This window comes from Amycolatopsis sp. MJM2582, from assembly GCF_000754115.1.
Taxonomy (GTDB): domain Bacteria; phylum Actinomycetota; class Actinomycetes; order Mycobacteriales; family Pseudonocardiaceae; genus Amycolatopsis; species Amycolatopsis japonica.
Map to the genome: position 1 here is coordinate 492,948 of NZ_JPLW01000003.1, position 55,478 is coordinate 548,425.

58 protein-coding genes (2 of these 58 cut by a window edge) are annotated in these 55,478 nt (G+C 69.0%); 32 read left to right on the top strand and 26 right to left on the bottom strand.

Features of this window, described 5'->3' with window-relative positions; genetic code table 11:
* Window positions 1-430: the 5' end (the start) of an isopenicillin N synthase family oxygenase gene (locus tag ED92_RS21050; RefSeq protein WP_037341274.1), read on the bottom strand. 563 nt of this gene lie to the left of the window's left edge; the window shows 430 of its 993 coding nt (coding positions 1-430); its start codon is at window positions 428-430; its stop codon lies beyond the left edge, outside the window.
* Window positions 431-543: 113 nt separating this feature from the next.
* Here ED92_RS21050 and ED92_RS21055 point away from each other — a divergent pair, with 113 nt between their 5' ends.
* From ED92_RS21055 to ED92_RS42540, 7 genes are read left to right on the top strand one after another with little or no spacing between them, the layout of a single operon-like run.
* The gene (locus ED92_RS21055; RefSeq protein ID WP_037342494.1) at window positions 544-1,281 is read left to right on the top strand and encodes a bifunctional 2-polyprenyl-6-hydroxyphenol methylase/3-demethylubiquinol 3-O-methyltransferase UbiG; all 738 of its coding nucleotides are present in this window, start codon (window positions 544-546) and stop codon (window positions 1,279-1,281) included.
* Window positions 1,265-2,356, top strand: a complete 1,092-nt coding sequence (locus ED92_RS21060; RefSeq protein WP_037341276.1) for an iron ABC transporter permease — start codon at window positions 1,265-1,267, stop codon at window positions 2,354-2,356. The genes ED92_RS21055 and ED92_RS21060 overlap by 17 nt, the downstream gene beginning before the upstream one ends.
* Entirely contained in the window at window positions 2,356-3,144 is a 789-nt protein-coding gene (locus tag ED92_RS21065) for an ABC transporter ATP-binding protein (RefSeq protein WP_081975875.1), read from the top strand. Before ED92_RS21060 ends, ED92_RS21065 begins: the two co-directional genes overlap by 1 nt.
* Complete coding sequence (locus ED92_RS21070; RefSeq protein WP_037341278.1) at window positions 3,141-4,124, top strand: ABC transporter substrate-binding protein; 984 nt, start codon at window positions 3,141-3,143, stop codon at window positions 4,122-4,124. The genes ED92_RS21065 and ED92_RS21070 overlap by 4 nt, the downstream gene beginning before the upstream one ends.
* Window positions 4,121-5,176: a cysteine synthase family protein gene (locus ED92_RS21075; protein ID WP_037341280.1), complete on the top strand. Its 1,056-nt coding sequence runs from the start codon at window positions 4,121-4,123 to the stop codon at window positions 5,174-5,176. Before ED92_RS21070 ends, ED92_RS21075 begins: the two co-directional genes overlap by 4 nt.
* Window positions 5,173-6,363, top strand: a complete 1,191-nt coding sequence (locus tag ED92_RS21080; protein WP_037341282.1) for an ATP-grasp domain-containing protein — start codon at window positions 5,173-5,175, stop codon at window positions 6,361-6,363. The genes ED92_RS21075 and ED92_RS21080 overlap by 4 nt, the downstream gene beginning before the upstream one ends.
* A 39-nt stretch (window positions 6,364-6,402) precedes the next feature.
* Window positions 6,403-6,549, top strand: coding sequence for a hypothetical protein (locus ED92_RS42540; protein WP_235213341.1), 147 nt, complete (start codon window positions 6,403-6,405; stop codon window positions 6,547-6,549).
* Window positions 6,550-6,735: 186 nt separating this feature from the next.
* Here the strand turns inward: ED92_RS42540 and ED92_RS21085 are convergent, their stop codons facing one another.
* Together ED92_RS21085 and ED92_RS21090 are read right to left on the bottom strand one after the other, a co-directional pair.
* On the bottom strand, window positions 6,736-7,311 hold the full coding sequence (locus ED92_RS21085; protein ID WP_037341284.1) for a hypothetical protein: 576 nt from the start codon (window positions 7,309-7,311) through the stop codon (window positions 6,736-6,738).
* A gap of 47 nt (window positions 7,312-7,358) precedes the next feature.
* The gene (locus ED92_RS21090) at window positions 7,359-7,976 is read right to left on the bottom strand and encodes a TetR/AcrR family transcriptional regulator (protein ID WP_037341286.1); all 618 of its coding nucleotides are present in this window, start codon (window positions 7,974-7,976) and stop codon (window positions 7,359-7,361) included.
* A 90-nt stretch (window positions 7,977-8,066) separates the two neighbouring features.
* On the opposite strand from ED92_RS21090, the gene ED92_RS21095 reads away from it, so the two are divergent.
* Window positions 8,067-8,771, top strand: coding sequence for an SDR family oxidoreductase (locus ED92_RS21095; protein ID WP_037341288.1), 705 nt, complete (start codon window positions 8,067-8,069; stop codon window positions 8,769-8,771).
* A gap of 1 nt (window position 8,772) precedes the next feature.
* On the opposite strand, the gene ED92_RS21100 is transcribed toward ED92_RS21095, so the two are convergent.
* The 4 genes from ED92_RS21100 to ED92_RS21115 are packed head-to-tail and all read right to left on the bottom strand — an operon-like array spanning window position 8,773 to window position 11,372.
* Window positions 8,773-9,150, bottom strand: coding sequence for a RidA family protein (locus ED92_RS21100; protein ID WP_037341290.1), 378 nt, complete (start codon window positions 9,148-9,150; stop codon window positions 8,773-8,775).
* Between the two features lie 58 nt (window positions 9,151-9,208).
* Window positions 9,209-10,471 (bottom strand): hypothetical protein, encoded by a 1,263-nt coding sequence (locus ED92_RS21105; protein ID WP_037341292.1) that lies wholly within the window; start codon window positions 10,469-10,471, stop codon window positions 9,209-9,211.
* Entirely contained in the window at window positions 10,468-10,803 is a 336-nt protein-coding gene (locus ED92_RS21110) for a type VII secretion target (RefSeq protein ID WP_037341293.1), read from the bottom strand. The genes ED92_RS21105 and ED92_RS21110 overlap by 4 nt, the downstream gene beginning before the upstream one ends.
* The gene (locus ED92_RS21115; protein WP_037341295.1) at window positions 10,797-11,372 is read right to left on the bottom strand and encodes a YbaB/EbfC family nucleoid-associated protein; all 576 of its coding nucleotides are present in this window, start codon (window positions 11,370-11,372) and stop codon (window positions 10,797-10,799) included. Before ED92_RS21115 ends, ED92_RS21110 begins: the two co-directional genes overlap by 7 nt.
* A gap of 151 nt (window positions 11,373-11,523) precedes the next feature.
* Here ED92_RS21115 and ED92_RS21120 point away from each other — a divergent pair, with 151 nt between their 5' ends.
* On the top strand, window positions 11,524-12,012 hold the full coding sequence (locus ED92_RS21120) for a GNAT family N-acetyltransferase (RefSeq protein WP_037341296.1): 489 nt from the start codon (window positions 11,524-11,526) through the stop codon (window positions 12,010-12,012).
* Here ED92_RS21120 and ED92_RS21125 read toward each other — a convergent pair.
* The 7 genes from ED92_RS21125 to ED92_RS21155 form a co-directional block, all read right to left on the bottom strand.
* The gene (locus ED92_RS21125) at window positions 11,987-12,604 is read right to left on the bottom strand and encodes an SRPBCC family protein (RefSeq protein ID WP_037341297.1); all 618 of its coding nucleotides are present in this window, start codon (window positions 12,602-12,604) and stop codon (window positions 11,987-11,989) included. The genes ED92_RS21120 and ED92_RS21125 overlap by 26 nt on opposite strands.
* Window positions 12,605-12,822: 218 nt before the next feature.
* Window positions 12,823-13,431 (bottom strand): DNA-binding response regulator, encoded by a 609-nt coding sequence (locus ED92_RS21130; RefSeq protein ID WP_255355366.1) that lies wholly within the window; start codon window positions 13,429-13,431, stop codon window positions 12,823-12,825.
* A 79-nt stretch (window positions 13,432-13,510) separates the two neighbouring features.
* Window positions 13,511-13,792 (bottom strand): DUF6235 family protein, encoded by a 282-nt coding sequence (locus ED92_RS21135; protein ID WP_037341299.1) that lies wholly within the window; start codon window positions 13,790-13,792, stop codon window positions 13,511-13,513.
* A gap of 129 nt (window positions 13,793-13,921) precedes the next feature.
* Complete coding sequence (locus ED92_RS21140; RefSeq protein WP_037341300.1) at window positions 13,922-16,219, bottom strand: excinuclease ABC subunit UvrA; 2,298 nt, start codon at window positions 16,217-16,219, stop codon at window positions 13,922-13,924.
* 150 nt (window positions 16,220-16,369) lie between these two features.
* A complete protein-coding gene (locus ED92_RS21145; protein ID WP_037341303.1) occupies window positions 16,370-16,918 on the bottom strand; it encodes a dihydrofolate reductase family protein in 549 nt (182 codons plus the stop codon).
* Window positions 16,919-16,949: 31 nt separating this feature from the next.
* A complete protein-coding gene (locus tag ED92_RS21150) occupies window positions 16,950-18,191 on the bottom strand; it encodes a cytochrome P450 (RefSeq protein WP_037342499.1) in 1,242 nt (413 codons plus the stop codon).
* 16 nt (window positions 18,192-18,207) lie between these two features.
* Window positions 18,208-19,356 (bottom strand): MFS transporter, encoded by a 1,149-nt coding sequence (locus ED92_RS21155; RefSeq protein WP_037341305.1) that lies wholly within the window; start codon window positions 19,354-19,356, stop codon window positions 18,208-18,210.
* A gap of 302 nt (window positions 19,357-19,658) precedes the next feature.
* Here ED92_RS21155 and ED92_RS21160 point away from each other — a divergent pair, with 302 nt between their 5' ends.
* The 3 genes from ED92_RS21160 to ED92_RS21170 all read left to right on the top strand — a co-directional run bounded on the left by ED92_RS21160 (window position 19,659) and on the right by ED92_RS21170 (window position 22,336).
* Entirely contained in the window at window positions 19,659-20,687 is a 1,029-nt protein-coding gene (locus ED92_RS21160; RefSeq protein WP_037341307.1) for a daunorubicin resistance protein DrrA family ABC transporter ATP-binding protein, read from the top strand.
* Window positions 20,684-21,499 (top strand): ABC transporter permease, encoded by an 816-nt coding sequence (locus tag ED92_RS21165; RefSeq protein ID WP_052120777.1) that lies wholly within the window; start codon window positions 20,684-20,686, stop codon window positions 21,497-21,499. Before ED92_RS21160 ends, ED92_RS21165 begins: the two co-directional genes overlap by 4 nt.
* Window positions 21,500-21,583: 84 nt before the next feature.
* Entirely contained in the window at window positions 21,584-22,336 is a 753-nt protein-coding gene (locus ED92_RS21170; RefSeq protein ID WP_037341309.1) for a hypothetical protein, read from the top strand.
* Window positions 22,337-22,551: 215 nt separating this feature from the next.
* Here the strand turns inward: ED92_RS21170 and ED92_RS21175 are convergent, their stop codons facing one another.
* From ED92_RS21175 to ED92_RS21195, 5 genes are all read right to left on the bottom strand, one after another.
* Window positions 22,552-22,986 carry an SgcJ/EcaC family oxidoreductase gene (locus tag ED92_RS21175; RefSeq protein WP_016336918.1) on the bottom strand — a complete coding sequence of 145 codons (435 nt, stop codon included), beginning with the start codon at window positions 22,984-22,986 and terminating at the stop codon, window positions 22,552-22,554.
* A 12-nt stretch (window positions 22,987-22,998) separates the two neighbouring features.
* Window positions 22,999-24,168 (bottom strand): acyl-CoA dehydrogenase family protein, encoded by a 1,170-nt coding sequence (locus ED92_RS21180; RefSeq protein WP_037341311.1) that lies wholly within the window; start codon window positions 24,166-24,168, stop codon window positions 22,999-23,001.
* A 76-nt stretch (window positions 24,169-24,244) separates the two neighbouring features.
* Window positions 24,245-25,645, bottom strand: coding sequence for a cation:proton antiporter (locus tag ED92_RS21185; RefSeq protein WP_081975877.1), 1,401 nt, complete (start codon window positions 25,643-25,645; stop codon window positions 24,245-24,247).
* A gap of 11 nt (window positions 25,646-25,656) precedes the next feature.
* A complete protein-coding gene (locus tag ED92_RS21190; protein WP_037341314.1) occupies window positions 25,657-26,922 on the bottom strand; it encodes an NAD(P)/FAD-dependent oxidoreductase in 1,266 nt (421 codons plus the stop codon).
* Between the two features lie 38 nt (window positions 26,923-26,960).
* Complete coding sequence (locus tag ED92_RS21195; RefSeq protein WP_037341316.1) at window positions 26,961-28,349, bottom strand: NAD(P)/FAD-dependent oxidoreductase; 1,389 nt, start codon at window positions 28,347-28,349, stop codon at window positions 26,961-26,963.
* 204 nt (window positions 28,350-28,553) lie between these two features.
* Here ED92_RS21195 and ED92_RS21200 point away from each other — a divergent pair, with 204 nt between their 5' ends.
* The 4 genes from ED92_RS21200 to ED92_RS21215 all read left to right on the top strand — a co-directional run bounded on the left by ED92_RS21200 (window position 28,554) and on the right by ED92_RS21215 (window position 34,138).
* Window positions 28,554-29,948 (top strand): NAD(P)/FAD-dependent oxidoreductase, encoded by a 1,395-nt coding sequence (locus ED92_RS21200; protein WP_037341318.1) that lies wholly within the window; start codon window positions 28,554-28,556, stop codon window positions 29,946-29,948.
* A gap of 19 nt (window positions 29,949-29,967) precedes the next feature.
* Window positions 29,968-31,353 carry an NAD(P)/FAD-dependent oxidoreductase gene (locus tag ED92_RS21205; protein ID WP_037342503.1) on the top strand — a complete coding sequence of 462 codons (1,386 nt, stop codon included), beginning with the start codon at window positions 29,968-29,970 and terminating at the stop codon, window positions 31,351-31,353.
* A gap of 121 nt (window positions 31,354-31,474) precedes the next feature.
* Window positions 31,475-32,482: an alpha/beta fold hydrolase gene (locus ED92_RS21210; protein ID WP_081975879.1), complete on the top strand. Its 1,008-nt coding sequence runs from the start codon at window positions 31,475-31,477 to the stop codon at window positions 32,480-32,482.
* A 705-nt stretch (window positions 32,483-33,187) separates the two neighbouring features.
* Entirely contained in the window at window positions 33,188-34,138 is a 951-nt protein-coding gene (locus ED92_RS21215; RefSeq protein WP_037341320.1) for an NAD(P)-dependent oxidoreductase, read from the top strand.
* Between the two features lie 159 nt (window positions 34,139-34,297).
* Here ED92_RS21215 and ED92_RS21220 read toward each other — a convergent pair whose 3' ends face one another.
* From ED92_RS21220 to ED92_RS21235, 4 genes are all read right to left on the bottom strand, one after another.
* Window positions 34,298-34,996: a bifunctional 2-polyprenyl-6-hydroxyphenol methylase/3-demethylubiquinol 3-O-methyltransferase UbiG gene (locus ED92_RS21220; protein ID WP_037341322.1), complete on the bottom strand. Its 699-nt coding sequence runs from the start codon at window positions 34,994-34,996 to the stop codon at window positions 34,298-34,300.
* On the bottom strand, window positions 34,993-36,231 hold the full coding sequence (locus tag ED92_RS21225) for a glycosyltransferase (protein ID WP_037341325.1): 1,239 nt from the start codon (window positions 36,229-36,231) through the stop codon (window positions 34,993-34,995). Before ED92_RS21225 ends, ED92_RS21220 begins: the two co-directional genes overlap by 4 nt.
* A 6-nt stretch (window positions 36,232-36,237) precedes the next feature.
* Window positions 36,238-38,238 (bottom strand): glycosyltransferase family 39 protein, encoded by a 2,001-nt coding sequence (locus ED92_RS21230; RefSeq protein ID WP_037341327.1) that lies wholly within the window; start codon window positions 38,236-38,238, stop codon window positions 36,238-36,240.
* Between the two features lie 154 nt (window positions 38,239-38,392).
* Window positions 38,393-39,580: a cytochrome P450 gene (locus ED92_RS21235; protein WP_037341329.1), complete on the bottom strand. Its 1,188-nt coding sequence runs from the start codon at window positions 39,578-39,580 to the stop codon at window positions 38,393-38,395.
* Window positions 39,581-39,826: 246 nt separating this feature from the next.
* Here ED92_RS21235 and ED92_RS21240 point away from each other — a divergent pair, with 246 nt between their 5' ends.
* A complete protein-coding gene (locus ED92_RS21240; protein ID WP_037341331.1) occupies window positions 39,827-40,246 on the top strand; it encodes an enediyne antibiotic chromoprotein in 420 nt (139 codons plus the stop codon).
* A 210-nt stretch (window positions 40,247-40,456) separates the two neighbouring features.
* Here ED92_RS21240 and ED92_RS21245 read toward each other — a convergent pair whose 3' ends face one another.
* From ED92_RS21245 to ED92_RS21255, 3 genes are read right to left on the bottom strand one after another with little or no spacing between them, the layout of a single operon-like run.
* Window positions 40,457-41,551, bottom strand: a complete 1,095-nt coding sequence (locus ED92_RS21245) for an LLM class flavin-dependent oxidoreductase (RefSeq protein WP_037341333.1) — start codon at window positions 41,549-41,551, stop codon at window positions 40,457-40,459.
* Window positions 41,548-42,546 carry an acyl-CoA dehydrogenase family protein gene (locus ED92_RS21250; protein WP_037341335.1) on the bottom strand — a complete coding sequence of 333 codons (999 nt, stop codon included), beginning with the start codon at window positions 42,544-42,546 and terminating at the stop codon, window positions 41,548-41,550. The genes ED92_RS21245 and ED92_RS21250 overlap by 4 nt, the downstream gene beginning before the upstream one ends.
* Window positions 42,547-42,555: 9 nt before the next feature.
* The gene (locus tag ED92_RS21255; protein WP_037342507.1) at window positions 42,556-43,713 is read right to left on the bottom strand and encodes an acyl-CoA dehydrogenase family protein; all 1,158 of its coding nucleotides are present in this window, start codon (window positions 43,711-43,713) and stop codon (window positions 42,556-42,558) included.
* A gap of 167 nt (window positions 43,714-43,880) precedes the next feature.
* Here ED92_RS21255 and ED92_RS21260 point away from each other — a divergent pair, with 167 nt between their 5' ends.
* The 15 genes in view from ED92_RS21260 to ED92_RS21325 are tightly spaced (at most 37 nt apart) and all read left to right on the top strand, a layout consistent with a single transcriptional unit that may run on beyond the window.
* Window positions 43,881-45,020, top strand: coding sequence for a steroid 3-ketoacyl-CoA thiolase (locus ED92_RS21260; protein WP_037341337.1), 1,140 nt, complete (start codon window positions 43,881-43,883; stop codon window positions 45,018-45,020).
* A gap of 2 nt (window positions 45,021-45,022) precedes the next feature.
* A complete protein-coding gene (locus tag ED92_RS21265; protein ID WP_037341339.1) occupies window positions 45,023-46,234 on the top strand; it encodes a CaiB/BaiF CoA-transferase family protein in 1,212 nt (403 codons plus the stop codon).
* Between the two features lie 37 nt (window positions 46,235-46,271).
* Window positions 46,272-47,012 carry a 3-oxoacyl-[acyl-carrier-protein] reductase gene (fabG, locus tag ED92_RS21270; protein ID WP_016336899.1) on the top strand — a complete coding sequence of 247 codons (741 nt, stop codon included), beginning with the start codon at window positions 46,272-46,274 and terminating at the stop codon, window positions 47,010-47,012.
* Complete coding sequence (locus ED92_RS21275; protein ID WP_037341340.1) at window positions 47,009-47,395, top strand: 3-hydroxyacyl-ACP dehydratase; 387 nt, start codon at window positions 47,009-47,011, stop codon at window positions 47,393-47,395. The genes fabG and ED92_RS21275 overlap by 4 nt, the downstream gene beginning before the upstream one ends.
* Window positions 47,392-47,856: a 3-hydroxyacyl-ACP dehydratase FabZ family protein gene (locus ED92_RS21280; RefSeq protein ID WP_037341342.1), complete on the top strand. Its 465-nt coding sequence runs from the start codon at window positions 47,392-47,394 to the stop codon at window positions 47,854-47,856. Before ED92_RS21275 ends, ED92_RS21280 begins: the two co-directional genes overlap by 4 nt.
* 34 nt (window positions 47,857-47,890) lie before the next feature.
* Window positions 47,891-48,145 carry an acyl carrier protein gene (locus ED92_RS21285; RefSeq protein WP_005155526.1) on the top strand — a complete coding sequence of 85 codons (255 nt, stop codon included), beginning with the start codon at window positions 47,891-47,893 and terminating at the stop codon, window positions 48,143-48,145.
* 3 nt (window positions 48,146-48,148) lie between these two features.
* Entirely contained in the window at window positions 48,149-49,351 is a 1,203-nt protein-coding gene (locus tag ED92_RS21290) for a beta-ketoacyl synthase (RefSeq protein ID WP_037341345.1), read from the top strand.
* Window positions 49,348-50,460: a beta-ketoacyl synthase N-terminal-like domain-containing protein gene (locus ED92_RS21295; RefSeq protein ID WP_037342508.1), complete on the top strand. Its 1,113-nt coding sequence runs from the start codon at window positions 49,348-49,350 to the stop codon at window positions 50,458-50,460. The genes ED92_RS21290 and ED92_RS21295 overlap by 4 nt, the downstream gene beginning before the upstream one ends.
* Entirely contained in the window at window positions 50,438-51,553 is a 1,116-nt protein-coding gene (locus tag ED92_RS21300) for a beta-ketoacyl synthase N-terminal-like domain-containing protein (RefSeq protein ID WP_037341347.1), read from the top strand. Before ED92_RS21295 ends, ED92_RS21300 begins: the two co-directional genes overlap by 23 nt.
* Window positions 51,550-52,383, top strand: a complete 834-nt coding sequence (locus tag ED92_RS21305) for a beta-ketoacyl synthase N-terminal-like domain-containing protein (protein WP_037341349.1) — start codon at window positions 51,550-51,552, stop codon at window positions 52,381-52,383. Before ED92_RS21300 ends, ED92_RS21305 begins: the two co-directional genes overlap by 4 nt.
* Window positions 52,380-53,177, top strand: a complete 798-nt coding sequence (locus tag ED92_RS21310) for an alpha/beta fold hydrolase (protein WP_037341351.1) — start codon at window positions 52,380-52,382, stop codon at window positions 53,175-53,177. The genes ED92_RS21305 and ED92_RS21310 overlap by 4 nt, the downstream gene beginning before the upstream one ends.
* Window positions 53,174-54,094, top strand: a complete 921-nt coding sequence (locus ED92_RS21315; protein ID WP_037341353.1) for a thioesterase family protein — start codon at window positions 53,174-53,176, stop codon at window positions 54,092-54,094. The genes ED92_RS21310 and ED92_RS21315 overlap by 4 nt, the downstream gene beginning before the upstream one ends.
* Window positions 54,091-54,723 carry a 2-hydroxychromene-2-carboxylate isomerase gene (locus ED92_RS21320; protein WP_037341355.1) on the top strand — a complete coding sequence of 211 codons (633 nt, stop codon included), beginning with the start codon at window positions 54,091-54,093 and terminating at the stop codon, window positions 54,721-54,723. The genes ED92_RS21315 and ED92_RS21320 overlap by 4 nt, the downstream gene beginning before the upstream one ends.
* A complete protein-coding gene (locus tag ED92_RS43665; protein WP_255355367.1) occupies window positions 54,720-54,842 on the top strand; it encodes a hypothetical protein in 123 nt (40 codons plus the stop codon). The genes ED92_RS21320 and ED92_RS43665 overlap by 4 nt, the downstream gene beginning before the upstream one ends.
* Window positions 54,839-55,478 carry the 5' portion of a class II aldolase/adducin family protein gene (locus ED92_RS21325; RefSeq protein ID WP_037341357.1) on the top strand. Its footprint extends 89 nt past the window's final position, so 640 of the gene's 729 nt are visible here — the first part of the coding sequence; it begins with the start codon at window positions 54,839-54,841; the stop codon falls past the right edge of the window. The genes ED92_RS43665 and ED92_RS21325 overlap by 4 nt, the downstream gene beginning before the upstream one ends.

Below are 55,478 nucleotides of genomic sequence, written 5' to 3' on the forward strand. Positions count from 1 at the left end.
CGCGGTGGGCTTCGTCGGCGTACGTGGTGAGCGCGGGCCGCAGGTTCTCGGGCAGCTCAGGCCAGATATTGGGGACGAAGAAGCCGTACGGGTCTTCGCCGTCGATGTGCTCCGCGCCGATGACGAACGATTCCGACAGGTCGGGAGGCGTCGTCTCACCGAGGCTGTACGCCAGCCCTTCGGTGCCTTCGGCCGCGTACCCGCGATCCGAGGCGCGGTCGGCGGGCGCGGAACGGAGCTTCTCCTCGACAGGGAGCGCGAAGAAGGCCGCCGTCGCTTCGCACATGGCGTCGATCGTCGTCCGCGGGATGCCGTGCCCGACGACCTGCAGGAACCCCACCCGCGTCAACGCCTCGTCGACGGTGTGCGCGAGCTTCGCGCGGTCGCCGTCGTCCCAGCTGCTCAGATCGACCGTCGGTACGAGAGTCATACCGCGACGGTAACCAGTGATCACTCCACGAGAAAGGCGGCGACGCCGGGAACCGAAGACGACCTTTCGACGACTTGTGGGGCTGAATCGTGCGGCCCGGCGAGCGGAGAGAGATGCACTGGTACGAGGACGACGACCTGTGGGTCGGCTTCGCGGACGTGATGTTCCCGCCCAGCCGGGCCGAAGAGGCCGAACGCCTGACGGCCACGTCACCGCTGCTCGAAGTCGCAGACGGCGCGAAGGTGCTCGACCTGGCCTGCGGCCCGGCGATCCACGTCGTCCCGCTCGCCAGGAGGGGTGCCGACGTGACCGGCGTCGACCTCAGCCCGGCGATGCTCGAACGCGCGCGCGAAGCCTGCGAGAACGCGGGAGTCGCCGCGAAGCTGATCCAGGCCGACATGCTCGAGTACACCGAGCCCGGCGCGTACGACCTGATCATCAACATGTTCACGTCGTTCGGCTACTTCACCGAGCCCGGTGACAACCTCACGGTGCTGCGAAACGCCTACGCCAGCCTCGCGCCCGGCGGCAGGCTGCTGGTGGACGTGCTCGGCAAGGAGGTGCTGGCCGGCTGGGTCGGGCGGCCGAAAGCGGTCGACGTCGACGGCGGGACGGTGTTCATGCGCGACACCATCCTCGACGACTGGACCCGCCTCGAAACCGAATGGACCCTGGTGCGCGGCGGCGAGGCGAAGCGGGCGTCGATCCGCTCCTTCTTGTACAGCGCCGCGGAACTGAAGGCGCTGTTCGAGACCGCGGGCTTCACCGGCGTCGAATGCTTCGGCGACTTCGACGGCTCGCCGTACGACAACCACGCGCGCCGCCTGATCGTGCGTGGTGAACGTGCCTGAGCCGCTCCGCCTCTTCGCGGAACCGGAAGACGAGACCTCACGCCCGCTCCGGCTCACCGGCCCGGTGCTCCTGCTCTCGGCAGCGCTCGTGCTCTCGCTGATCGCGGGCATCGCGCTCGGCCCGACCACCGTCGCGCTCGCGGATGTCCTGCGCTACCTGGGAAAGGCGATCACCGGCGGCACCATCACCGGCGACGAGGTCACCGGGTACTCGATCGTCTGGCAGGTCCGCACGCCGCGGGTGCTGCTGGCGGCCGTGGTCGGCGCCGGGCTCGCGGTGGTCGGGGTGGCCGTGCAGGCGCTGGTCCGCAACGCCCTCGCCGATCCGTTCGTGCTGGGGATCTCCTCGGGTGCCTCGGTCGGCGCCGCCGCCGTGGTCGTGTTCGGCCTGTTCGCCGGGCTCGGCGTGCTGGCGCTGTCGACGGCCGCGTTCCTCGGCGCGCTCGGCGCGACCGCGCTGGTGTATCTGGCCGCCCGGAGCAAATTCGGGCTGACGCCGTTGCGGCTCGTGCTCACCGGGGTCGCGCTCACGTATGCCTTCCAAGCCGTGATGAGCGTGCTCGTCTACCTCTCGCCGAACGGCCAGGCCGCCCAGACCGTGCTGTTCTGGCTGCTCGGCAGCCTCGGCTCGGCGACGTGGGCGTCCCTGCCGCTGGCCGCGCTCGGCGTGGCCGTCGCGGTCGTGGTCCTGCTGCGCTACGGCACCGCGCTCGACGTCCTGTCCATGGGCGACGAGACCGCGATGAGCCTCGGTACCGACGCGGCCGCCTTGCGCCGCTGGCTCTTCCTGCTCACCGCGGTGGTCACCGGGTTGCTCGTGGCGGTCAGCGGTTCGATCGGCTTCGTCGGGCTGGTCCTGCCGCATGTGGTGCGGATGATCGCCGGTTCGGGGCACCGCCGGGTGCTGGCGCTCGCGCCGCTGGTGGGCGCCGTCTTTCTGGTGTGGGTCGATCTGCTGGCCCGCACGCTCGTCGCCCCCGAGGAACTGCCGCTCGGCGTGATCACCGCGCTGATCGGCGTTCCGGTGTTCCTCGTCGTGATGCGGCGCCGCGGCTACACGTTCGGAGGCCGCTGATGCTGTCGTTGCGCGAACTTTCCGTCGAGGTGGCCGGGACGACGTTGATCCGCGAACTGCGTTTGGACGTCGGCGCGGGCGAGGTCGTCGGCCTGCTCGGCCCCAACGGCAGCGGCAAGTCGACGGCGTTGCGCTGTGTCTACCGCGCGCTGGCCCCGTCCGGCGGCGCGGTCCTGCTCGACGGGACCGACATCGCTGAGCAGGGTCTGCGCGACACCGCCCGCCGGATCGCCGCGCTCACCCAGGACAGCCGGGCGGACCTCGACTTCACCGTCGAAGAGGTCGTCGCGCTCGGCCGTTCGCCGCATCAGCGCGGCAACCTCCGGCTTTCGGCCCGTGAACGCGCGCTGTGCCGGGAAGCGTTGCGGCGCATGGACATCACCCATCTCGCGCAGCGCGGTGTGCTGACGCTTTCGGGTGGCGAACGGCAGCGGGTCCTGGTGGCGAGGGCGCTCGTGCAGGAACCGGAGGTGCTGGTCCTCGACGAGCCGACCAATCATCTCGACGTCCGTCACCAGGTGGAGCTGCTGAAGTTCCTGCGTGGCTGCGGGCTCACCGTGCTCGTCGCGCTGCACGATCTCAACCTCGCCTCCGCCGTCTGTCACCGGATCGCGTTGCTGCGCGCCGGATCGCTCGCCGCCTGCGGCACACCGTCCGAAGTGCTCACGCCGGAAACGGTCCACGCCGTCTTCGGCGTCGAGGTCACCCAGGTGACCCATCCCGTGACCGGCGCACTCCAACTGCTCTACGACCTTCCCGCCGACGAAACCGAGGGGATCTCACGATGAAGCCGTCCAGGGTGACCGCGCTCTTCGCCGCGGCACTGCTCCTGAGCGCCTGCGGTGCCCAGGTCGAGGCAGGGCCGACCGCGCAGGCACAGGCCACGGTGACCAACTGCGGTGCGCAGGTCACCTTCCCGGCGCCGCAACGTCCGGTGGCCTACGACGTTTCCGGCGCCGAGAAGCTGTTCGCGCTCGGGCTCGCCGGCCGGATGCGCGGCTACGTGATGAATTCGCTCGGCGACCCGTCGATCGCCGGTTCGCCGTGGAAGGACGACTACGCCAAGGTCGAACGGCTCGGCACCTCGCGGGTCACCCGCGAGATCCTGGTGAACGCCAAGGCGGATTGGGTGATCGCGGGCTGGAACTCCGGGTTCAGCGAGGAACGCGGCATCACGCCGAAACTGCTGGAGCAGGTCGGCATCCGCAGCTACCTGCACACCGAGACCTGCTGGGAGTACCCCACCGCGAAGTCGGAGGTGACGCCGCTCGAAGCGCTCTACACCGACCTGCGCAACCTCGGTGACATCTTCGGCGTCCGTCAGCGGGCCGACGACCTGGTCGCCGAACTCAAGGGGCGCTTCGACAAGGTCCGCGCCGGAGCGCCGAAATCGCCGCCCGCCAAGGTGTTCGTCTACGACTCCGGCACCGATCAGCCCTTCACCGCCGGGAAACACGCCGCTCCCAACGACATCATCGACGCCGCGGGCGGAACGAACGTCTTCCGCGAGCTGCAGGACGGCTGGGGAAGTGTGGGCTGGGAAGCGGTGGTGAAGGCCGAACCCGAGGTGATCGTCGTCGTGGATTACGCCGACCGGCCCGCGCAGGACAAGATCGCGTTCGTGAAATCCTCGCCACAGCTGAAGAACACCCCCGCCGTGCGCGACAACCGGTTCCACGTCATCTCCTACGGCGACCTCGTGAGCGGCCCGCGTAACGCCGCGGGCGCCGAGTCGCTGGCCGCGTACCTGCGCTCGATCGGCCGGTGACCGCGATGACCGCGCTGGTCCACGAACACGTCACCGACGCGATCAAGACGCCGTCGCTGATCCGGCTCGAACCGAACGTCGTGCTGATCCGCTTCGAAACACTGAAGGTCTACGCCGCACTCGGCGCGGTCCGGTCGCTGCTCGCCGACGGAACCGTCCGAAAGGGACAGACGCTGATCGACAGCTCCAGCGGGATCTACGCGCTCGCGCTGGCGATGGCCTGTCACCGCTACGGCCTGCGCTGCCATATCGTCGCGTCCACCACTGTCGACCTCACGATGCGTTCGCAGCTGGAGATCCTCGGTGCGACGGTGGATCAGATGCCGCCGTCGGACGACCTCCGCCTCGACCAGCGGCGCCGGGTCGCACGCGTGCGCGAACTGCTGGACCGGCATCCGGACATGCATTGGATGCGCCAGTACCACGATCCCGTGCACTACCTGGGGTATGCCGAGGTCGCGGACCTCGTCGCCCGCGCCCTGCCGTCCGGGCCGCTCACCGTCGTCGGCAGCGTGGGCACCGGCGCGTCGACCGGAGGGATCGCGCGCTCGTTGCGGGAACGCGATCCGGACGTCCGGCTGACCGGCGTCCAGCCTTTCGGCAGTGTCACCTTCGGCAGCGAACGGTTCACCGATCCGGACGCGATCATCGCGGGGATCGGCTCGGCCATCCCGTTCGACAACGTCGATCACGAGCTGTACGACCGGATCCACTGGCTGGACTTCGTGCACGCCATGGCCGCGACCGTCGGCCTGATGCGCGAGCACGCCGTGTTCGCCGGGCTGTCCACCGGGGCCGCGTACCTCGTCGCGGGCTGGGAGGCGGCGCGGAACCCCGACCGGACGCATGTCGTGATCGGTGCCGACACCGGACATCGGTATACGGCAAGGGTTTTCTCCCGGCATCGGGAGGCCGTCGACCCGGCTACGCTCGCGCCACGCGAGATCGCGTCGCTGGACGACCTCGCCCTGCCGTGGGCGGCCATGGACTGGCGGCGGCGCCGCTTCGGGAAACCCTCACTGCCGTTGTACCGGAAGGAGCGGGCGTCGTGACCGTCGTCCTGTTGGAAGCACTCACCTTCGGCCTGGGCAGGCTGGCCGACGCGGCGGCGGAGGCCGGGCGGAAGCTGGTGCTGTTCACCGGAAACCGCGACATCTACCGCTACGAACTCGGCACGCTGGGGCCGGACAGGGTCGAGGTCGTCGACATCGACACCACCGACATCGAGGCCTGCGAAACCGCGTTGCGCGCCATCCCGGACCTCGCCGGGATCATCAACTCGACGGACACCTGGGCGCTGCCGGGCGCGGAACTCACCGCCCGGCTCGGCCTGCCCGGTCCGGACGCGGCCGCCGTCCGGGTGCTGCGGGACAAGGGCGCGGTGCGTGATCTGCTGTACGAACACGGGCTCACCCGCGGCAGGCCGGTACCCGTCATGGTCGCCGAAGAGCTCGGATTTCCCTTGGTGGTCAAGGACTCTTCGGGAACGTCGTCCCGTGGGGTGTGGCTCGTCCGCGATCAGGCCGAACTCGACCGGGCGAGGCTGGAGGCGAAGGAAACGCCGCTCAAGGGGCATCTGATCGCCGAACCGTATTTCGCCGGACCGCTTTACAGCGCGGAAACCGTCACCTGGCAGGGAAGGACCCGGCTGCTCGGGATCCTCTCCCGCCAGCTTTCGCCGGAACCCGTCCGGCGGGAGGAAGCGGCGGCGTTCCCGGTGGCCTTCCCCGAGGCCGAGTACGCCGAGTTGGCCGACTGGATCGGCCGGGTGCTCAAGGCCGCCGGACACGAGCAGGGATTCGCGCACACCGAGTTCGTGCTCACCGCCGACGGCCCGGAGGTCGTCGAGATCAACATCCGGATCGGCGGGGCGATGCTCGGCGAGGCGTTGTGCCGGTCGCTGGGCACCAACGTCTACTCGGCGATGATCGCCATGGCGCTGGGCGAGGAACCCGCCCTGCTCACCCGGAAGATCGGGGGAGGCCCGGGGATCGGGTTCGTCCTGGCGTATCCGACCGCGGAGGGCGTGCTGAAGGGCTGGTCGGGGCTCGACAGGTTGCCCGGGCTGCCCGGCGCGCCGGAGTGGTATCCGACGGCGAGCCCTGGCGACGAGATCCGGCATCTCGCGGATCAGCGGTCGTGCACCGGGATCGTCCTCGCCGAAGGACCGACGGCGGAACTCGCGCTGCATCGCGCGCTGGCCGCGGCGGGCGGGATCACGCCGGAGATCGATTCTTGAGGGCTGTTGAGTGGGTGGCGCGTTGCGCAGGCGCGCGCGGTGCTCGGGGCGGACATCGCTTCGGCCGTTCTCACTTCGGCGTCGCCGGATTTCGGCTACCTGACCGTGCCTTCCGTTCTCGTCGACGGCGGTTTCAACACCGGGCGACCGATGGTCGTGCCGCCCGGCTTTACTCCGCCCGCCTGAGTGAGTGGCACGTTGCGAAAGCCACTTTCGCAACCTTCAACGTTGCGAAAGTGGCTTTCGCAACCTCCGTCGACGCGGCTTGATGAGCCACATGGGTCCGGAGATGTGTCGCGAAAGCCACTTTCGCGACGTCTGATGTCCCGAAAGTGGCTTTCGCGACATGATCGCGAACGGGCCCGGAAAGCCTCAAGCGGGCTTACACTTCTTGGCCTCCGCGGCGGCGGCCATCAGGTCCTGCGTGTCGATTTTGAGCGCGGGCATGAGGTCGGGGGTTTCCGTGATCGGCTTCTGCGTGGCGTCCATCGCCTGGATGGCCGCGTCCATGGCCGCGCTGTTGCCGGACTTCTCCAACCGCTGCTTGCCCGTGTTCGCCGCGTCCCTCGCGGCGGTGTACTGGTCCACAAGGGACTTCCGCACCGTGTCGCCGCCGGGAATCGGCGACGGGGGCAGCGCGGTCAGTTCGTCGACGGCCTTGCCCGCGAAGCCCGCGCGGATCCCGAGTTCTTCCTTCAGCGCGTTGCGGGTCACTTCGGTCCCCGATCGCTGCTTGCTCGCGTAATCGTTGGAAGCCTTCATGTAGCCGTATATCGCGCCGCACATCCCGTCGAGCCAGGCGACGGTCTTGGCGTCCGGCCCGGCGGGCGCTTTCGGCGCCGAGGACGGCGGGGTGACGGTGACCGTCGCGGGTGCCGCGGGTGGCTCCCCGGAGCAGGCCGTCGTCACGAACAGTGCCAGGACGATGAGCAGAAGTTTCGTCTTCATGGAATCCCCTCCGGGGTGAACACGCGCCGGAGGGGTGGAGGGTTGCCTCAGCCGCAGCCGCCCATGATTCTGGCCAGTTCGGCGGGCTCCAGCGGGGGCTCCGGCAACGGGTTCGCGGCGGATGCCCGCATCCCGTCGAACAGCAGCGCGAGATGACGTCGCCAGACCTCCGGCCGGACGGTCGCGGTCGCCTCGACGGTGCGCGCGATCCCCCAGGTCACGAAGGCCATGTCCTCGAGGGTGAAGTCTTCGCGCAGGGCACCGCTCTCCTTGGCGCGTTCGACGATCCGGGTCATGAGTTCGTAGCCGCGTTCGAGGTCTTCGGCCTGCGGTGGCCGCGTCGAGGCCAGTTCGTTGTAGCCGCGGTCGGCGGCCTGCAGTTCGCAGACCCGTTCGACGAACGACGTCAAGCCGGTCCAGGCGTCGTCGAGGGAGAGCGCGTGTTCGGCCAGCTTCGCGACGGTCTCGGTCCGGTCGGCGAACACGGCGTTCACCAGATCCGCGCGCTGCGGGAAGTGGTTGTACAGCGTGCCGATGCTGACGCCGGCGGTCTTGGCGATCTCTTCGAGCGCGACGTCGAGGCCGCGTGCCGCGTAGAGCCCCCTGGCCGCCTCGATCAGCAGGTCGCGGTTGCGCCGGGCGTCCTTCCGCAGGGGTTTGGTCATGACCGCATCGTAGTCAAGTTGAAGGTGGCCTCAAGTTGTGTGTACCTTCGAAGAAGTTGAGGGCATCCTCAACTTAGCCTGGGAGGACAGATGACCAAAACGCTCGCGATCTTCGGCGCCGGGCCGGTGCTGGGACTTTCGCTCGCCCGCCGGTTCGGCCGCGAGGGCTTCCGGATCGCCCTCGTCGCGCGTACCACCGAGAACCTCGACGCGCTCGTCGCCGAACTCGCCCGCGACGGCGTCGAGGCGAGCGGGTTCGTCGCCGATGTCTACGAGCCGGCTCAGATCGCCGCCGCCGTCACCGCCATCGGCCGGATCGACGCGGTCGCGTTCAATCCCGGCGGTGGGACCATGGGGGAGGGCATCGTGCCGGTGCTCGACGTGGATCCGGAGAACCTGCGGCTCATCCTCGACCGGTTCCTGGTGTCCGCGGTGGCGCTGGTGCGGGCCGTGCTGCCCGCCATGACCGAGCGCGGCGACGGCGCGATCCTGTTCACCGCCGGGCAATCCGGCCGGTACCCGGCGCCCTTCCTCGGCAACGTGGGGATGGCGCAGGCCGGGCTGCGGAACTATTTCCTCAATCTGAACGCGGTGCTCGCGGAGAAGGGGATCTACGCCGGGGCCGTCAACGTCGGCGCGCTGATCGAGGGCAGCGTGCCGCATCGGACGATCACCGCGAGCCCGTTGGACTTCGAGCCCGAGGTGATCCATCCGGACGTCTTCGCCGACGTCTTCTGGAAGCTTTACGAGACGCGCGAAGCTCCTGAAGCGCTCGTCGGGTCTTTCGGGAGGTGACTTACTTCTCGACGGCGTAAGCCTCGATCTCGACCTTCATCTTCGGGTCGAGCAACGCCGACACCTCGACCATGGTGGCCGCGGGCAGCACGTCGGCGAAGGCTTCGCGGTGCGCCCGCGCGACCAGGTCGGCGTCCTTGATGTCGGTGACGTAGGTGACCGTGCGCACCACCGCGGCGAGGCTCGATCCGGCCTCTTTCAACGCCGTCTCGATGAGCGACAGCACGGCCGAAGCCTGCTCGTACGCGTCGCCAGAGCGTTCCGGCTCGCGCGCCGTCGTCCCGGAAACGTGGATGTGCTCGCCGACGCGCACCGCCCGGCTGTAGCCGAAGACCGGCTCGTAGTCCCCGCCGGAGGAGATGTTCACCCGTTCAGTCATGACCGAACGAAAGCACAGGCGGTCCCGCGCCGGAACACCGGGACGGGGCCGCCTGCTTTCACTGCTCTTCCTTGTCCTCCGGCGGCTTCTCGTTCGCGGCCGGCGGGATGGCCTTCGTCAGCTCGACGACGGTCTTCCCGGCCATGCCCGACGCGCCGTAGGTCGGGTCGCTGAGGATCTTGAGGCCCTTTTCGAGCTTGTCGAGCGCGTCCGCGGCCTTGGGGAACCTCGTTTTCAGGTCGCCGACCGGGAAGCTGTTCCAGTAGTCGAACCGCTTCAGGATGTCCGCCGCCCCGTCCACCCCTTCCAGTTCCTTCGCCAGCTTCTCGCGCACGATCCGGAGGGGTATGTCGCCGAGCTTCTCCGGCTTGGGCTTCGGAGCGTCGGGCTTCGGGGCGTCCGGAGTGCTGTCGCCCGGCTTCGGGGGCGGGCCTTCGATCGGCTTCTTGCCGCCGGGCATCGGCGTACCACCGGCGGGTTTCGGCTTGGGCAGCTTGATCTTGCCGCCGCCGAGCGTCAACTTGACGACGTCGTCGGCCGCGCCGCGGGTCTTCGCCAGGATCTTGAGCATCTCGGCGAGCTTCTTGGCGACGTCGGCGATCTGCTTGGCGATCTTGGCGATCGCCACCCCGACCGTGGTCATGATGGAGGTGATCGCCGCGATGATCGAACCGCCGAAGGTGACCGGCGCCAGTGCCACCGCCACGATCGCCGCCTTGAGGATGCCCGCCAGCGTCATGGCGATGATGTCGCGGACGATGCCGCGGACCGCGCCGATGACGGCTCCGGCGATCCCCATCTGCTTGCCCGCGAATTCGATGTAGCCGGCGAGCGCGTCGATCTGGGCGGCGACACCCTCCATGTCGGCGCGAAAAGTGTCGGCGGCCTCGCCGTCCCACTTCTCCATGAACTTGGTGGTGGCGGCCCCGTGCTCCTTCGACCACTCCCGCACTTCGGCGGCCTCTTTGTAGATCGCCGTCTTGGCCGCCTCGATGCCCTTCGGGTCTCCCAGCAGGAAGTCCAGCGGCCAGCGGAAGATGACGATGTGCTCGATCAGCCAGCCGATCCCGGCGGTGAGCAGCGAGCCGATCGGATCGGCGACCATGCCGAGGATCTCGATCGCCATCCCCGCCGAGGCCAGTCCGATGCTGAGGCTGTCTCCTTCGTCGACGGCCTTCTTCAGCGAGAACGCGGAATCGAAGAAGCCCGCGCCCGTGGTGTCGCCGCTGCCCGCGAGGAAGTTGTTCTTCTCGTCCTTGAAGTCGCTGGCCTTGGTGCCGGTGTTGTTCCCGAAATCGCCGCGGTGGTACTCGTCGCTCACTTGACCTTCACCTCGTCGATCCCCTTGCCGGCTTCGGTGATCAGCCTCTCGGTCTCCTGCTCGTTGGCGTTGTACTGCTTCGCCGCCTCACGCAACCTGTCCGAGAACTCCTGCACGTTCTCCGAGTACTTGTTCAGCTGGTCCCGCGCCTTCCCGCAGTGCATGCTCGCGCCGGCGCCGTAGATCTGGCCGCCGAAGATGCCGAAGATGCCGGGGTCCGCCACGCAACTGCCCACCATGTCGGCGCTCTTGCGCAGCTCGTCCTCGAGTCTGTCGAGGTGACCGGCGAACTCGGTCATGGTCTCCGTCTTGACACCGAATCCGGTCACCACGGGCTCATTTCGTCGTCGTCGGGGGAAGCCGGTCGCCGGGTTCGCGGCGCCGGGGGGTTCGGGGGCCGCACGGGACGGCCGGGCTGCGGCGGCATCGGGGGACCCGCCTGCGGAGGTGGCGGCGGCCGGTACCCCGCCTGAGGACGCGGCGGCTCGTCGTGCGCCTCGGGGGCCCACTTGTCCTGCTCCGGGTTCTCCGGGGCGCCTTCCTCGTCCGCCACCTTCGGCAGGAACGTGCGCACCAACTGGGCGGCTTCGTCTTCGCCGTTGATCTCGATGTAGGACTCCGTGACCTTCTCGACGGTCTTGCGCTGGGCCTGGCGCACCGTCTGCATGACCAGCGAGGAGAGCCGCGCCGGTCCCAGCGAGGTGGCCCGGTTGCCGAACTCGATGGCGCTCAGCGAGCCGTTGGCCTCGACCGTCACCGTCACCGAGCCGTCGGGAGAGGTCACCGTGGACGCCGAGGCGGTGAACGCGGCCGTCAGGGCTTGGGCTTTCTCCTCGAGTTTCTTGGCCTCTCGCTCCAGAAGGAGTGCGAAGTCCTCACCTGCGTCGAAATTGGGTTGCATGCGTCGCCTTGGCTCGATGGGGGTGGGCACGAAAATGCGAGAGGTCGCGAGGTGGATCGCCCGTATCGTTACCACCGGGCGGACGGCCGGACAAGCCCGATGATCAGAGAGTGCCCGAAAGTGCCGCAGGGGTGGCGGATCGGGGCAGGCCATGGAAAGCGGACCGATCGTGCGGGACGCGGATCGCGACGACGTCATGGCCGTCTGCCGATTCGGTGAGGAGCACGTCCGGGCCCACTACGTACCCTTGATCGGCGACGAAGAGGCCGCCCGGCAGGTGCGGATGTGGTGGAACACGACGAACATCGCCGGCGCCGTCGCCCTCGGCGCGGTCGTGATCGCCGAGGACGACGGGCGGCTGGCCGGTGTCGGGCAGCGCGATCTCGATGGTGGCGAGCCCGTGATCCGCAAGTTGTACACGCTTCCTCGGTATCGCGGATTGGACTCGCGGTTGCTCGAAGTCCTCATCGGACGGTCGGCCGCGGACACCGGCCGGGTGTACGCCGAGCATCCGGTGGCGGACGAACGCGCGGGCGCCTTCTTCGAGCGCGAGGGTTTCACGGTGGAACGGGTCGAGCCGGGCGGCGTCGTCCGGCGGGTCCGGGCCCGCCCCGCTACCGGTTTTCGGCCGCCTTCTTGAGGTCCTTCAGCCAGATTTCGAGGCCCTGCCCGAGCATCGCGGTGGAGCCGGGCACGTCCTTGTCGACCTGCGGGCCGGTGTGGCTCTCCTCGGTGCGGACGATGACGCCGCCGGGCACCTTGACGAAGTTCCAGACGTGGACGCCGTCGATGTGCATACCGCCGGGGCCGTCGAGCGGGCCGGTCCAGCGGAGGCATTTGCCGGGCTGGAGTTGCCGGACGGTGGAAACGATGGTCACGTCGCCGGGCGGGTACGGCATGCCGGGCGGGACGGGGATGGTCCACTGGAAGCGGGAATGCTTGCGCAGCGGGCCGTCGTCCAGTCGCTTCATGGTGACCGGGATGGCCGGATTCTGCCAGGACGGCCAGGCCTCGACGTCGGTCTGCAGGTTCCAGATGGTGCGCAGCGGCGCCTTGACGAAGGTCTCGGTCCGGTAGTGCACCTTGGCCGACCGGTCGATGCCTTTTCCTTGGCAGGTAAGCGAAGCCGGTCTGGTGTGGTGGGCGGGGGCGGCCTGGGCCGGTGCCGTGACGCCGAGGACGCCGGCGATGACCAGTGGGACCGTGAGCAGGGCCGCGCGCTTGCCGAACATGGGCTTCTCCTTCGCTTCTGTTGTTATCGCTTCTTGCGATAGTTAGAGGCTATAGCGAAGTTGCCGTGAACGTCAAGCACGAAAGTGAGAGGGTCTAACCGAAGGCGAGGGTCGTTCGCCGGACCGAAGGCGGAACTCGCGTGCTCAGAGGCGGAACTCGCGTGTTTGAAGGCGGAACTCGCGTGTTCCGCGTCCAATCACGCGAGATCGCCCGGGGATCACAGCCATTCCGCGTCGGTGGCGATGCGGATCGCGTGCACCCGGTTGCGCGCGTTGAGCTTCGTGACGATCGCGGCCAGATAGTTCCGGACCGTGCCCGGGGACAGGAACAGTTCGGCCGCGATGTCGGCGACGGTGCGCCCGCGCGCGGTCACCCGCAGGATCTCGATCTCGCGGGTGGTGAGCGGGCAGTCCTCGGTTTCCCAAGCGGCGAGCGCCAATTCGCCGTCGATCACCCGCCGGCCGATCGCGACCGACCGCACCGCGTTGGCGAGTTTGTCCGACGGCGCGTCCTTGAGCATGAAGCCGTTGACCTTCGCGTCCAGCGCGCGCCGGACCGTGCCGGGACGGCCGAGGCTGGTGAGGATCAGCGTATGGCAGCCGGGCAGGCTTTCGCGGATCTCCATGGCCGCGGTCAAACCGTCCTTGCCCGGCAGATCGATGTCGATGACCGCGACATCGGGCTGGACGGATTTCGCCGTCGGAAGGATCTGATCACCCGCGGCGACTTGGGCGACCACTTCGATATCGGATTCCATGTTCAGCAGGGCGACGAGCGCCCCGCGAACCATGTGCATATCTTCGGCAAGCAGCACTTTGATCACCACGAAGCACCTCGCACCCCAGTTCAGTGGCTCCGTTGTCATCCTACGGGATTCTCACCCCATGCGGTGATATCGAAGAGCTTCAGAGCACGTCCAGCTCGCGCGGCCACTCGACGGGTTCCCTGCTGAGCCCGAGCAACTCGAACTCCGAACGCGCCCAATCGATCCGCACCCGGATCGCCAGCGCGGGCGCCACGGTCAACAGGAAGCGGCCCGGACCGCCGCCGACTTTGAAAACGCCGTAGGTAAGGAACGCGGATCCGTCGCAGACGGCGAACAACGCGGTGAAAACCGTCGCGCGTTCGCTTTCCGGAATCGAATCCAGCCATTCCAGCCCGCCGGTCAGCACCAGCCGCACCGCCATCCGACCCTCCTCGCCGCACCGGCTTCCAGCATGGTCGCCGCCGTGGGTATCGGGCGTCTCGTATCCTGCGCCGAACGCGAAGAAGGGGACGCCCCGCACGGGACGTCCCCTTCAACCAAGAGCCCGAGCTCAGCCGGCCTGCTGGTAACGCTTGAGGTACTCGCCGGTCAGTGAGCTCTCCGCGGTCAGGAGTTTCTCGGGCGGGCCGGTGAAGACGATCTCGCCGCCGTTCTTGCCACCGCCGGGTCCGAGGTCGATCACCCAGTCCGCCTGTTCGATCACCGCGAGGTTGTGCTCGATCACCACCACCGTGTTGCCCGCGTCGACCATGCCGTTGAGCAGGCCCAGCAGCATGTCGATGTCGGTCATGTGCAGACCGGTGGTCGGCTCGTCGAGGATGTAGACGTTGCCGCCGCCGGAAAGCCGGTCCGCCAGCTTGATCCGCTGACGTTCACCGCCGGACAGCGTGCTCAGCGCCTGCCCCAGCCCGAGATACCCGAGCCCGGTCTCGATCAGCGCGTTCACCTTCGCCAGCACCGGGGCTTCGGTGAAGTACTCCGCCGCCTGCTCCGCGGACAGCTCCAGCACGTCGGCGATCGACTTGCCCCGCAGCTTGTGCGCGAGCACCTCGTCCTTGAACCGGCGCCCGTCGCAGCTTTCGCAATGCGTCGTGATCGGGTCCATATAGGACACTTCGGTGATCAGCACGCCGCGGCCCTGGCATTCCTCGCAGGCGCCCTGGGAGTTGAAGCTGAACAACGCCGCGTTCGCGCCGCTCGCCTTCGCGAAGAGTTTGCGCACCGGGTCCATCAGGCCGAGGTACGTCGCCGGAGTCGAGCGGGACGACGCCGCGATCGGTGTCTGGTCCACGAAGATCGCGTCCGGATGCGCCTCGCGGAAGACACCGGAGATCAACGAGCTCTTGCCCGAACCCGCGACACCGGTGACGGCGGTGAGCACACCGGTCGGGATGTCGACCGACACGTTCTTCAGGTTGTGCAGTGAAGCCCGCTTGATCGGCAGCTTCCCCTTGGGGCGGCGCGGATCCTCCTTGACGACACCCGAGCGGGCCAGCCCGGCCCCGGTCAGCGTCTTGCCTGCCCGCAGCTGCCGGTACGTTCCCTGGAAGACGACCTCGCCGCCGTGCACACCGGCGCGCGGCCCGATCTCGACGATGTGATCGGCGATCTCGATGACGTCCGGGTCGTGTTCGACCACGAGGATCGTGTTCCCCTTGTCCCGCAACGCCCGCAGCAGATCGTTGAGCCGTCCGACATCGCGGGGGTGCAGGCCGACACTGGGCTCGTCGAAGATGTAGGTCAGCCCGGTCAGGTCGCTGCCCAGGTGCTTGACCAGCTTGAGCCGCTGCCCCTCACCGCCGGACAGCGAGGTCGTCGCCCGGTCCAGCGAAAGGTAGCCGAGGCCGATCGCCTCGATGCGTTCGAGCGCGGCCAGCACGCCCTGTGCCATCGCGGCGGTCTGCTTGTCCTTGATGGACTTGATCAGCTCGATCAGATCGGTGATCTGCAGCTCGCACCACTGCGCGATGTTCTTGCCCGCCAGCTTGGTCGCCAGCGCCGCCTCGCTCAGCCGTCCGCCGCGGCAGGCCGGGCAAGGCCCCTCGGTGATGAACTTCTCCGCCTGGGCACGGGTCTTCTCGCTCATCGACCCGGTGTCACGCTTGAGATGGCGGCGGGTGAAGTTCGCGACCAGGCCCTCGAACGTCAGCGTCTGCGTCTTGCCGTTCTTGAAGGTGAGCTGGACCTTGCCCTCCTTGCCGTGCAGAAGGGTGTCCATCTCCTTGGCGGTGTACTTGTTGAGCTTCTTGGCCGGGTTGATGGCGTCGTGGTTGGCGTAGAACTGCCAGCCGGGGCTGCCGACCGGATAGCCCGGCACCAGGATCGCGCCCTCGTCGAGCGACTTCGTCATGTCGAGCATCAGCTCGGGGTCCGGGCGCAGCGCGCGGCCGATGCCCTCGCAGTCGGGGCACATCCCGTTGGGGTCGTTGAACGAATACAGCGAGGGATTGCCCGCGCTGGGCTTTCCCTGCCGAGAGAACAACACCCGCAGCAGCGGGTGGATGTCGGCGACCGTGCCGACCGTGGAGCGCGCGTTCCCGCCGAGCGGGCGCTGGTCGACGATCACCGGGGTGGTCAGGTTCTCGATGCCGTCCACGTGCGGGCGTTCGTGTTTGGGCAGCTGGTTGCGGATGAACCAGGGGAAGGTGGCGTTCAGCTGACGCTGCGCCTCGACGGCGATCGTGTCGAACACGACGGAGGACTTCCCGGAACCCGAAACCCCGACGAAAACCGTGATCTGGTTCTTCGGGAGCTCGAGTGAGACGTCCTTCAGGTTGTTCTCGTGAGCGCCGGTGACGCGGATTCCCTCACCCGCCGGTTGCTTGGTCTTGCGGGCTGCGGCAGTCACAGAATTTCCTTTCCTCGCCGGTGCGCGAATGATCGCGCCTGCTCACCAGTATCGCAGCGCCACCGAATGCCCGGTAGTCGATTCGTGTGTGATCGGGCCATGTTCTCGTCACGATGAGAACATGAATTTTTCACGGTCCCGGTGAATTCGTCAGGCGCGGGTGTAGACGGCGCCGATGACGCCGGTTTTCAGCGCGTTCGAGCGCGTCAGCTTCAGCGGGATCTCCTTGTCCGTTCCTTCGAACAGTTTCGCGCCCTCGCCTGCCACCAGCGGCATGATGTTGAGCGCCAGTTCGTCCAGGAGTCCTTCGGCGAGCAGCCATTGGACGAGTCTCGGGCTTCCGGGCACCCGGATCGTCTTACCGGGCGTTTCCTTCAGCCGGGTGATCTCGCCGGCGATGTCACCGGTGATCAGACTCGTGTCCGGCCAGGTCAACGTCGCTTCGTCCAGCGTCGAAGAAACGACGTATTTGTGCGTGCCGTTGAGGAACGCCGCCATCGGGTTGCTGTCACCCTGCGGCTTCCACATCTGTTCGAAAGCGACGTACGTGTCCTTGCCCATCAGAATGGCGTCCGAGGCGGCGAGGCTCTCGGCGATTCCTTCGCTCATCTCGTCGGACCAGTATTGGCCCATCCAGCGGTCCGGCTGTTCGGCCACCCCGTCCAGGGACATGAACAATCCGGCGGCGATTTCGCGCATGACGAACTCCTTCGTTGTCCGGGGCCCGTGGTCAGGCCGCGGGCCGATCTTCCCACCGTCGCGCGCGACGCTCCAAGGGATCGAGCACACCGGAAGAAGTCCAGCGGACCGGCAGCGCGGACAATGCGCGCATCGTCGGGGAGACGGTCCATTCCAGGGAATCCTCGGGTACGGCGAGGCGGAGTTCCGGCGCGCGACGGGAAAGCGCGCGCAGGGCCGACTGGATCTCGACCCGCGCGAGGTGGGCGCCGATGCAATGGTGCGTCCCGTGCCCGAACGACAGATGCCTGCCGTTCCTGTCCATCGCGAACCGGTCTGGATCGGCGAAGACGTCTTCGTCGCGGTTGACCACCGGCAGCAGCGCGGTCATCAGGTCGCCGGGCTCGATCCGCGTGCCGGCGATGGTGACTTCCTCCGTCGCGACGCGTGTCATGCTGAAGTTCACCGCGGGGCTGTACCGGAGCGTTTCCTCGACGGCCGCGTCCAGCAGCGCCGGGTCCGCGTCCAGCGAAGCCAGCAGGCCCGGCCGGGAGATCAGGCAGAGCACCGCGTTGGCGATCTGCGCGGCCGCCAGCGCGTGCCCGTCGAAGAACAGTGACGCCGCCAGCCCGGTCAGTTCCGTTTCGTCCAGGGCGCCGTTGCGATGTGCCTCGATGAGCTCGGCCATCAGCCCGGACGGCGGGTCCTCGGTGTCGGCGAGCATCATCGCGACCTCGTCGTGCAACAGCAGTTCGCCTTGGTAGACGGCGGATCGAGGGGAACCCGGCTTGCCTAGCCGCGCGTTCGCGCGTTTGCGGACGGCTTCGCGCCGCGACGGCGGAACACCCAGCAGCTCGGCCTGCGCGGTGAAGGTCAGCGGGGCGCAGAAGTCGGCGATCAGATCCGCGGTGGGATCCGTGTCGATCAGCCTGTCGAGCAGCCCGACGGCGGTGGTTTCGACGTAGTCGCGCAGCTGCTCCGCACGGCGGGCGGAGAACGCGCCGCCGATCAGCTTCCGGATCCGGGTGTGCCTCGGCGGGTCCAGGTCGGTCACCGACATCCGGGTGGCCGGTCCGCGCGGATGGGTCGTCTCGGCCAGCACGGCCCGGCTGAACCGCTTGTCGCGCAGGAAATCGCGCGTTTCGGAATAGCCGCTCACCAGCCATTCACGGCGTCCGTCGCGCTGTCGTGAACCGAACGGGCAGCCGTCGGGGATGTCGTCCCCGACAAGCTGCCGTCGCTGCCGTCCTTCGGCGAAGTCCGAGCCTCCGCGACCCCCTGTTACGTCGCCCATCGGGTCCATCCTCCGATCATTGATTCCGTGCGGGCACGCGCAGCGCGAGCAGGCAGACCGCGACCGAGGCCACGGACAACACTGCGATGGCGACCCGCAGGTCGGTGTGCCCGGCGATCTGGCCGACCACCGCCGGGCCGAGCAAGAGGCCGACACTGGCCAGTGACGCCGCCGAGCCGATCACCGCGCCGCGGTCCTCCGCGGACGCGCCGCGTCCGATCAGCCCGTAGACGGTGGGCGTCGACACCGAGATCGCGCCACCCACCACGGCGGTGCCGAGCAGGCCGTGCACCGGCGCGTCGGCCATCGAAAGCATCAGCACGCCCACCCCGGAAAGGGCGCCGGAGGTGAGCAGTACCAGGCGATCCGACGCGCGGCCGGACAGCCAGTGCCCGCCGAACCGGCCCAGCGCCATCCCGGCGGCGAAGATGCCGGGAGCGGCCGCCGAGATCCCGACCGGCGCGCGGGTGATGTCGGCCAGGAACACCGCGCTCCATTGCTGGACGCCGCTTTCCACGACCATCGCCAGCGCAGCCAGCAGGCACAGCAGCAGGACCGCCGGGCCGAGCCGCAGGCGCCGTCCCGGTTCGCGGCCCTGGCGGACCAGCCGTCCCGGCACGGAATTCCTCGCCGCGATCGCGCCGAGAACGACCAGCGCCGAAAGCGTCAGCGCGATCGCCTCGGCGGGTACTCCCGCCGTCCGCGCCGCCCCGGTGCCGAGACTGCACGTCAACAGGCCGATGCTGAACAACGCGTGCGCGCGGTTCATCACGCGGGGCCCGTCACCCGCTTCGGCGGACGCCGCCAGCGCGACCACGACGACATTGCAGGCACCCGAACCGAATCCGAACAATCCCAGGGTGAGGAACAAGGCCGGAACGGATCCGGCCAGTGCCGGCGTCGGCGCGATGAGCGCGAATCCGGCGAAGGTCGAGACCGCGACCGGTCGGCCGAACCGGTCGAGCAACCGGCCGATCGCGAACATCGCGGGCATCGCCGCGAGTGCGCCGATCAGCAACGCGGCGCCCAATTGCGCCTCACCGGCGCCGGTGGCGTTGCGAACGTCCGGCAACATCGAAAGGTACGGACCCCACAATGCGCCGTACGCGGCGAATCCCGCGAAGACCGTGCCGGTCCGCGGAGCTGCGGTGATGACGGCGACCATGAGACGTGACGGTCCTTTCCGTGCTGATCAGCGGAATTTCGCCGAGAGGCGGACATTCGCAGGTTAGCAGCGGTATTCGGGAACGGGCCACGATTATTTACCGCATTTATGGAGAAGGACGCCGGAGCGTGTCGTCGGTATTCTCGGCGAAGGTGCGGTTTTTTCAGGCTGGGACAATCATCCCAAAAATGAAGAATTCATACCCGGAAGGTTAACCATTCACTGCTCCCACGCCGCACTTCCTCGCATGATGTAACCGCACGAGAGTGTCTCCGTTGTGAGGAACAGGAAGGTAGTGCGTCATGTTGCAGAACGTCGAACCCGCGACCGCGTCGAGGGCCGGCCCGGGGCCGCGGGGGACCGAGACTGAATTCGCGATCCACGCCGAAGGGCTGGTGAAACGGTTCGGCGAGACGACCGCGCTCGACGGGGTCGATTTGACCGTCCGTTCGGGCACCGTGCTCGGCGTCCTCGGGCCGAACGGCGCCGGGAAGACCACCACGGTCCGGATCCTGTCCACGCTGGTGACGCCGGACGAGGGCCACGCCACCGTGGCCGGGTACGACATCGAAAAAGACGCCCACCAGGTGCGGCAGCTGATCGGCTTGACCGGGCAGTACGCGTCGGTCGACGAAAGCCTGACCGGCGTGGAGAACCTGCTGCTGATCGGGCGGCTGCTCGGCTTTTCGCGGCGGGCGGCCAAGGCCCGCGCGCACGAGCTCCTGGAGCGGTTCTCCCTCACCGAGGCGGGCGGCCGCGCCGCGAAGGGCTACTCGGGCGGTATGCGCCGTCGTCTTGACCTGGCCGCCAGCCTGGTCGGGGACGCGCGTCTGCTGTTCCTGGACGAGCCCACCACCGGTCTCGACCCGCGCAGCAGGCTCGAGCTGTGGGACGTCGTGCGCGGGCTGGTCGCCGACGGCGTCACGGTGCTGCTGACCACGCAGTACCTGGAGGAGGCCGACGCGCTCGCCGACGAGATCGTGGTCGTCGACCACGGCAAGGTGATCGCCAAGGGCACTCCGGACGAGCTCAAGGCCAGCACCGGCGCCCAGCGCCTGACGGTGCGCGGTGCCCAGGCGGGCGACCTCGAAAAGGTCGTGCGGCTGGTCGGCGAGATCGCCGGCGCGACGCCGGACGTCTCGGGCCAGGTCGTCAGCGTCCCGGTCACCGACCCGGCGGCGCTGCCCGGCGCGGTCCGGCGGCTGGAGGAGGCGGGCATCGTCATCGGCGAGCTGTCCCTGCGCAGCTCCAGCCTGGACGAGGTGTTCCTGAGCCTGACCGGGCGTCCGGCCGAGGAGCCCGCCGAAGAGACCGAGGAGGAGATCCGATGACCGCCGCGACGACGACGCTGCCCCCGCGGCAGTTGTCGACCAGGGTCGGGTTCTTCCAGGGCATCTCGCAGATGTTCACGCTGGCTTGGCGCAGCACGGTTTCGGTCAAGCACGAGCCGAAGCAGCTGGCCGACATCAGTTTCCAGCCGATCATCTTCACGCTGCTGTTCACCTTCGTGTTCGGTGGCGCGATCTCCGGCGACCGGAACGCGTATCTGCAGTTCATGATCCCGGGCATGCTGGTGATGAGCATGCTGTTCGCGACCATCAACGTCGGCATCGGGCTCAACACCGACCTGTCCCAGGGCGTGTTCGACCGGTTCCGGTCGTTGCCGATCGCGCGCTGGGCACCGCTGGCCGGCCGGATCATCGGCGACCAGTTCAAGCAGGTCTGGTCCGTGCTGCTGGTGGTCGGGGTCGGGCTGCTGCTCGGCTTCCGGCCGGAGAAGGGCTTCCTCGGCGTGCTCGCGGCCGGGTTGCTGCTGCTGGTGTTCGCGATCGCGTTCTCCTGGGTGCCCACGCTGGTGGGGGTCGCCGCCGACCAGGCGGAGAAGGTCCAGGTGTTCGCGTTCGCGGTGATCCTGCCGCTGAACTTCGTCAGCGGCGTGTTCGCGCCGGTCGAGACGATGCCGTCCTGGCTGCAGGCGTTCGCCGAGGTCAGCCCGGTGGCGATCCTGCTCAAGGCGTGCCGCGGACTGATGAACGGCGGCGCCGGGGTCACCTCGGCGGTGATCTGGTCCCTGGTCTGGGCGGCCGTGATCGCGATCGTGTTCGGGGCGCTTTCGGTCCGTGCCCTGAAGAAGCGGATCTGAGCAATCGCCGCTCGATCACCGGAGCCGTGACGCGTGCGCGCGCCACGGCTTCGGTGTTTCGGGGGCCCGACCCGGGGAGCGCCGATGGACGAACTGGACTACAACACCTGTAACGCCACCTTCCGCAGCCTGACCGACCAGCAACGGCTGATGGTCGAGGAGACGTCGAGGCTGATCGGCGCGGACGCCGATCTCGAACTGACGTCGTACGGCTGCGGGTTCGGCATGTTCGAACTGGAGCTCATCGCGCGGGTGCCGCGGAGAACGGTGTGGTTCCAAGGCATCGACACCAACGGCGAAGCGGTCGAACGACTGCGCGCGCGGCTGTCGGGGCTGTCGAAGGTCCGGGACCATCGTGTCTTGACGGCGAGCATGGCCGACGTCGCCGACCTCCGGATCACGCCGACCGAGTACGGCCTGTTCGTCCAGTCGTTGTGCTACCTCGGCGCGGACGAGGGCATGGCGGTGCTGAAGGAAGCGCGCAACCGGCACCGGCGGCTGATCGTCGCGGTGCCCCCGCTGAACCGGCTGAACGGCCCCTTCGCGGAATCCCTCGCGCGGCAGGGCATCGCGCGTCCGCTGTTCGCGCAGACGCTGGCGGAGGAACTGACGCGGTTCGGCGTCGAGTTCCGGTCCGTCACGGTGGACGCGGAGATCACGGTGCCGGTTTCCGAGCCGGCGCACCGTCTTCTGGAGTTCCTGACCTTCGCGCGGCATTCGCCTTGGCGCGGCGGGACCGGGCGGGCGGAGCTGCTCGACGCGGTCGCCGGGATGGGCACGGTTTCCGCGGGGCGGGTGCGGATCCCGCATCCGGTCGAGGTTTTCAGCATCGGTTAGGTGCGCGGTGTCGCCAAGCCGCCGACGGACTCACCATGCGCCACCCCGCCGCTGCGCCCACCCCGCCGCGCCCAATGTGGCATCGGGGACACCAGACGTCCCCAATGCCACATTGGGCGCACAGCCGAAACCACCCGAAAAGCCACTCACGACCCACCGGAAAGGGCGGAACCCGGGCCCTGAGGAGGGGAGGCCCGGGTTCCGAGGGGGAGGGATCAGACAGTGCCCGGCTTCGGCAGCTGCTGCTTCGCCGGAGTGTTCTGATAGGACGCCAGCTGCCACGCGCCGTCCCGCTTGACGACCGTCCACGAGGCACGGATCGACTGGGAGTCGGCGACCTCGGTCTCGCCGGGGCCGAGCACGCCGCCCTGCGTGATCAGGACACCGGAGTCCGGGGTGAAGAAGCGGATCTCCAGCGGACGCCCGGTGACCTGGGTGCCCTTGTAGTTGCCCGCGAAGGATTCCACCAGGAACGCCCGGATGTCGTCGCGGCCCTTCTTGAAGACACCGGGGAGGATCATCGTGCCGTCCTCGGTGAAGACGCCGGCGAAGGCGTCGGCGTCGTGGTACGCCCACGCGGCGATCACCTTCTGGGTCAGCGCCGCGATCGCCGCCTGGTCCGCGGCCGTGCCGGTTTCGGTCGTGGTCATCGGAGGATCCTCCTAGATGTAGAGGGTGTTGGGCTCGAGCCCGCAGAGCACGCGGCCGTACAGCTCGGTGTTGGTGTTCGGGTGCATCAGCGCGTGGAGGTTGACCGCGGCGACGTCGCGGGCGATGCGCTGGATCGGGATGCCGTGGTAGATCGACGAACCACCGGAGGCGGCCGCGAGGATGTCGATTCCCTCCTTGGCGCGGCGGACCACGGCGCCGAGGTCGGCCCGTGCGATGGCGCGTTCTTCGAGTTTCCACGGGGTGCCGTCCGCGGTCTTCGAGTCGACCAAAGTGGACAGACGGTGCGCGTGGAACTCGGCCTCGTCGATCTTCAGTGCCGCTTCGGCCACCTGGTGGTGCGTGATCGGCGCCTCGCGCTGGGAATCGTAGGCGGTGTAAGTGATCTTGCGGTCCGGCAGGCGCTTGAGGAAGGTGTCCTGCGCGCTCCGCGCCATCCCGACCAGCGTGCCCACCGAAGACGCCGAGGCGACCGGGAGCAGCGGCGCCCGGTAGATCGAGGCCGAAGCCCCGCCCTGACCTTCCAGCACCGCCGGCAGCGGGAGCACCCGCTCCGCGGGGATGAAGACGTCCTGCGCCACCGTCGACACGGAGCCGGTGCCGCGCAGGCCCGAGGTGTCCCAGTCGTCCACGATCAGCAGATCCGAGATCGGCACCAGCGCCATGATCGGGTACGGCTCGCCCTCCGGCGGCACGAGGATCGCGATGATCTCCTGCCACTGCGCGTGCAGGGCCCCGCTGATGAAGCCCCACTTGCCGTTCACCACGACCCCGCCGTCGACCGGCGCGGCCATCGCGGACGGGCTCAGCGTCCCGCAGACGCGCACGTCCGGGGTGGCGAACACCTCGTCCTGCACCGCCTCCGGGAACTGGCAGGCCATCCAGGTCGGGATCCAGTACACCGAGGCCACCCAGGAGGTCGAGCCGTCGGCCCGGCCGATCTCGGTGGCGACGTCGACCAGGGTGCGGGTGGCGGCTTCGTAGCCGCCGTAACGCTTGGGGCGGCGCAGCTTGAAGACGCCGGCCTCGGCCAGTGCTTCGATGGATTCCTCGTGCACCCGACGGTTCTGTTCCTGCCAGGCCGAGTGCTTCTTCAGTGCGGGTGCCAGTTCGGCCACGCGGCGAACCAGTTCCTCCCGCGTCGGAACATCGGTGCTCGACACCTTGACCTCCTAGATCGTCGACTGGTCCAGCTTCGCAGCGGGCGGGCGCCGGGGCGTCTTCCCGTTTGCCGGTGCGTCAGGCTGCCGCACGTTCGGAGGTGCGGCCGGGGAAATCCACCACGTTCCGGCCGTCGCGGCAAGCGAACCAGGTCGCCAGCGGCGCCGCCATCGCGGTCGAGACCAGCGCCATGATCACCAGCATGGTGAACAGCGTCGGGGACAGCACACCGAGGTCGAGCCCGATGTTGAGCACCACCAGTTCGGTCAGGCCGCGGCAGTTCATCAGCGCACCCACCTGCAGCGACCGGTTCCAGTTCTCGCCGACCGCCCGCGCGGCCAGCGCCGAGCCGCCGAATTTGCCCGCGACGGCCACGAGCAGGATCGCGCCGCACCAGAGCCACGCGCTGCCACCGGAAAGCAGGCCGAGGTCGGTGCGCAATCCGCTGTAGGCGAAGAACAACGGCAGCATCAACGCCGTCGTCAGCCCGCCGGCCTTGTCGTGCAGCCAGGTCGCCATCGGGTTGTCCCGGGGGAACACCACGCCGAACACGAACGCGCCGAACATCGCGTGCACGCCGATCCACTCGGTCGCCATGGCGCACACCAGCACCCCGACCACCGAAAGCGGCGCGACCCGGTGCAGCCGTGCCGCCGAAGCCCCGGCCACGAATTTCCGCAGCAGGGGCCGGACCACCAGGCCGAGCAGCGCGACGAACGCCGCGGTGAGCACGACCGTCAGCACCACGCCGACCAGCGAGGACGCCGTGGTCAGCGCGATCACCAGTGCCAGCAGGCTCCACGCGGTCACGTCGTCGACCACCGCGCACGTCAGCGTCACCACGCCGATCTCGCTGCGGAAGAGCCCGATCTCGTGCAGGATCCGCACCAGCACCGGCAACGCCGTGATGCTCATCGACACCCCGAAGAACAGCGCGAACGGCAGGAATCCGCCGCCTGTCCCGAACCGGGTGTAGGCGAACAGCGCGAGCCCGACGCCGAGCAGGAACGGCAGCGCGATGCTGACGTGACTGACGACCAGCGCGAGCCGTCCGCGGCCGCGCAACAACCTGGTGTTCAGTTCCAGCCCGGCGAGGAACACGAAGAAGATCACGCCGAGCTGCGCCACGACGTTCAGTTGTGGCACCGCAGCCTTCGGGATCAGCACGGCCGCGCCAGATGGCCACAACGCGCCGAGCACCGACGGGCCGAGCAGGATGCCCGCGGTGATCTCGCCGATCACCGCGGGCTGCCCGATCCGCTGGGCGAGCCACCCCACCACCTTGCAGGCGCCGACCACCACGGTGATCGCCAGCAGGAGCTGGGCCAGCGAAGGTCCGGTCGCCGCCTTCGCGGCGGCCGCCCCCGCACCGCCTTCGCCCTGTCCCAGCAGGATGATCGCGATCACGACCGGGAGCACGACAAGTCCTATGTAGACCATCAGCGCCCGGCGGCCGGGACGGCGTTCGATCTCCACCATGTCCCTTCCGCTCAGGGTTCGGTGACGTTCGCGACCAGGTCGTCGAGGTTGATCTTCAACAGCGGGTGCTTGCCCGACAGCCCGGAGATCAGCGTGACGAAGTCGGTGCTCGGCGCGTGGAGCTGCTCCGGGTCGACGATTTCCTGCGCGAGGTCGTAGTAGTACTCCTTGTACTTCGTCCGGTCGTAGAACCGCTCGACGAAATTGCGGATCTCGTCGAAGAAGGCGCGGTAGTTCCCGGCGTACCGGTCGAGCGCCTTCTCCTCGATGGCCGGGTGCTCCAGGATCCGGTCGACCACTTTGGACAGCGAGCTGCCGGCCAGTGTGGCCAGCGCGACCCCGGTGGAGAACAGCGGGTCGACGAACGCGGCCGCGTCGCCGACGAGCACCCAGCCGTCGCCGTAGAAGGTTTCGTTGGTGTAGGACCAGTCCCGCGCCGTGCGGTACCCGGCGTGCTGGCGGGCGTTGGCCAGCAGGCCCTTGAGCCGGGTGGTCTTGTCCCGCTCGCGTAGGAACAGCTGCTCCAGCGACTGGTCGTCGGCGTTCGCGAGATCCGACTTGGTCACGTAGCCGACGCTCATCGTGCCCTTGTCGATCGGGATGCCCCAGAACCAGCCGTCGGCGGTGCCTTCGATGAGGATGTTGGTCCACTCGTCACCGGGCAGCCGGTCGCAGTTGTCGTAGTAGGTCCAGACCGCGACGTTGCGGAGCTCGTTGTGCCAGGTGATGTCGCTGAACTTCCGGCCGATCACCCGTGACTGGCCGGACGCGTCGACGACCAGCGAGGCGCTGGCCTCGTAGTCGCCCGCCGAGCCACGCAGGGTGAACCGGACGCCCGTGACACGGCCGGTGTCGGACTGGATCACGTCCTTGACCGTCGTCTCCTCCACGACGTACGCGCCGAGCTCACGGGCGCGGTCGAGGATCAGCGTGTCCAGGTCGGCGCGGCGCGTGTGGTAGGCGTAGGTGCCTTCCGCGGCCTTCATGAACGAGAAGTTCCAAGGCACGTCCCGGTTTCCCCACACCAGGCTGCCGCCGTACTTGCGCTCGAAGCCGCGCGCCTCCATGCGGTCGAGCAGGTCCAGCTCCTGCAACGGGCGCATGCCGACCGGGATCAGGGATTCGCCGATGTGGTAGCGGGGAAAGCGTTCGCGTTCGAGGACCAGGACCGTACGCCCCTCCTTCGCGAGGAGACCGGCGCAGGTCGCGCCCGCCGGGCCGCCGCCGATGACGATGACGTCGAACCGCTCGGGCATACCGTGGAGCGTGGCTGACATGAGAAACCCTTCCTGGGCCGATGGAGGAGTGGAGGCGCTCACGCGCGCCGGATGCCGATGTGCGGCTCGTAGCTCAGGTACAGCCCGTTGATCGCCTTTTCGGGCTTCTCCGGAGCCTGCTTGTGCTCGTGGACGCGGTTGAGGTTGTCCAGCGGGTTGTGCTTGCCGCTCTCCTCGCCGAGCAGGTGGCCCTGGATCCGGCGGTAGACCTCTTCGGTGTCCTCGAGGTCGGCGATACCGGTGACGAACCGGTCGAACGCCGCCTGCACGTCCATCCCTTCCCAGTCCTTTTCGGACAGTTGCTGCGCGCGGAAGAAATGGTGTTCCTTGCCGCGGTAGCTCTCGTAGAAGGTGGACACCAGCACCAGCAGCCGCTCGTAGGCGCGGCGGTAGACGACTTCGTAGAAGTCCCAGGCCTCGCGCTCGTCGATCTCGCCGCGGATCACGCTGCTGATCGCGGCGGTGCCGATCAAGGCGCTGTAGGTACCCAGGTGTACACCGGTCGACAGCAGGGGGTCGAGGAAGCAGGCGGCGTCGCCGGCGAGCAGGAAACCGGGGCCCTGGAACCGCTCGGCCGCGTACGAATAGTCCTGCTCGACCTTGACCTCGGTGACCTGCTCGGCCTCGATGAGCAGCTGCTGTATCGCCGGGCAGTCGCCGATCGCCTTGTGGTACACCGGGTCCACGCCGCCGAGTTCGTTGCGCGCGGCGTTGAAGGAGTCCCTCCCGGTGACCAGCCCGACGCTCATCGTGCCGTCGGGCAACGGGATTCCCCAGAACCACCCGTCGCCGACCGAGGCGACCGTGATCGCGCCACTCGGCCCGCGGTCGAGCTGCTTCGCGTCCTTCCAGTACGACCAGGCGGCGACGTTGCGGAAGACGTTGTGGAACTTGCGGTTCTTCAGGTACTTGGTGGCCATCACGCCGCCGCGGCCGGACGCGTCGACGAGGTAGTCGAACTCGATCCGTCCGCTGTTGGCCGGGTTCTTCGCCTCGGCCCAGTGCGCCGCGACCGGACGGTCGCCGTCGAAGTCGAGCTTCTTGACCGCGATGCCCTCGGTGACGTCGACGCCGACCTCGCGCGCGTGGTCGAGGAGGATCTTGTCGAAGTCGGCGCGGATGACCTGCCACGCGCTGGTGCTGCCGTCGCGGCCGTGCGGCCGGAAGCGCACCTCCCATTCCTCGGGACCCCAGAAGTAGTAGGCGCCGCCCTTGGGCTGGAACCCGGCCGCGGCGATCTTGTCCCAGACCCCGAGCCGCTCCAGGATCGGACGGCACGAAGGCAGCAGCGATTCGCCGATGTGATAGCGCGGGAAGTGATCCCGCTCGAGCAGAGTGACCTCGAAGCCCTCTTTGGCCAGAAGCCCGGCAGCGGTGGATCCCGCCGGTCCACCGCCGATCACGAGGATCTGGGTCGATGCGCGCATGACACCTCTCCAACTACGCCGACAGCCGGAATTACCTGCCCGAAGCTAACAACCGCGAATGGAGATCCACTCAAGAACCAGTTGCCCTGTAACGCTTTCCCGAAAAAGCAGTCGAAGAGACGCTACCGGCCCGGAGGCGGACGACGATTCTTCCCGTGTCGGACTCCGACGGCCCGGCCGAAGACCTATTGGAGGAATCCCGCGATGGGCGAATACCTTGGCGAACGCGCCGTCGTGCTCGGCGGCGGCATGGCCGGCCTGCTGACCGCCCGCGTACTTTCGGAACGCTACCGCTCCGTCGTGATCGTCGAGCGTGACACGATCGTCGGCGTCACCGGCACCCGCCGCGGCGTGCCGCAGGCGCATCACGCGCACGCGCTGCTCGCACGCGGCCAGCAGATCCTCGAAGACCTCTTCCCCGGCCTGCAGGCCGAGCTGACCGCCGACGGCATCCCCAGCGGTGACCTGTCCGGCAGCCTGCGCTGGTACTTCAACGGGAAGCGACTGCAGCAGAAGGAATCCGGCCTGCTCAGTGTGTCCGCGACCCGCCCGGAGCTCGAAGAGTACGTCCGCGGCCGTGTCGTCGCGCTGCCCAATGTCGAGGTCCGAGAGCGCACGGTGATCCAGTCGCTGGTCGCGACCGGCGACCACTCGCGGGTCACCGGTGTCCGTGTGACCGGTGAGGACGCCGAGCCCGAGACGCTGCTCGCCGACCTCATCGTCGACGCCACCGGCCGCGGCAGCCGCTCATCGGTGTGGCTGGAGGAACTCGGCTACGAGCGCCCGGCCGAGGAGAAGATCAAGATCGATCTCGCCTACACCTCGCGGCTGTTCGAGCTGGACACCGATCCGTTCGGCGACGACCTGGCGATCAACCCGGTCGCCTCGCCCGCCAACCCGCGCGGCGCGTTCTTCGTGAACCTGCCGGGGAACGTGGCCCTGCTGTCGCAGACGGGCCTGCTCGGGGATCACCCGCCGCGTGACGCCAAGGGTTTCCTCGAGTTCGCCAAAACGCTGGACGCGCCTGAGATCTATCGGGCCGTGCGCAACGCGAAGCCGATCAGCGAGATCGCCAGTTTCAAGGTGCCCGCCAGCGTCCGCCGCCGGTTCGACAAGCTGCGTCGTTTCCCCGAGGGCCTGCTCGTGATCGGGGACGGAGTCTGCGCGTTCAACCCGGTGTACGGCCAGGGCATGACCGTCGCGGCCATGGAGGCCGCGCAGCTGGGCACACATCTCGACGCGGGTGGCGTGCGCCCGCTGCGGTTCTTCAAGGAGATCAGCCCGATCATCGACGTGCCGTGGGACATCTCGGCGGGCGGGGACCTCGCCTTCCCCGGTGTCGAGGGCCCGCGTCCGCTGAAGGTCAAGATGGGCAACGCCTACATGGCGAAGCTGCACTCCGCGGCGACCGTCGACGGCCGGTTCACCGAGGCGTTCTTCCGGGCCGCCGGCCTGGTCGACCCGCCGACCGCGCTGATGCGGCCGAGCCTGGTGGTCGGTGTGCTGCGCACCGCGCGCCGGGTCAAGGCGGCCGCACCTCTCGCCCCCACGGCCACGATCGGTCAGGCACCGCCCGCGTCCGACGACCTCGCGGCCTGAGCACCAAGGAGCCATGGTCATGAACGAACCCGTCGGCAAACGCGCGGTGGTGATCGGCGGCAGCGTCGCCGGCACCCTGGCGGCGAGAGTGCTTTCCGAGTTCTATCGCGAGGTAGTGGTCGTCGACCGCGACGAGGTGCTGGGCGTGGACAAACCGCGGCGCGGCACCCCGCACACCTGGCACGCGCACGGACTGCACGCGCGCGGCTACTTCATCCTCGAAGAGCTGTTCCCGAACCTGCTCGGCGAACTGCGGGACTCCGGGATCCCGGTCGGCGATCTCGCGCGGATGAAGTGGTACTTCAACGGGAAGCAGGTCGAACCGGCCGACAGCGGCCTGCCGTCGATCACCGCGCTGCGCCCGGTGCTGGAACATCATCTGCGCATGCGCACCGCGGCGCTGCCGAACGTCACCTACCGCGAACGCACCGACGTCCACGGCCTGCTCGCCACGCGTGCGGGCAACCGGATCGTCGGGGTCCGCGTGCAGGCGCGCGACGGCTCGGCGGAGGAACGGCTCGGCGCGGACCTGGTCGTCGACGCCTCCGGCCGCGGTTCGCGGACACCGGTGTGGCTGGAGGAGCTGGGCTTCGAGCGACCGTCCGAGGAACGCGTGAAGATCGGGCTGGCCTACACCACGCGGATGTTCCGCAAACGGCCGGAGATGTTCGACGGCTGGCAGTCGATCAACCCGGTCGCCTCGCCCGAGCATCCGCGGGGCGCGTTCTTCGGGCAGGTGAACGAGAACGAGTGCATCCTTTCGCTCACCGGGATCCTCGGCGACCACCCGCCGACCGACGCGCGCGGCTACCTCGACTACGTGAAGTCGTTGCCCGCCCCGGAAATCTACGAAGCGGTGAAGGACGCGCAGCCGTTGATCGAGCCGGTGACGTTCAAGTTCCCGGCGAGCTCGCGGCGGCGCTACGAACGGCTCAAGCGGTTCCCGGAGCGGCTGTTCGTGCTCGGTGACGCGTTCTGCAGCTTCAACCCGGTGTACGGCCAGGGAATGACCGTCGCGTCGATGGAGGCGATGGCGCTGCGAGCACATCTTTCGCGACGGTCCGAACCGGACTCGCGGCGGTTCCTGCGGGAGATCGGCAAGGTCGTCGACAACCCGTGGGAGATCTCGACCAGCGGCGACCTCGACTTCCCCGGCGCGGAAGGGAAACGGACGCTCAAAGTCAAGATGGGCAACGCGTACATGGCGAAACTCCAGTACGCGGCGACGGTCGATCCGGACATCACGGCGGCGTTCATGCGCGTGGCCGGGCTGATCGATCCGCCGACCGCGCTGATGAAACCGGGCCTGATGCTGAAGGTGCTGCGGGCCAACCGGCGACGTCCGGCCCCTCGGGCGACGGTGACCGAGCTGCCGCGTGCCGACCGGGAATCGCGCGCTGCCTGAATAACCTCGTGAGTGGCAAGGACGGTTAGAACCGTCCTTGCCACTCACGAGGTTTCTTTCTTTTCCTCCGCAACAAGCGAGATGCGTCTGTCGGCCCTTCCGGCTGATCATTGAGGTGTCAATGACCATTTCCCTGGCGGTGGGAGAGAAATTCATGCGCAAGTTCAAGAAGGTCATGACCGCGCTGGCCGCGGTCGCGGCGGTGGTACTGCTGGGGGGAACGGCGACAGGGGCGGCGGCGAACACGGGGTGGAGACAATCGGACGCCGCGCTCGCCCGCTCCCTGCCGGGCGGGTTCCAAAGCTCCTACGCCGACGTCAACGGTGTCCGCCTGCATTACGTCGCCGGGGGATCCGGCAGCCCGGTGGTGCTGCTTCCCGGCTGGCCGCAGACCTGGTGGGCGTTCCACAAGGTGATGCCGGCGCTGGCCGAGCACCATCGCGTGATCGCCGTCGACCTGCGGGGGATGGGCGGCTCGTCGAAGCCGCAGTCGGGCTACGACAAGGAGACGCTGGCCGCCGACATCCACGCGCTGCTCGCCAAGCTCGGGTACGCGAAGGCGGATCTGGTCGGCCACGACATCGGCGCGATGGTCGCGCACAGCTACGGGATCAAATACCCGCAGGCGGTCGGGAAACTGGCGCTGATGGACGTGGTCGCGCCCGACAAGAGCCTCTACCAGCTGCCTTTGCTGCCCAGCGCGCCCGGCCAGTTCTCGCCGTGGTGGTGGACGTTCAACCAGCTGCAAGGCCTGCCGGAGCAGCTCGTCTCCGGCCGCTCGCGGTACGTCGTGGACACGATGATCGATCAGCTCTCGGTGGTGCCGTCGGCGGTCGACGACTTCGACCGGAACGTCTACGCGCGGGCCTACTACACGCGTGAGGCCGTCCGGGCCGGGAACGGGTGGTACCGGACGCTGAACCAGGACATCGCGGCCGGCTCGGCGTACGGGAAGCTGACCATGCCGGTGCTGGGCCTCGCCGGGGAGTTCAACCACCAGTACTTCGTCCAGGTGATGCCGTCGAAGGCGGTGGATCCGCAGGTGGTCAAGATCGCCGGGGCCGGGCATTACCTTTCCGAGGAACAGCCCGCTCAGGTCATCGGCGCGCTGACGAAGTTCCTGGGCTGAAACCGAAGGCCACGTGGCTTGCGTCGACCTCGGACGGGTCTTGAGCCCGGCCATGCCCCAGTGTCCACTGTGGTCACCTCTCGGCGGCTGAATGTCCGATTAATGACGACATGGGCGATTATTTCGAGGGGTCGTGAGTGGTAAAGGTCGTTCTAACCCTCTTTGCCACTCACGACCCCCACCTACAACTGGGCGCAGTGCCCAAATCGGGCAACGCGATCCAGACTGACGTCCCTTGTGGACAGTCGTGCCCCGGTCCGCTACCGGTGACCTTATCCGGCTTGACTGATCAGACCGGCATCCGCTAAAGATCACCTTGAGTCACATGGTAGTGGGTTCTATTGAGCGGCAAGGCAAAGTGGCGTGGTCGCGGACGGGTCGCTGGTGGGGTGAAGGCTCCCTTCGCCGCGTCTGATGCAGTGAAGGGAGCCTTCATCCCGGTCACTCACCCGCGCCGTCCACCTCGCCTCCGGCGTCCGTGTCGCGAAAGCTGGGCATCGGTGGCAAGCTGCGCGCCGAAGACTCCATCACGCCACCTTTGACGTTTCCCTCAATATCAACTCAAGCGATGTGGCATCGGGCTGAAACCGCCTCCCGATACTGCCTTTCGGGGCAGTATTGGAGGCGTCCGGGAAGAGCCGCCGATGGGATTCTGCGAAAAGGAAAGTCCTGGAATTCCCAGCCTATCGGGAAAAGGTGGCTAAAATGAAGGTTGGTGTTACCGGTGGCACCGGGTTCATCGGGCGCTACGTCTGCGAGGAGCTCGCCGCACGAGGGCATACGCCGGTCGTGTTCGACCATCGTGGCGAGGGGGACGGCGGGCCGTGGGAGGTCATGCTGGGCGACATCCGCGACGCGACGGCGCTGACCGAGCTCGCCGCGCACTGCGACGGGATCATCCACCTGGCGGCCGTGCTGGGCACCCAGGAGACGATCACCAATCCGCGGCCCGCGGTGGAGACCAACGTCATGGGCGGCCTGAACTTCCTCGAGGCCGTCGCCCAGTACGACCTGCCCGGTGTGTACATCTGCGTCGGCAACCACTGGATGAACAACAGCTATTCGATTTCCAAGACGACGGTCGAGCGGTTCGTCCGCATGTTCAACGCCGACCGCAGCACCCGCGTGAACTGCGTCCGCGCGGTGAACGCCTACGGCCCGCGCCAGAAGGCCGCGCCGCCGTTCGCCGCGGGGAAGGTCCGCAAGATCACCCCGGCGCTGATCTGCCGGGCGCTGTCCGGGATGCCGGTGGAGCTCTACGGCGGCGGACGGCAGATCTCGGACATGGTGTGGGTCGGCGACGTCGCCCGCACGCTGGTGGCGTCCCTGGAGGCCGCCGCCGAGGGCCGGGTGCTGGAGAACACGGTCGAGATCGGGCCGGCCGAGTCGGTCACCATCCGCGAGGTGGCGGAGCTGGTGATCGACCTGTGCGAGCAGCGCGGGCACTCGCGGGTGGGCATCACCGACCTGCCGATGCGGCCCGGTGAGACGCCGAACACGCCGGTCACGGCCGACGTCTCGACCCTGCTTTCCGTCGGCATCGAGCCGGAATCCCTTGTCACGCTGGAAGAAGGCATGGCGAAGACGGTGGACTGGTACCTCGAGCACCGCGGTACCGCCTGGGACGTCCCGGGGCCCGGTCTTCGCGTCGCCTGAGCGCCTGGCCAGTCCGTGAAGGCCTCCTTGAGGGACCCTGGGTCCCTCAAGGAGGCCTTCACGGACGCCGGCACCAATCCCCGACACCGGAAGCGCGTGAAGGCCCCCTTCCCTCGGCTCAGCCGCGGAAAGGGGGCCTTCACGCGCGAAAGCGAACCGTCAGGGCTTATGCGCCTTCAGGATCAGCGAAACACCGCGCCGCGAGCGGGTCGGCAGGTAGCGCTCGGCCGTGACGATCGCGGTCAGGGCCCGGTTGACCAGCCAGGGCGTGTGCTCGTTGAGTTCGTTGCCGCGCGCCGTGCGCCGCCGCAGTGCCACCACCGGCCGCAGCAGGACGTTCCAGCTCCACAGCTCCTCGACGACGAAGCCGGCGTCCTCCATGACCTTCCGCAGCGAAGCCCGGTCGTACCGCCGCACATGGTGCACCGCGACGTCGTGCGCCGACCACAGGTCCATTCCGGACGGGACGCTGATCAGCGCGGAGCCGCCGGGCCGCAGCACCCGGAACAGCTCCGCGGCGGCCTGGTCGTCCTCCTGGATGTGTTCGAGGATTTCGAAAGCCACCACCAGATCGAACGACGAGGACGGCAGCGGCAGGTCACGGGCGTCGGCGTGGATCGCGTCGAGACCGCGTGAGCGCGCGATCTCGACGGCGTTCTCGTCGTAGTCCGTGGCGACGACGTCCCAGCCGCGCGAGCGCAGCACCCGCGTGTTGCCGCCGCCCGCCGCGCCGATGTCGAGCGCGCGGCCGGGCGGCCCGAGCCGCTTGAGTTCGTCGGCGAGCAGGTGCCGCTTTTCCCGGAACCACCAGTGGCGGTCCTCCATCTCGGTGATCCGGGCGACGTCCTCCGTCTTCACCGGCTCTCCTTCCGATGCCGGGCGAACACCCAGCGGTCGAGGGCCACGAACCGCAGCAGCGTCATCAGCCCGTAGGCGACGATGAGCACGAGCAGTTCGACGACCGGCCCCGAGCCGGGGGCCATGAGATGCAGCCCGGTCACGGCCAGCGTGGTCAGCAGATACGTGGTGGCGAACAGGATCGCGGCCCGCGTGTGCAGGCCGAGCCGGTGCCCGCCGCCGCGGTTGAACGTCCAGCGCCGGTTCGCCTCGGTGTTGGCCACCCCGACGAGCACCAGCGCGACCAGGTTCGCCCCCGCCGGCGTCAGCGGGACACGCAACGGGAGATACAGAAGCGTGTACAGCACTGTCGAAATGACACCGATCACCGCGAACCCGAGGAATTTCGCAAGGGTCGCTGCCCGCGGCTCGGCGAGCACGGCGTCCGGATGGGTGGCGCGCAACTGCGGGATCTCCGGCACGTCCACCCGTCCTTTCCCGGCGGCGATCGCCCGGCCCACGCGGACCAGGCCCTTCAGGTTCCCCATCGCGGTCTGGGTGACCTTGACCCGCGAATCGACGTCCTCGACCCAGTCCAGCGGCACCTCGTGCACCCGCAGGCCGTTGTGCTCGGCCAGCATCAGCATCTCGGTGTCGAAGAACCAGTGGTCGTCCTCGACCGCCTCCAGCAGCCCGGTCACCGCGTCGCGCCGGGCCGCCTTGAAACCGGCCGAGGTGTCCGTGCTGCGCAGCCCGAACACGTGCCGCGTGATCGCGTTGTAGGTACGGGACACGATCTCGCGTTTGAGGCTGCGGCGGATCCGCGAGCCGCGGCCGAGCCTGGTCCCGATGGTGATCTCGCAGTGCCCGCTGACCAGCGGTGCGATCAGGGGGAGCAGGCTTTCCAGTCCGGTCGAGAGATCGACGTCCATGTAGGCGACGATGTCGGCGGTACTCGACCCCCACGTCGCCTTGATCGCCGCGCCCCGGCCGCGGACCGGGATCCGCCGCGCGGAGATGCGCGGATTCCCCTCGGCCAGCCCGGTGGCGATCTCCCAGGTCCGGTCGGTGCTGCCGTTGTCGGCGATGGTGATCGACCAGGGGAACGGGAAGTCGTCGCCGAGGAACGCGCTCAGCGTGGTGATGCAGCCCAGCAGGGCGCGTTCCTCGTTGAGCACCGGGATCACGATCTCGACGGTCGCCGTCGTGCGGCTTCCCGGTGCGACGCGGGGTGCCGCGGTGAGTTCAGCCGTCATGGCGCATCACGCTCCCGGCTTGCAGTCGAACAGGGCGGAGGTGAAGCCCATCCACGGGTTGGCGGTGTAGGCGGGCGGCGGGATCCGCACGCAGTTGCGCACCACCCAGTCCTTGCGGGCCAGCGCCGTCGGGCTGTCGTAGGCGAACCCGCCGAACAGGACGTACCTCAGCTGTCCACTGTGGACGGCGTCGGCGAGCCCGTCGGCGGTCGGCATCGGCATGGTGCCGACGAAACCGCCCATCGGCATCACGGACAGGCCCGCCCGGATGTAGGGCGAGGCACCGGTGCCGCCGACCGTCGCCACATCGAAGCGCTCGCCGCGTTTGTTGGCCTTGAGGAAGCCGAGAAGCTTCGGGTCGGCGTCGGACGGCATCATCTGGAACATGATCGGCGGGGGCAGCGGCATGGCCTGCCCGCCGGACGCGCCGGGCTTCGGGCCGCCCGCCATCAGCTTGGTCAGGTCGATGCCGGTCGAGAGCGCGTTCGGGTTCGGCCCGGCGAGGGGGTTGAAGTTCTGGAACATCGCCGTGCGGGGATCCGTCGGCGGGTGGAAGGCGGGCGCCGCCCAGGCGACCGGCCCGGCCAGCAGCGCGACCCCGGCCACGGCGCCGGTCACGACGGCGAACTTCCCGGTGCGGCGCACGAGCACCAGCACCGCGGCGGCGACGGCGGCGATCGCGATTACGGGCCGCAGCCACGGCACGTAATCGCTGGAACGGTTCATCAGCACGAACGCCCAGGCGCCGGTGGCGAGCAGACCGACCGGCAGCGCCCACGTGAAGCGGCGATCCGTCCAGGAGAGGTGCAGGCCGGCGCCGGCGATCGCGGCGATGGCGGGTGCCAGGATGCTCGTGTAGTACGGGTGGATGCTCTGCGAGAAGCTGAGTGCCCCGGCGAAGAGGACGAGCCAGCCACCCCACAGCAGCCAGCCCGCGCGTGCCTTGTCGGTGCGCGGCGCGCGGCCCGCGGCGACCAGGCCGACGACGAGCAGCAGCACGGCCAGCGGCAGCAGCCACGAGATCTGGCCGCCGATCAGGTCGTTGAACAACCGGAAGACGCCGGTGTCGCCGCCCTGGTCGACCGGCGTGACCTTGCCGTCGGGCAGGACGGGCAGCTCGGCGGAATTCCCGGCCTTCGCGGCGTCCGTGCGGTCGAAGAGGTTGTAGGACCAGACCATCTGCCACACGGAGTTCGACGTGCTGCCGTCCATGTACGGGCGGGAGCCCGCGGGGGTCAGCCCGACGATCAGCATCCAGATCGACGAAACCGCGGCGGTGACCGCTCCGGCGCCGAGCAGATGCACCACCCTGCGTCCCGGCGAGGCCGGGGCGGCGACGAGGTAGACGATCCCGAGCACCGGGAGGATGGCCAGTGCCATGGCGAGTTTGATGTGGAAGCCGAGTCCGACGAGCGCGGCGGTGAGCAGCAGCCAGCGCGGGGACGCCTTCTCCAGCGCGCGCCAGAAGGCGTAGGTCGCCACGAGCAGCGTCAGGATCAGCGTCGAGTCGGGCAGGTTGACCCGGGTGCCCGCGATCGTGATCGGGGTCGCGGCGAGCAGCACCGCGGCCAGTGCCGCGGGCGCGTGCCCGGCCCACCGGCGTACGAGCACGAACAACACGTACACCGAGACGGCTCCGGCGATGACGCCGGGCAGCAGCAGCGCCCACGTCTCGTAACCGAAGACACGGACGGAAAGCGCCTGCAGCCAGAGCGCGCCGGGTGCCTTGTCGACGCTCATGAACCCGGCGGGATCGTAGGCGCCGTAAAGGAAGTTGTGCCAGTTCGCGGCCATGCTGCGCACCGCGGCGGCATACGCGTAGTGCGCGGCGTTCCCGCCGATACCCCACCCGTAGGCGACGCCGGCGACGAGCGCGCTCAGGACGGCGATGCGCTTGGCGGCCAGTGCCGACAACCCCGTCTTGGTCTTCTTCTTCGGCGTCCGCGCGGTCGGGGCTGCGGCCCGTGGCGGGACGCTCGTGACCGGGGTGCCTAGGTCTTGGGACACGTTCTACTCCCTTCCCAGGAATAGGAGATGACGCGGCTCACGGACGTGAGATACGCACCGCGAATTCGTGATCGTCTCGAAAAGTGTCGCACCACGGTTTCGCGCGCGTCTTATCCCAGCCTGCTGGTTTGAGCGATCAGTCCTTTGAGGACAGTCATCGGCGAAGGCGGACGGGAAGGGCTTCGAGGCCGTGCATCACCATGCTGACGCGCCAGCGGAGACTTTCCGCGGGGACGGCCGCGCGCAGTTCCGGGAACCGGGTGAGCAGCGCGGACAGCGCGATCCCGCCTTCGAGCCGGGCCATCGGCGCGCCGAGACAATGGTGGATTCCGTGTCCGAAGGCGAGCTGGGGGTTGTCCGCGCGGTCGAGCGCCAAGGCGTCCGCGCCGGGGAATCGAGCGGGGTCGCGATTGGCGGCCAGCAACGACACGATGACCAGCGAACCGGCCGGGATCGTCACGCCGCCGAGCTCGATTTCCTCGTTGGCGTAACGCATCGCCGCGTGTACCGGGCTCTCGTAGCGCAGGAATTCCTCGACCGCGGCGGGCATCCCGTCCGGGTTCGCGCGCAACGCGGCGAGCTGCGCCGGATTCTCGAGCAGCGCGAGGGTGGCGTTGCCGATGAGATGGACGGTGGTCTCGTGCCCGGCGATGAGCAGGAGGAAGACCATCGACGTCAGCTCGTGTTCGGTGAGCCGGTCGTCGCCGTCGTGCACCGTGACGAGCGCGGAAAGCAGGTCCGTGCCGGGATTCGCGCGCTTCTCGGCGAGGAGTTTCCTGACATAGCGCAGCATCTCGGCGGCGGCCGCGTCGAGTTCGTCGACGGGCAGCGCGCTGGCGGTGAGGATCTCGGTCCAGCCGTGGAAGGCGCCCGCCTCGTCCTCCGGCACGCCGAGCATCTCCGTGAGGATGCGGATCGGCAGCGGGAGGGCGAGCGCCTTGATCAGGTCGACCTCGTCGAAATCGGCCACGGCGTCGAGGAGTTCGGCCGTGATGGCCTCGATTCTGGGGCGCAGCTGGGCGATCCGGCGCACGGTGAACGCGGCGGACACCAGCTTCCTGAGTCTGGTGTGATCCGGTGGATCGAGGTTCAGCATATGCGTGTTCATGCCGAGCCGGACGTCCTCGGACAGCCCGCGCCGATCGCCGACGGCGCCGGTGCGGCCGCTCAGCCCGGGATGCGCGAGCGCCTGGCGGACCTCGGCGTAGCCGCTCACCAGCCAGCCGGCGGTACCGGAGGAGAGGGTGATCCTGCGGACCGGGCCGCTTTCGCGCAGTGCGGCGTAGGCGGCGTGCCTTTCTGGCGCGCCCCCGAACAGGAAATCGGAGCTGGAAGAGGTCACCGAATCAGGTTCCCGTGCGCGCCCTCGCGCCTTCTTCTCCTGACTTGCCCGCCGCCTATGAATTACGCACGAAGCGCGCGAGTTTATTGCACCTTTTTTCTTACGGCCTACTCGAAAACTGCTCGAAGAAATGGTTGACGATCTACGTTCGATGATCGTAACGTTGTTACCAGGACGCCGGGGGGCAACGGAACCCGCGCCTGGTGAAGTCGGAAAATTCCCAGCAATGAATCGGAGTTGATTACTGTGTCCGCAAAGCTTGCCGCCAAGTTCGCCGGTTCCGCCATCGCCGCCCTCGGCCTGATGGCCGTCGTCGCGCCGGGTGCCTCGGCCGCCGCGGCCGTGACGGTCACGCCGTCGTCGGGGCTCTCGGACGGTGCGGTGGTCCAGGTGACCGGAACCGGGCTGACGCCGGGCGCGACCTATCGCGTCGGCGAATGCGCCCAGGACGCGGCGGGGCAATTCCCTTGCAGCCCTTCGCAGCAGTCGCTGGTCGCTGACGCGGCCGGCAAGATCTCGGCCTCGGTCACGGTGCGGAAGAACTTCACCGGCGTGCTGCCCGACGGCAGCAGCTACGGCGCGGTGGACTGCACGGCCATCACCTGCGTCGTCGGCCTCGGTGACGCCGCCGGCAACGGCGGCGGCGTGATCATCAGCTTCAGCTGACGCTGACGCGAAAGCGGCGATGAAGGAATTGGGACGTCGCGTGTCCCAATTCCTTCATCGCCGGGTAAGCCTACTTCAGATGTCGCAAACGCGGAACTCGCGTGATTGGAGGCGCATCTCGCGTGATCGAAGGCGGAACACACGAGTTGCGCCGCCAATCACGCGAGTTCCGGCTTCAATCACGCGAATCACGCCGACGAGCACGGAACTTCAGAGTGTTTCCGCGAGAAGCCCCCGCTTGCGCAACAGCGGCATGACGCCTTCGCCGAAGGTGTAGGCCTCTTCGAGATGCGGCTGCGCGGAAAGGATCAGGTGGTCGAGGCCGAGGGCGTGGTACTCCTCGATCCGTTCGGCCACTTCCTCGTGGCTGCCCACCAGCGCCGTGCCGACGCCGGGGCGCACCAGGCCGTAGCCCGCCCAGACGTTGGGGTGGATCTCCAGCGAGTCGGTGCGGCCGGCGTGCAGGGCCGCCATCCGCCGCTGGCCCTCGGATTCGGTGGCGGCGAAACGTTCCTGCGCCTGCCGGATCCGGGCCGGGTCCATCCCCGCGAGCAGCTGGTCGGCCACCTTCCAGGCTTCGGCCGAGGTGTCGCGGCTGATCACGTGGAATCGCGTGCCGAAGCGCAGCGAACGCCCCAGTGCTTCCGCGCGTTCCCGCGACCGGGCGAGGTGCGAGGCCATGGCCGACGGCGTTTCGCCCCACATCAGCAGCACGTCCGCCTGCGCGGCCGCGACCTCCAGCGCGGCCGACGAAGAACCGCCGAGGAACAGGGTCGGCCGCACCGGATGCGGCCGCGCGACCATCCCGGCCTGCAACGTGTAATGCGTGCCGGAGAAGTCGAAGCGCGAACCCGGCCAAGCCTGCCGGAAGACGTCCATGAATTCGCCGGTGCGCGCGTACCGCTGGTCGTGGTCGAGCCAGTCGCCGTAGCGGCGCTGTTCGTCGGGGTCCCCGCCGGTCACGATGTTCAGCAGCAGCCGCGAACCGGAGACGCGCTGGAAGGTCGCCGCGGTCTGCGCGGCCAGCAGCGGCGAGATGAACCCCGGCCGCAGCGCGATCATGAATTTCACCGACCGCGTCGCACCCACGAGCGCCGATGCGACGACCCACGGGTCCTCGCAGAACAACCCGAACGGCGTGAGCATCCCGGTGAACCCGAAGCGGTCCGCGGCGAGCGCGACCTGGGTCAGGTATTCGAGGTCCGGTTCGCGGCGGGCGCCGGGGGCCGCGACACCGTCGGCGGTCTTGGCGACCTCCCGTCCGTCGCCGTGCGACGGCAGGAACCAGTGCAGTTGCAGGCTCATGAGTGCTCCCCGAACAGTGAGTGCGCGATCGCTTCCAACGGTCCCGGGGCGAGTTCCGCCTCCAGCCACAGCGCGCGCCGGAACCAGCGGTGCAGCGGGAATTCCCAGGTGACGCCCATTCCGCCGCAGACCTGGATCGCCGTCTCGCAGACGGTGATCGCCGCGCGGCCCGCGGCGTGGGCGGCGCACGCGACCGCTTCCGCGGTGGGGGCGGCAGCGGCGCGGTAGGCCAGCGACCGCGCGAGCTCGACCTCGGCGTACCCGTCGGCGAGCTGCTGGCTCACCGCCTGGAACGAACCGATGGGGCGCTCGAACTGCGACCGCGTCTTCGCGTGGTCGACGGCGATCGCCAGCGCCCGGTCGGCGACGCCGATGGCCTCGCCCGCCAGCAGCGTGGTCGCCCGGCTCCGGATCGCAATGAGCAGCGGTGCGGCGGAAGGCGGCCCGACCAGCAGCCTGCCCTCGGCGCCGGCCAGCGCGACGTCCGACGTCGCCCGGAGCGGATCTACGCCGTCGCGCGCGGAAATCGAAGCGGCAGCGGGACTGACACCGAACAGCGCCACCCCGGCCGGAGTGCGAGCCGCGACCACGAGCTCGGCGGCGACGTCGGCGTGCAGGACGGCCTGCACCGCGCCGTCCAGCCGCCAGCTGTCGTCGCGACGGGTCGCGCGGCAGGTGCCGGAGCCGTCGGCGAGCGTCGCCGGGCCCGGCTGTTCGACGCCGGCCGTCTGGTACACCGGCAGTGCGAGCCCGGCGGTGGCGAACCAGGGGACCGGATGCAGGGCGCGCCCGCCTTCTTCGGCCAGCAGGACGAGTTCGGCCAGGCCGAGGTCCGGATCCAGCCAGCCTTGCCGGACCAGCTCCGGCCAGGCGGCGAGGTCCTGCCCGCCGTCGTCGGCCAGCGACGCGATCCGCTCGAAGCCGTACGTGTCCTCGAGGTAGGTGCGGGCGGCGGCCTTGAGCCCGGCTTGATCCTCGGTCAACGCGAAGTCCATCGGTCGCCCCTAACGTGATTTCGGCAGGCCGAGGACCCGCTCCGCGACGATCCCGCGAAGGATCTCCGACGTCCCGCCCTCGATGCTGTTGGCCCGGCTGCGCAACCGCTGGTGCTGCCAGTAGCCGCCCCAGAAGGCGTCGGCCCCGTCGGCCGCCGCGCCCGTGCCCAGCAGCCGCAGGGCGAGCGCGCTCACCCGCTGGTTCGCCTGCGACCAGCGCAGTTTCAGGATCGAGCTCTCCGGTCCCGGCTCGCCGGTCCGCTCCATCGCGGCCAGCGCGCGGTAGCCGGTGAACCGCAGGCCCTGCAGGTCGACGTACAGCTCGGCGATCTCGGCACGGACCCGGGGGTCGGTGCCGCCGCCGCACGCCTTGGCGGTCTTGACCAGCCTGTCGAGCTGCACGGCCAGCCGGGCGGTGAGGGTGATGCCGAACGTGCCGCGTTCGTGCGCGAGGGTGGTCAGCGCGACCCGCCAGCCCTGTCCTGGTTCACCGAGTACGCAGTGGTCGGGGATTTCGACGCCGTTCAGCAGGATCTGGTTGAAGTCGGTGTCGCCGGAAAGCTGACGCAGCGGCCGCACCTCGACACCGGGTGCGCGCATGTCGAGCAGGAAACAGGTCAGGCCGCGGTGTTTGGCCGCGTCCGGATCGGTGCGGGCGAGCAGCAGGCAATGGTCGGCCAAATGGGCGTAGGAGGACCAGACCTTTTCGCCGTCGACGACGTAGCCGCCGTCGACGCGGCGGGCCCGGGTGCGCACCGAGGCGAGATCCGAACCGGCGTCCGGCTCGGAAAAGCCCTGGCAGAAGATCGTTTCCCCGGAAAGGATCCGGGGGAGGTGCTCGGCCTTCTGCGCGTCCGTTCCATAGTGGACGATCGCGGGGCCGACCATGCCGAGGCCGATCACCCCGGCGTGGTCCGGCGCCTCGGCCAGTGCGCTCTCCTCGGCGTAGATCGCTTGGTACGACGGGGAAAGGCCGCGTCCGCCGTGTTCGGCGGGCCAGGTCAGACCGGCGTATCCGGCCGCGTGCAACGCCTTGCTCCAGGCGCGCAGTTCGTCGGCGGACCACGTACGAGGCGCGCTCGGCGTGGCTTCGGGTAACTGTTCGGCGAGCCAGGCTTTCAGGCCCGCCCGGAATGCCGCTTGATCTTCGCTGTCGTCCAGCCGCATGTACGCACCATAGCCAGCGCCGATGATCGTGAGGGGGTACGCGAACCATTCCCGCAACTACGGAGAACCCCCGGTCGGCACCGCAATCCGAGAGACGTTCCCCCGTCGTGGGCCGCACCACGATGGTGGAGCCGGGCACCGCGTCCGGTGGAGAGGCAGGTACCCGCGTGGCCGCGCTGAACGACCGGACCCCGGTCATCGTCTCCGCCGTCCGCACCCCGCTCGGCAAACGCGGTGGGGTGCTCGCCGGGCTCAAGGCCGTCGAGCTGATGCGGCACGTCCAGCTGGAGGTCATCGCCCGCGCCGGCATCGAACCCGGCGACGTCGAGCAGATCATCGGCGGCTGCGTGACCCAGTCCGGCGAGCAGAGCCTCAACGTCACCCGCAACGCCTGGCTCAACTCCGGCCACGACCCGGCCGTCGGTTGCTCCACAGTGGACGTTTCCTGTGGCTCGGCCCAGCAGGCCAACCACCTGATCTCCGCGCTGATCGCCGCGGACGCCATCGACACCGGGATCGCCTGCGGTGTCGAGTCGATGAGCCGGGTGCCGATCGGGACGAACCTCTACCAGGGACCAGGGCACTACAAGACTTCCGACTACCCGTGGGAAGACCCGCCGAAGGCACAGTTCGGCGGCGCCGAGCGGATCGCCGCGCGGGAGGGCATCGGCCGCGCGGACGCCGACGACTACGGCCTCCTTTCCCAGCAGCGGGCGGCGCGAGCGTGGGCGGAAGGCCGGTTCGATCGCGAGGTCTCCCCGGTCGGTTCGGTCACCCGCGACGAAGGCGTCCGCGACACCACGCTCGAAGGGCTCGCCGCGTTGCGCCCCAACGTCGAGGGGGCCGTGCACACCGCCGGATCGACTTCGCAGATCTCCGACGGGGCGGCCGCCATCCTCTGGATGTCGTACGGGAAAGCCCGCGCGCTGGGCTTGACCCCGCGGGCGCGGCTGGTCGGCCAGGTCGTCACCGGCGCGGATCCGTACTACCTGCTCGACGGGCCCGTGGTCGCCACCGAACGGGTGCTGCGCAAGACCGGTCGCCGACTGTCCGATGTGGACATCTGCGAGGTGAACGAGGCGTTCGCCGGGGTGGTGCTGAACTGGGCCAAGGCGCACGGAGCGGACATCGACCGCGTCAACGTCAACGGCGGCGCCATCGCGCTCGGCCACCCCCTCGGCGCGACCGGGACCCGGCTGCTGGTGACGGCACTGCACGAACTCGAACGCACCGACACTTCGACCGCGCTGATCACCATGTGCTGCGGCGGTTCACTCGGCACCGCCTCACTGCTGGAAAGGCTTTGACCATGCGCGAAGAAGACTTCTTCCGCCGGGCGCGCGCCGGTTCGGTCGGCCCGCTGGAAGGTGTGCGCGTCCTGGACGTGACCAAGGTCTGGTCCGGCCCGCTCGCCACCTGTGTCATGGCGGACATGGGGGCGGACGTCGTCCGCGTCGAGCTCGCCGACGGCCACGACGGCGAGGTGCCGCCGAACATCCCCGGCACCGGTCTGTCGTGGTTCCGGGAAACCGTGCACCGCAACAAACGCAGCGCGGGCCTGGATCTGCGTGACGACGCCGACCGCGCCCGGTTCCTGGAACTGGTGGCGCACGCGGACATCGTGGTCGAGAACTACAAACCCGGGACGCTCGACGGCTGGGGCGCCGGCTACGAGGCCTGCCGCGCGGCGCGCGAGGACATCGTGTTCGTGTCGGTGTCCGGTTTCGGGCAGTACGGCCCGAAATCGCATCTGCCCGCCTACGATCCCGCGATCCAGGCCGCGGCGGGCTGGATGTCGCTCAACGGTATTCCCGAAGGCCCGCCGGTGCGTGCGCCGACGTTCCTCGCCGACGAACTGGCGGGCCTGCACGCGGCGATCGGCGGCCTCGCCGCGCTGACACACCGGAACCGGACCGGCGAGGGACAGCACGTCGACGTGTCCATGGTGGACTGTCTGCTCGCCAGCAGCAGCGGATTGCCGACGCTGGCGGCGACGGGCGCTCCGCCGCAGAGGGTCGGCAACGAGACGGATTTCGTCGTCCCGGCCAACGTCTACGCGTGCGCCGACGGCCATCTGTACCTCGCCGTCGCCATCAACCGGCATTGGCGCGCGCTCGCCGAGATCATCGGCAGGCCGGAGCTCGGCCGCGCCGAGGGATTCGGCACGGCGCCCGAACGGCTGGCCAATCGGGACGCGGTCAACGCGATCGTCGCGGGCTGGTGCGCGGGACGTCCACTGGCCGAGGCGCTCGAAGTGCTGAACGGTCGCGGTCTCGTCGCCGCACCGGTGCGCACGCTCACCGAAGCCGTCGCCGACGAACACGTCAAGGCGCGGGCGATGTTGCAGGAAACGGTGCTGAGCAACGGATCCGTCGCACCGATCGTCGGGCCCGCGGTGAAGTTCTCCCGTACTCCGACGAAGGTCCGTCGTGGTGCGCCGCGACCGGGCGCGGATACCGAAGAAGTGCTTTCGGAGCTCGCGGCAAACGATGAGAAGAACAGTTTGCGCCGCGCTTCATAAAATGAAAACAAAGTGTGCTGGAAAACGAGGAGGCGTCGTGGCGGAGCACCACCGGGCCCTGATCACCGGGGCTTCACGAGGGATCGGCCGGGCCGTGGCGCTGCGGCTGGCCCAGGAGGGCTACGCCGTCGCCGGCTGTTTTTCGAAAGCGAGTGCGGCGTCGGCGGAAACCGAAGAGGACATCGCCGCGATCGGCGTTCCCTCCTATTTCGCGGAATGCGATGTCACCGATTCCGAAGCCGTCGAGCGATTCGTGAAGGACGCCGAAGAGAAGCTCGGCACGATCGATCTGCTGGTCAACAACGCCGGTATCACCAAGGACAGCCCGCTGGTGCTCGCCAACGCCGAGGACTGGCACGCGGTGCTCGACACGAATCTCACCGGCACCTGGAACTTCTGTCGCGCCATGGCCTTCCGGTTCATGAAGAACCGCGGCGGCGTCGTGGTCAACATGTCCTCGGTCGCCGGCGTCTACGGCCACGCGGGCCAGACCGCCTACTCCGCCAGCAAGGCCGGGATCATCGGCTTCAGCAAGTCGCTGGCCAAGGAGGTCGCAGGGCACGGCGTGCGGGTCAACGTCGTCGCGCCCGGTTTCATCGAGACCGACATGACCGGCGCCCTCGGCGACAAGCAGCGCGCCAAGGCGCTGACCCAGATCCCGGTCAAGCGGTTCGGCACCGGGGAGGACGTCGCCGAACTGGTCGCGTTCCTGGTCTCCGACCGCGCCTCCTACATCACCGGACAGGTGCTGCAGGTCGACGGGGGGATCACGCTGTGACCGGGCTTCCCGACTACGCCGCACCGTTGCGGGCGGTCGACCTGCTGGACGTCCGTGCGTGTGGGGACGACCTCGAACTTCTCGCCCAGATCACCGTGGACGGCAAGGAACCCAACCTGCGCGGGCATTTTCCCGGCCAGGCCGTGTACCCCGGCATCTTCGTCATCGAAACGCTGGAGCAGGCGATGCGCGAGGCCGCGAACGCCCGGCTGCGCACCGTCCGGTCCGTCCGCTTCCTCGCCCCGGTGCTCGACGGCGACCGCATGGTCCTCACGGCCACCGCGAAGCGCACCGAGGACGGCTGGGACGTCACCGGGAAGGCCGCCCTCGGCGAGACGACGACGGCGAAGATCCGGGCGACCTTCGAGGAGGACGCGGAATGACCGAGCATCACGACATCCGGGTCCTGCTCCCGCAGCGGTATCCGCTGCTGCTGGTCGACCGAGTGCTGGAGCTGGTCCCCGGCGAGTCGATCGTGACGATCAAGGCGGTCACCGGCACCGAGCCGTGCTACGCGGGGATTCCCGACGGCGCGCCGGCCAGCCGGTACGACTACCCGAAGTCGCTGATGATCGAGTCGTTCGGGCAGAGCGCCGCGCTGCTCTGGCTCGACGGCCGCGCGCCGGTCGAGGACGACGACACGACGTTGATGTTCATCGGTGCCCGTGACTATCGGTTCACGGGTGCCGCCCGCCCTGGTGACGTGCTCCGCCACGAGGTCCGCCTGGAGTCGGTGCTGGCCGACACGGCCTTCGCCACCGGCCGGACCTGGGCCGGGGATCGCCTGATCGCCACCGTCACCACCCTGACCGCGACGCGGCGCCCTGTGCGGCCCGCGGCGTGAGAACCGCACGGGACAACGAAACCGGAGGATCGTCATGACGCAGACCGACACCCAGCTCGAGGAGCTCCGCGAGCTGGTCGCCGAGGTGCTCGAGCTCGAGCCCGAGGAACTCGAGGACAACGGGGACTTCATCGACGACTACGAGGCCGACTCCCTGCGCGCCATCGAGATCCTCGCCCGGATCGACAAGCAGTACAAGATCGAGATCCCGCAGGCCGAACTGCCCGAGCTGCGCACGCTCAAGGCGGTCAACGACGCCCTGATCCGGCACTCCGTCAAGAAGGGATGAACCGTGGCCCGCGTTGTCGTTACCGGGGTCGGCCCGGTGTCGAGCATCGGGATCGGGATCGCCGCGTTCGCCGAGGCGCTCCGCACCGGCCGATCCGGGATCTCGCCCATCACCAGCTTCGACCCGGCCGGGTTCCCGCACCGGAACGCGGGTGAGGTCCAGACCTTCGATCCGGGTGCCCAGCTCCGCCGGGTCGACCCGGCGAGCTGGGGCCGGTCCAGCCAGTTCGCGGCGAGCGCCGCGCGGCTGGCGGTGGCCGACGCCCGGCTCGACCTGACGTCGGTGTCGCCGGGGCGTGCCCACGCGATCATGGGCACCACCAGTGGTGAGTCCGCGGTCGCGGAGGCGCTCACCGAACAGATCATCGACGGCGGATTCGCCGCGCAGGACCCGGCCCTGCTGACCCAGCTGCCCGCCAACCGGCTGGCGAACGCGGTCAGCGAGGAACTGGAGCTCTCCGGGGAGTCGCTGACCATCGCGACCGCCTGCTCGGCGAGCAACTACGCGATCGGCTACGCCTACGACCTGCTGGCCGGTGGCGAGGCCGACGTCGTCTTCGCCGGCGGCGCCGATTCGGTGTGCCGCTGGGCGCACGCCGGTTTCTACCGGCTCGGCGCGCTGGCGAAGGACGCCTGCACCCCGTTCGACAAGGACCGCGCCGGCATCCTCACCGGCGAGGGCGGCGCCGTGCTCGCACTGGAGACCTTGGAGCACGCCACGAAACGGGGCGCCACGATCTACGCGGAACTGCTCGGGTACGGCGTCAACTGCGACGCCATCCACCCGGTCACGCCGGACGCGCCGACGGTCGCGGAATGCATGCGCATCGCGCACCGCAATTCCGGGATCTCACCGTCCGATGTGGACTACATCTGCGCGCACGGCACCGGCACGCAGGTGAACGACCTGGTCGAGAGCAAGGCGGTGCTCGAAGTGTTCGGCGAGCGGCCGCCGCCGATCAGCTCGATCAAGTCGATGCTCGGCCACACCATGGGCGCGGCCTGCGGGTTCGGGGCGATCGCCTCGACCATCGCGATCGACCGCGGATTCCTGCCGCCCACGGTCAACTGGACCACCGAAGACCCGGAACTGGGCGTCGACCCGGTGCCGAACGCGGCCCGGCAGGCGAACGTGCGGGTGGTCCAGAACGACGGTTTCGCCTTCGGTGGCAACAACGCCATCGTGATGTTGGGAGCGCCAGAATGAGCGGTGTGGTGGTGACCGGCTGGAGCGCGCTGACCTCCGCGGGCGTCGGCGTGGACGCGCTGGCGAAGCGGCTCGAACTGGCCGAGGCCGGTCAAGTCCATAAGGGCCAGGAGATCGGCGATCTCTACGAAGAGCCGTTACCCGCGGAGAATGGGCACTTCCTGCCGAGTTTCAGCCCGCGGGAACATCTGGGACGCAAGGGAACCAGCACCTTCGACCGGGCCACCGGGCTCGCCGTGGTGTGCTGCCAGGAGGCGCTGCGCGAGGCCGGGGTCACCCTCGACGACGAGGTCCGGCCGCGGATCGGTGTGGTGCTCGGGACTTCGCTGGGCAGCTTCAAGTCCACCAGCGACTACACGCGCGAGACCCTCGTGCAGGAGAAGCCGTACCTGGTCAACCCGATGCTGTTCCCGAACACGGTGATGAACTGCGCCGCCGGGCAGGTCGCGATCCGGTTCGGCCTGCGCGGGGTGAACACCACCATCGCGGGCGGCACCCTCGGTTTCCTGAACGCCCTGCGCTACGCCGGCAACGCCATCGACCGCGGCCATGTCGACGTCGTGGTCGCCGGCGCGGTGGAAGAGTTCACGCCGCACCGCGCGTGGTCGACACAGTTGACCGGGGCGACCGAGGTCGTCGCCGCCGGTGAGGCGGCCGGGATGTTCGTGCTCGCCAAGGAAGACACGCCGGAATGGGCGGGCACGCGGCAGCGCGCCGGAGTCCTCGCGGTCACCACGGCGTACGGGCCGGGCGGTGGGGACGCCGCCGAGACCGCGCTCGCCGGATGTGTGCACCGGGTGCTGGCGAAGGCGGGCGCGGATCCATCCGAAGTGTCCACTGTGTACACCGGCGAGGCCGACGACGATGACCGGCGTGAGTACGGCCCGATCGTCCGGGCACTCGGCCACCGTCCGGAGCGGGTCATGGTCAAACGGCTGTTCGGCGAATGCGACGCGGCTTCGGGCGCGGTGGCGCTGGGCGTCCTGCTCGCCGAAGAGCGCGATGCCCGGCCCGGCGGGCTTTGCCTGCTCACCGCGCGGGGCGCGGACGGCGCTGTCGGCGCCGCCATCGTGAGGAGGTACGCCGATGGCGGTCCTGATCGCGGGTAGCGCGGTGCGCACCTGCCTTGGTTCGGGAGCGGAGACGTTCGAGGGCCTGCTTCGCGGCGCCTGCGGCGTCTCACCGCTCCGATACGGCGATCCGGAAAAGCTGAATGTCGCCTACGGCTACCACGCCGACCTGGCCGACGAGCCGTTCCGCGCGGGACGGCTTCTCGCCGAGTGCCTGAAGGAAGCCGTCGCACAGTCCGGTGTGGACACCGCCACCCAGCGGGTCGCCGTCCTCGTCGGCACGGGACTGCGTGAGCTGTCCGCGGTGGAACGGCTGGCGCTCACCGGGGAGACCGTGCCCGCCGATCGGCTGGACTTCGCCGACGTCGTGGCCGCGGCACTGCCCGGCGTCACGGACGTGACCACCGTCGTCAACGCGTGCAGCGCGGGCGGCCACGTGCTCGCGCTCGCGCAGGACCTGCTGGAACTGGGCGAATGCGACGCCGTCGTGGTCGCCGCCGCCGACGCGATGACGCGGTCGATGCTCGCCATGATCGGCCGGGTGGCCGAGGAACCGACCGAGCGGGTGCGCCCGTTCGATCGCGACCGCACCGGCGTGCTCCTCGGCGAGGGCGCGGCGGTGCTCGTCGTCGTGCCCGAGACCTGGGCGGGCCAGGCGCTCGGCAAGGTCACCGCGACCGGCCTCTCCTGCGACGCCTACCACGCCACGGCGCCGGACATCGAGGGCATCGCCCGCGCGATGTCCGACGCCTACACGCGTGCGGGCCGCATACCGTCCGATGTGGACGTGGTGGTGGCGCACGCGACCGGTACCGCGCTCAACGACCCGGTCGAATGCGAGGCGCTGCGCAAGGTCGTCCTCGGTGGCGGTGGGAACCCGTTCGTCACCGCGGTCAAGGGGGCCACTGGGCACACCTCCGGCAGCGCCGCACTGGTCAATGTGGACGTCGCGCTGCGGATCTTCGCCTCCGGTGAGGTGCCCGCGGTCACCGGCCTTTCCGAGCCGCTCGACGAGGCGACCGGACTGCGCCTGGTCATCGGCGAAGCGGTCGCCGCACGGCCGGAGCTGGTGCAGGTCAACGCGTTCGGCTTCGGCGGGGTCAACGCCGTCACACTGCTGGAGCGGGCATGACCGGCCGCGAGAGGGAGACCCGCCTGCTCCTCACGGGCTGGAGCCTGCACCTGCCGGGGATCGCGGAGTTCGACGGCGCGCCGCCGGAGAAGGCCGCCACCGTACTCGGACGGAAAGGCCTGCTGTACAAGGAACCTTCGACCCGCCTGGCGTTGTGCGCGGTCCATCGCGCCCTCGGCTGGGAACCGGGGCAGCGGGCCACCGGGCCGATCGAAACCGGCACCGCGGTGGTCGCGTGCAGCAACCTCGGCAACGTCGAGACGGTCGCGAAGGTCACGCGCGCGGTCGACGCGGAAGGCGGCCGGGCGGTGAGCGTGCTCGACGCGCCCAACGTCTCGCCGAACGTCGTGGCCAGCACGGTCGCACTGTGGTTCGGCTTCGGCGGGCCGAACCTGATGCTGTGTTCCGGCAGCACGGCCGGGCACGCCGGCCTGCGGATGGCGAGCCTGCTGCTGCGCTCCGGCCGGGCCACGCGGGTGGTGCTCGTCGGGGCCGAGCCCGACGACGAGATCGCCTCGATCCTGCACGACGGGCCGCTGCGCGCGGGGAGCGCGTGCGCGATCCTCGAACCCTGGCGCGAAAACTCCGGGCACGTCGTGGTCGACGTCGCCCCAAGCGAGGCCGTGCGGCGCACGGTCGGCCCCGATGGCTTCGACGTCAAGGAACGATGGGGCGACTTCTACGGCGCGCACGGGGTCGTGGAGCTCGCGCTCGCCGCCCACCTCGCCGTCACGGAAGGCGAAGGCCGCGTGGGCATCGGCCCGCGGCGTCCGGACGGCGGGCCGTCGGTCACCGTCACCGAGTACAGCGATGAGATGGGGTTCCGGTGAACGGTTCGGCGGTGAAGGCGCACACGATCGCGCCCGGCAGGCCCGGTGCGCCGCTGGTGCTGTTCGCGCACGGGATGGAAGGCCACTGGAAGAGCTGGACGCCACTGGCCGCGCATCTCGATCAGGGCTACCGGATCGTTTCGCTGGAGCTGCCGTGGAAGGCGGGCAACGACTTCCGCTGGCGCAACCGCTCCTTCGGCAAATGGCTCGGCGACGGACTGGACATGGTCGGCGCCACCCCGGACGTCCTCGTGGCGCATTCGTTCGGCGCCAACGCCGCGCTGGAGCTGATGTGCGCGCTCGACCCGCGCGTCGGTTCGTCGGTGGCGTTGTTCTGCCCCTTCTACCGCCTGCCCCGTTACGAGGTGACCTGGCGGATGTTCGAACGCTCCCGCGAGACGTTCACCGCCCACGTCGGCGAGGGTGTCCGCGCCCGGCTCGGCAAACGAGCGGCCTCGCTGGACCCCGAGGTCGTCGACGGCATGGTGAAGATAGCGCTGAACCGGGCCGGCCCGCTCGGCTTCGCGGCGGTGTTCGACCGCTACGCCGCGAGCGCCGACCTCCAGCTCGGCAACGTCGAGATCCCGACGAAGGTGCTGGTCGGCGGCCTGGACCCGACGCTGCCCGCCGAATCCGCGCGCGCCCTCGCCGACGGTATGCCGGGCGCGACGCTGCACACGCTCGACCGCGGTGACCACTTCTTCCACGTCCGCTACGCCCGGTACGCCGCGGCCGAGGTGACCGGCCTCGTCGAAGACGTCCGGACCCTTCCGAAGGTAGGTGAACTCCGATGACCGCAGTCCTGCGGCCAAGCCGGACCGTCACGCACGGCCGCCCCGCGTTCGAGGGCGCCAACATCCGCACCTGGATCGGTTTCAAGCACTTCATGTACCTGGTCGAGCAGGGTGTCCTGCAGTGGCTGCGAGACCAGGGCACGAGCGCGCGCGACCTCTTCCTGGAGCACGGTCTCGGCGCGGAGATCGTGGACTGCTCGGTGCAGCTGCCCGCGGTGCTGGAACTCGACGACGAGGTCGAGGTCGAGGTCACGCCCGGCCGCGGCGACAAGCTGAACGTCCAGCTCTCGGTGGTCCGCGGCGGCGAGAAGGTCACCGTGCTGCGCGGCAAGGTCACCCTCGCACTCGTCCGCGAGCGGGCCGCCGACACCCGGGCCGCCGCTCCGGAGGCCTTGGCGCACCTGGAGGTCCCGGCGCTGGAGTCCACTGTGGAGCGGCTGGCGATTCCCAGCGGGGAGACCGCCGAATCAGTGCTGACAGCGTCGCCTGGCGCGTTCCTGTGGTCGTGGCGTGCCCCGTACTTCTATTGCCACTACTCCGACCGCGTCCAGCACTCCGGGTTCGTCCGGACGCTGGAGGAGGTCGTCGACCGGTACCTGGCCGACCGCGGTATTTCCGTCGGCCGCATGCTGTCCGAACGCGCCTGGATCCCGGTCGTCTCCCGCGCCCGCGTGCGGCTGCTGGAGGACGCGCGGATGGAGGAGACGGTGCACACCGTCTTCACCGTCACCGACATCCTGCGCGGCGTCATGTTCGACGGCCGCATGGACTGCTATGTCCAACGTGGACAGGAGCTCGTCCCGGTCGCCACCGCCCAGATCCTGCACGGCTACGCCATCGCGGCCGGGCCGGGCGCGGGCGGCATGGCCGAACTGGACGAGGGTGTCGTGCACGCGCTGATCGGGGACCGGACGTGAGCCGGCCCGCCAAGCTGTACTTCTCGCTGCGCAGCCCGTACAGCTGGCTCGCGATCAACAAGCTGCGCGACGAGATGCCCGGCGCTCTCGAACAGCTGGAGTGCTACCCGTACTGGGATCCGGACACGGTGACCGGCGCCGGCCTCGACGAGCGCGGCGGCGAGTTCCACTACGTGCAGATGAGCCGCGCGAAGCATCTGTACATGCTGATGGACACCAAACGGATCGCCGAGGCGCAGGGCCGCAAGATGGCCTGGCCGATCGACATCGAGCCGTGGTGGGAGCTGCCGCATCTGGCCTGGCTGCGGGCACGCCGCGAGGGCGTCGAGTGGCCGTTCTACGACGCGCTGAACGAGGCGCGCTGGGGCCGCGGTGACAACATCTGCGAGCCCGATGTCGTGCGGGCGGCGGCCGAGCAGGCCGGGCTCGATCCGGAGCTGGCCGTCGGCGCGGTCGACGACCCGGAGATCCGCGCCGAGGGCGTCGATTGCCTCTACCAGGCCTATCTCGACGACATCTTTGGCATCCCCTACTTCAAATGGGGCCGCCACCGCTACTGGGGATTCGACCGGCTGGACGGCTTCCTCGGGGTCTGGCGGCCGACGGTGCGAGAGGAGCGTGCGGCATGAGCGAGGACCAGGAAGCCACGGTCACCGAACTGCCCACCGATCAGTGGTACGGCGTGCCGTCCGAACTGCTGGACGAGGGCGCCGCCTACGACTGGGACAGTCCGGGCGGCTGCGGATGAGGACCGTCGAAGAGGAACGGCTCTACCGCAAACAACGGCTGGCGGCGACCATGCGGCTGTTCGCGGTACGCGGTTTCGACGAGGGCGCGGGCGGGCACGTGACCGCCCGCGATCCCGGCGACCCCGACCGGTTCTGGATCAATCCGTTCGGTGTCCACTTCGGACACGTGCGGGTCAGCGATCTGCTGCTGGTCGACAGCCGGGGCGAGATCGTCGAGGGCGACGGGCGGATCAACCCGGCCGGGTTCGTCATCCACTCGCACGTCCACGCCGCGCGGCCCGACGTCGTCGCGGTCGCGCACGCGCATTCCACCTACGGGCGCGCGTGGGCGGCGCTCGGCCGCAAACTCGACCCGATCACCCAGGACGCGTGCGCGTTCTACGAGGACCACGAGGTCTTCGACGAATTCGGCGGCGTGGTGCTGGATTCCGACGAGGGCAAACGGATCGCGGTCCGGCTCGGCACCGGCAAGGCGGTGATCCTGCGCAATCACGGGCTGCTCACGGTCGGCGGCACGGTGCAGGAGGCGGCCTGGTGGTTCACCACCATGGACAGCTCGTGTCACGTGCAGTTGCTCGCGGAGGCGGCCGGGAATCCGGTGAAGATCGAGCCCGAGGTCGCGCGGCACACCGCGT

Excerpts from the sequence above, each read along its gene's own strand:
- ED92_RS21055 (WP_037342494.1), top strand. The coding sequence starts at position 544 with ATGCACTGGTACGAGGACGACGACCTGTGGGTCGGCTTCGCGGACGTG.
- ED92_RS21065 (WP_081975875.1), top strand. The coding sequence starts at position 2,356 with ATGCTGTCGTTGCGCGAACTTTCCGTCGAGGTGGCCGGGACGACGTTG.
- ED92_RS21070 (WP_037341278.1), top strand. The coding sequence starts at position 3,141 with ATGAAGCCGTCCAGGGTGACCGCGCTCTTCGCCGCGGCACTGCTCCTG.
- ED92_RS21085 (WP_037341284.1), bottom strand. The coding sequence starts at position 7,311 with ATGAAGACGAAACTTCTGCTCATCGTCCTGGCACTGTTCGTGACGACG.
- ED92_RS21090 (WP_037341286.1), bottom strand. The coding sequence starts at position 7,976 with ATGACCAAACCCCTGCGGAAGGACGCCCGGCGCAACCGCGACCTGCTG.
- ED92_RS21095 (WP_037341288.1), top strand. The coding sequence starts at position 8,067 with ATGACCAAAACGCTCGCGATCTTCGGCGCCGGGCCGGTGCTGGGACTT.
- ED92_RS21100 (WP_037341290.1), bottom strand. The coding sequence starts at position 9,150 with ATGACTGAACGGGTGAACATCTCCTCCGGCGGGGACTACGAGCCGGTC.
- ED92_RS21115 (WP_037341295.1), bottom strand. The coding sequence starts at position 11,372 with ATGCAACCCAATTTCGACGCAGGTGAGGACTTCGCACTCCTTCTGGAG.
- ED92_RS21120 (WP_037341296.1), top strand. The coding sequence starts at position 11,524 with ATGGAAAGCGGACCGATCGTGCGGGACGCGGATCGCGACGACGTCATG.
- ED92_RS21125 (WP_037341297.1), bottom strand. The coding sequence starts at position 12,604 with ATGTTCGGCAAGCGCGCGGCCCTGCTCACGGTCCCACTGGTCATCGCC.
- ED92_RS21135 (WP_037341299.1), bottom strand. The coding sequence starts at position 13,792 with ATGGCGGTGCGGCTGGTGCTGACCGGCGGGCTGGAATGGCTGGATTCG.
- ED92_RS21145 (WP_037341303.1), bottom strand. The coding sequence starts at position 16,918 with ATGCGCGAAATCGCCGCCGGATTGTTCATGTCCCTGGACGGGGTGGCC.
- ED92_RS21150 (WP_037342499.1), bottom strand. The coding sequence starts at position 18,191 with ATGGGCGACGTAACAGGGGGTCGCGGAGGCTCGGACTTCGCCGAAGGA.
- ED92_RS21155 (WP_037341305.1), bottom strand. The coding sequence starts at position 19,356 with ATGGTCGCCGTCATCACCGCAGCTCCGCGGACCGGCACGGTCTTCGCG.
- ED92_RS21160 (WP_037341307.1), top strand. The coding sequence starts at position 19,659 with ATGTTGCAGAACGTCGAACCCGCGACCGCGTCGAGGGCCGGCCCGGGG.
- ED92_RS21165 (WP_052120777.1), top strand. The coding sequence starts at position 20,684 with ATGACCGCCGCGACGACGACGCTGCCCCCGCGGCAGTTGTCGACCAGG.
- ED92_RS21170 (WP_037341309.1), top strand. The coding sequence starts at position 21,584 with ATGGACGAACTGGACTACAACACCTGTAACGCCACCTTCCGCAGCCTG.
- ED92_RS21175 (WP_016336918.1), bottom strand. The coding sequence starts at position 22,986 with ATGACCACGACCGAAACCGGCACGGCCGCGGACCAGGCGGCGATCGCG.
- ED92_RS21185 (WP_081975877.1), bottom strand. The coding sequence starts at position 25,645 with ATGGTGGAGATCGAACGCCGTCCCGGCCGCCGGGCGCTGATGGTCTAC.
- ED92_RS21190 (WP_037341314.1), bottom strand. The coding sequence starts at position 26,922 with ATGTCAGCCACGCTCCACGGTATGCCCGAGCGGTTCGACGTCATCGTC.
- ED92_RS21195 (WP_037341316.1), bottom strand. The coding sequence starts at position 28,349 with ATGCGCGCATCGACCCAGATCCTCGTGATCGGCGGTGGACCGGCGGGA.
- ED92_RS21200 (WP_037341318.1), top strand. The coding sequence starts at position 28,554 with ATGGGCGAATACCTTGGCGAACGCGCCGTCGTGCTCGGCGGCGGCATG.
- ED92_RS21205 (WP_037342503.1), top strand. The coding sequence starts at position 29,968 with ATGAACGAACCCGTCGGCAAACGCGCGGTGGTGATCGGCGGCAGCGTC.
- ED92_RS21210 (WP_081975879.1), top strand. The coding sequence starts at position 31,475 with ATGACCATTTCCCTGGCGGTGGGAGAGAAATTCATGCGCAAGTTCAAG.
- ED92_RS21215 (WP_037341320.1), top strand. The coding sequence starts at position 33,188 with ATGAAGGTTGGTGTTACCGGTGGCACCGGGTTCATCGGGCGCTACGTC.
- ED92_RS21225 (WP_037341325.1), bottom strand. The coding sequence starts at position 36,231 with ATGACGGCTGAACTCACCGCGGCACCCCGCGTCGCACCGGGAAGCCGC.
- ED92_RS21245 (WP_037341333.1), bottom strand. The coding sequence starts at position 41,551 with ATGAGCCTGCAACTGCACTGGTTCCTGCCGTCGCACGGCGACGGACGG.
- ED92_RS21250 (WP_037341335.1), bottom strand. The coding sequence starts at position 42,546 with ATGGACTTCGCGTTGACCGAGGATCAAGCCGGGCTCAAGGCCGCCGCC.
- ED92_RS21255 (WP_037342507.1), bottom strand. The coding sequence starts at position 43,713 with ATGCGGCTGGACGACAGCGAAGATCAAGCGGCATTCCGGGCGGGCCTG.
- ED92_RS21265 (WP_037341339.1), top strand. The coding sequence starts at position 45,023 with ATGCGCGAAGAAGACTTCTTCCGCCGGGCGCGCGCCGGTTCGGTCGGC.
- ED92_RS21280 (WP_037341342.1), top strand. The coding sequence starts at position 47,392 with ATGACCGAGCATCACGACATCCGGGTCCTGCTCCCGCAGCGGTATCCG.
- ED92_RS21285 (WP_005155526.1), top strand. The coding sequence starts at position 47,891 with ATGACGCAGACCGACACCCAGCTCGAGGAGCTCCGCGAGCTGGTCGCC.
- ED92_RS21295 (WP_037342508.1), top strand. The coding sequence starts at position 49,348 with ATGAGCGGTGTGGTGGTGACCGGCTGGAGCGCGCTGACCTCCGCGGGC.
- ED92_RS21300 (WP_037341347.1), top strand. The coding sequence starts at position 50,438 with ATGGCGGTCCTGATCGCGGGTAGCGCGGTGCGCACCTGCCTTGGTTCG.
- ED92_RS21305 (WP_037341349.1), top strand. The coding sequence starts at position 51,550 with ATGACCGGCCGCGAGAGGGAGACCCGCCTGCTCCTCACGGGCTGGAGC.
- ED92_RS21315 (WP_037341353.1), top strand. The coding sequence starts at position 53,174 with ATGACCGCAGTCCTGCGGCCAAGCCGGACCGTCACGCACGGCCGCCCC.
- ED92_RS43665 (WP_255355367.1), top strand. The coding sequence starts at position 54,720 with ATGAGCGAGGACCAGGAAGCCACGGTCACCGAACTGCCCACCGATCAG.